The 56979-nt window shown below is 66.4% G+C and carries 52 protein-coding genes, 1 tRNA gene and 1 pseudogene (2 of these 54 cut by a window edge); 14 read left to right on the top strand and 40 right to left on the bottom strand.

Annotated elements, in window-relative coordinates:
- Positions 1-730, top strand: the 3' portion of a protein-coding gene (locus ACMX2H_RS01040; protein WP_414958546.1) for an AI-2E family transporter. It extends 575 nt beyond the left edge of the window; 730 of the gene's 1305 nt are visible here — the last part of the coding sequence; its start codon lies off the left edge, out of view; the stop codon is at positions 728-730.
- A gap of 7 nt (positions 731-737) precedes the next feature.
- Here the strand turns inward: ACMX2H_RS01040 and ACMX2H_RS01035 are convergent, their stop codons facing one another.
- The gene (locus ACMX2H_RS01035) at positions 738-1064 is read right to left on the bottom strand and encodes a hypothetical protein (RefSeq protein ID WP_414958545.1); all 327 of its coding nucleotides are present in this window, start codon (positions 1062-1064) and stop codon (positions 738-740) included.
- A 105-nt stretch (positions 1065-1169) separates the two neighbouring features.
- On the opposite strand from ACMX2H_RS01035, the gene nucS reads away from it, so the two are divergent.
- From nucS to ACMX2H_RS01020, 3 genes are all read left to right on the top strand, one after another.
- Positions 1170-1865 (top strand): endonuclease NucS, encoded by a 696-nt coding sequence (gene nucS, locus ACMX2H_RS01030; RefSeq protein WP_414958544.1) that lies wholly within the window; start codon positions 1170-1172, stop codon positions 1863-1865.
- A 52-nt stretch (positions 1866-1917) separates the two neighbouring features.
- Positions 1918-3147: an N-acetylglucosamine-6-phosphate deacetylase gene (locus ACMX2H_RS01025; protein WP_414958543.1), complete on the top strand. Its 1230-nt coding sequence runs from the start codon at positions 1918-1920 to the stop codon at positions 3145-3147.
- Positions 3148-3408: 261 nt separating this feature from the next.
- Positions 3409-3612 (top strand): cold-shock protein, encoded by a 204-nt coding sequence (locus ACMX2H_RS01020; RefSeq protein WP_136787594.1) that lies wholly within the window; start codon positions 3409-3411, stop codon positions 3610-3612.
- Between the two features lie 89 nt (positions 3613-3701).
- Here the strand turns inward: ACMX2H_RS01020 and murA are convergent, their stop codons facing one another.
- The 23 genes and pseudogenes from murA to argS all read right to left on the bottom strand — a co-directional run bounded on the left by murA (position 3702) and on the right by argS (position 28153).
- Positions 3702-4982, bottom strand: coding sequence for a UDP-N-acetylglucosamine 1-carboxyvinyltransferase (murA, locus tag ACMX2H_RS01015; protein WP_414958542.1), 1281 nt, complete (start codon positions 4980-4982; stop codon positions 3702-3704).
- Positions 4983-5070: 88 nt separating this feature from the next.
- Positions 5071-5502, bottom strand: coding sequence for a DUF2550 domain-containing protein (locus ACMX2H_RS01010; protein ID WP_136787592.1), 432 nt, complete (start codon positions 5500-5502; stop codon positions 5071-5073).
- Between the two features lie 6 nt (positions 5503-5508).
- Positions 5509-5802, bottom strand: coding sequence for a F0F1 ATP synthase subunit epsilon (locus ACMX2H_RS01005; protein ID WP_136787591.1), 294 nt, complete (start codon positions 5800-5802; stop codon positions 5509-5511).
- 5 nt (positions 5803-5807) lie between these two features.
- Positions 5808-7271 carry a F0F1 ATP synthase subunit beta gene (gene atpD, locus ACMX2H_RS01000; RefSeq protein ID WP_414958541.1) on the bottom strand — a complete coding sequence of 488 codons (1464 nt, stop codon included), beginning with the start codon at positions 7269-7271 and terminating at the stop codon, positions 5808-5810.
- Positions 7272-7330: 59 nt separating this feature from the next.
- Positions 7331-8224 carry a F0F1 ATP synthase subunit gamma gene (locus tag ACMX2H_RS00995; protein WP_136787589.1) on the bottom strand — a complete coding sequence of 298 codons (894 nt, stop codon included), beginning with the start codon at positions 8222-8224 and terminating at the stop codon, positions 7331-7333.
- 71 nt (positions 8225-8295) lie between these two features.
- Positions 8296-9933 carry a F0F1 ATP synthase subunit alpha gene (gene atpA / locus ACMX2H_RS00990; RefSeq protein ID WP_414958540.1) on the bottom strand — a complete coding sequence of 546 codons (1638 nt, stop codon included), beginning with the start codon at positions 9931-9933 and terminating at the stop codon, positions 8296-8298.
- Positions 9934-10037: 104 nt separating this feature from the next.
- The gene (locus ACMX2H_RS00985) at positions 10038-10853 is read right to left on the bottom strand and encodes a F0F1 ATP synthase subunit delta (protein WP_414958539.1); all 816 of its coding nucleotides are present in this window, start codon (positions 10851-10853) and stop codon (positions 10038-10040) included.
- Positions 10853-11401, bottom strand: a complete 549-nt coding sequence (locus ACMX2H_RS00980) for a F0F1 ATP synthase subunit B (protein ID WP_414958538.1) — start codon at positions 11399-11401, stop codon at positions 10853-10855. The genes ACMX2H_RS00985 and ACMX2H_RS00980 overlap by 1 nt, the downstream gene beginning before the upstream one ends.
- A 48-nt stretch (positions 11402-11449) precedes the next feature.
- A complete protein-coding gene (gene atpE, locus ACMX2H_RS00975; RefSeq protein ID WP_074701684.1) occupies positions 11450-11653 on the bottom strand; it encodes an ATP synthase F0 subunit C in 204 nt (67 codons plus the stop codon).
- Between the two features lie 70 nt (positions 11654-11723).
- Positions 11724-12530, bottom strand: coding sequence for a F0F1 ATP synthase subunit A (gene atpB, locus ACMX2H_RS00970; RefSeq protein WP_414958537.1), 807 nt, complete (start codon positions 12528-12530; stop codon positions 11724-11726).
- 86 nt (positions 12531-12616) lie between these two features.
- Complete coding sequence (locus ACMX2H_RS00965; protein ID WP_414958536.1) at positions 12617-12889, bottom strand: hypothetical protein; 273 nt, start codon at positions 12887-12889, stop codon at positions 12617-12619.
- Entirely contained in the window at positions 12879-13385 is a 507-nt protein-coding gene (locus ACMX2H_RS00960; RefSeq protein WP_414958535.1) for a hypothetical protein, read from the bottom strand. The genes ACMX2H_RS00965 and ACMX2H_RS00960 overlap by 11 nt, the downstream gene beginning before the upstream one ends.
- Before the next feature lie 95 nt (positions 13386-13480).
- Positions 13481-14494, bottom strand: coding sequence for an MraY family glycosyltransferase (locus tag ACMX2H_RS00955; RefSeq protein ID WP_414958534.1), 1014 nt, complete (start codon positions 14492-14494; stop codon positions 13481-13483).
- Positions 14491-16365, bottom strand: a complete 1875-nt coding sequence (locus tag ACMX2H_RS00950; protein WP_414958533.1) for a polysaccharide biosynthesis protein — start codon at positions 16363-16365, stop codon at positions 14491-14493. Before ACMX2H_RS00950 ends, ACMX2H_RS00955 begins: the two co-directional genes overlap by 4 nt.
- Before the next feature lie 11 nt (positions 16366-16376).
- Positions 16377-17036 (bottom strand): annotated as a pseudogene (locus ACMX2H_RS00945) (L-threonylcarbamoyladenylate synthase); the annotation flags it as partial.
- A gap of 18 nt (positions 17037-17054) precedes the next feature.
- Positions 17055-17900, bottom strand: coding sequence for a peptide chain release factor N(5)-glutamine methyltransferase (gene prmC / locus ACMX2H_RS00940; RefSeq protein ID WP_414958532.1), 846 nt, complete (start codon positions 17898-17900; stop codon positions 17055-17057).
- Between the two features lie 6 nt (positions 17901-17906).
- Complete coding sequence (prfA, locus tag ACMX2H_RS00935; RefSeq protein WP_136787578.1) at positions 17907-18986, bottom strand: peptide chain release factor 1; 1080 nt, start codon at positions 18984-18986, stop codon at positions 17907-17909.
- Between the two features lie 203 nt (positions 18987-19189).
- Positions 19190-21256, bottom strand: coding sequence for a transcription termination factor Rho (rho, locus tag ACMX2H_RS00930; protein ID WP_414958531.1), 2067 nt, complete (start codon positions 21254-21256; stop codon positions 19190-19192).
- A gap of 321 nt (positions 21257-21577) precedes the next feature.
- On the bottom strand, positions 21578-22564 hold the full coding sequence (gene thrB, locus ACMX2H_RS00925; protein WP_414958530.1) for a homoserine kinase: 987 nt from the start codon (positions 22562-22564) through the stop codon (positions 21578-21580).
- Positions 22557-23657, bottom strand: coding sequence for a threonine synthase (gene thrC, locus ACMX2H_RS00920; RefSeq protein WP_136787576.1), 1101 nt, complete (start codon positions 23655-23657; stop codon positions 22557-22559). Before thrC ends, thrB begins: the two co-directional genes overlap by 8 nt.
- Positions 23658-24983 carry a homoserine dehydrogenase gene (locus tag ACMX2H_RS00915; RefSeq protein ID WP_414958571.1) on the bottom strand — a complete coding sequence of 442 codons (1326 nt, stop codon included), beginning with the start codon at positions 24981-24983 and terminating at the stop codon, positions 23658-23660.
- Between the two features lie 57 nt (positions 24984-25040).
- Positions 25041-26510: a diaminopimelate decarboxylase gene (gene lysA / locus ACMX2H_RS00910; protein ID WP_414958529.1), complete on the bottom strand. Its 1470-nt coding sequence runs from the start codon at positions 26508-26510 to the stop codon at positions 25041-25043.
- Entirely contained in the window at positions 26510-28153 is a 1644-nt protein-coding gene (gene argS, locus ACMX2H_RS00905) for an arginine--tRNA ligase (RefSeq protein ID WP_414958528.1), read from the bottom strand. Before argS ends, lysA begins: the two co-directional genes overlap by 1 nt.
- A 203-nt stretch (positions 28154-28356) precedes the next feature.
- Between argS and ACMX2H_RS00900 the strand changes: the two genes are divergently transcribed.
- Positions 28357-28429: transfer RNA gene (locus ACMX2H_RS00900), tRNA-Arg, on the top strand.
- A gap of 60 nt (positions 28430-28489) precedes the next feature.
- Here ACMX2H_RS00900 and ACMX2H_RS00895 read toward each other — a convergent pair.
- Complete coding sequence (locus ACMX2H_RS00895) at positions 28490-29512, bottom strand: GlxA family transcriptional regulator (protein WP_414958527.1); 1023 nt, start codon at positions 29510-29512, stop codon at positions 28490-28492.
- 81 nt (positions 29513-29593) lie between these two features.
- Between ACMX2H_RS00895 and ACMX2H_RS00890 the strand changes: the two genes are divergently transcribed.
- Positions 29594-29761 (top strand): hypothetical protein, encoded by a 168-nt coding sequence (locus ACMX2H_RS00890; protein WP_414958526.1) that lies wholly within the window; start codon positions 29594-29596, stop codon positions 29759-29761.
- Positions 29762-29854: 93 nt separating this feature from the next.
- Here the strand turns inward: ACMX2H_RS00890 and ACMX2H_RS00885 are convergent, their stop codons facing one another.
- Positions 29855-30412 (bottom strand): DinB family protein, encoded by a 558-nt coding sequence (locus ACMX2H_RS00885; RefSeq protein WP_414958525.1) that lies wholly within the window; start codon positions 30410-30412, stop codon positions 29855-29857.
- A 230-nt stretch (positions 30413-30642) separates the two neighbouring features.
- Here ACMX2H_RS00885 and ACMX2H_RS00880 point away from each other — a divergent pair, with 230 nt between their 5' ends.
- Positions 30643-31620, top strand: coding sequence for a helix-turn-helix transcriptional regulator (locus ACMX2H_RS00880; RefSeq protein ID WP_414958524.1), 978 nt, complete (start codon positions 30643-30645; stop codon positions 31618-31620).
- Between the two features lie 56 nt (positions 31621-31676).
- Here ACMX2H_RS00880 and ACMX2H_RS00875 read toward each other — a convergent pair whose 3' ends face one another.
- The 3 genes from ACMX2H_RS00875 to ACMX2H_RS00865 all read right to left on the bottom strand — a co-directional run bounded on the left by ACMX2H_RS00875 (position 31677) and on the right by ACMX2H_RS00865 (position 34462).
- A complete protein-coding gene (locus ACMX2H_RS00875) occupies positions 31677-32465 on the bottom strand; it encodes an ABC transporter ATP-binding protein (RefSeq protein WP_136787569.1) in 789 nt (262 codons plus the stop codon).
- A gap of 1 nt (position 32466) precedes the next feature.
- On the bottom strand, positions 32467-33366 hold the full coding sequence (locus ACMX2H_RS00870; RefSeq protein ID WP_414958523.1) for an ABC transporter permease: 900 nt from the start codon (positions 33364-33366) through the stop codon (positions 32467-32469).
- 106 nt (positions 33367-33472) lie between these two features.
- Complete coding sequence (locus ACMX2H_RS00865; protein ID WP_414958570.1) at positions 33473-34462, bottom strand: ABC transporter substrate-binding protein; 990 nt, start codon at positions 34460-34462, stop codon at positions 33473-33475.
- A gap of 369 nt (positions 34463-34831) precedes the next feature.
- Here ACMX2H_RS00865 and hrpA point away from each other — a divergent pair, with 369 nt between their 5' ends.
- Entirely contained in the window at positions 34832-38872 is a 4041-nt protein-coding gene (hrpA, locus tag ACMX2H_RS00860) for an ATP-dependent RNA helicase HrpA (protein ID WP_414958522.1), read from the top strand.
- A gap of 13 nt (positions 38873-38885) precedes the next feature.
- Here hrpA and ACMX2H_RS00855 read toward each other — a convergent pair whose 3' ends face one another.
- The 4 genes from ACMX2H_RS00855 to ACMX2H_RS00840 all read right to left on the bottom strand — a co-directional run bounded on the left by ACMX2H_RS00855 (position 38886) and on the right by ACMX2H_RS00840 (position 42298).
- Entirely contained in the window at positions 38886-39314 is a 429-nt protein-coding gene (locus ACMX2H_RS00855) for an HIT family protein (protein ID WP_414958521.1), read from the bottom strand.
- Between the two features lie 101 nt (positions 39315-39415).
- Positions 39416-40471, bottom strand: a complete 1056-nt coding sequence (locus tag ACMX2H_RS00850; RefSeq protein WP_414958520.1) for an NAD(P)-dependent alcohol dehydrogenase — start codon at positions 40469-40471, stop codon at positions 39416-39418.
- A gap of 217 nt (positions 40472-40688) precedes the next feature.
- Positions 40689-41528 (bottom strand): sulfurtransferase, encoded by an 840-nt coding sequence (locus ACMX2H_RS00845; RefSeq protein ID WP_414958519.1) that lies wholly within the window; start codon positions 41526-41528, stop codon positions 40689-40691.
- 110 nt (positions 41529-41638) lie between these two features.
- On the bottom strand, positions 41639-42298 hold the full coding sequence (locus ACMX2H_RS00840) for an MBL fold metallo-hydrolase (RefSeq protein WP_414958518.1): 660 nt from the start codon (positions 42296-42298) through the stop codon (positions 41639-41641).
- 221 nt (positions 42299-42519) lie between these two features.
- Between ACMX2H_RS00840 and ACMX2H_RS00835 the strand changes: the two genes are divergently transcribed.
- Positions 42520-42954, top strand: coding sequence for a Fur family transcriptional regulator (locus tag ACMX2H_RS00835; protein WP_414958517.1), 435 nt, complete (start codon positions 42520-42522; stop codon positions 42952-42954).
- 7 nt (positions 42955-42961) lie between these two features.
- Here the strand turns inward: ACMX2H_RS00835 and ACMX2H_RS00830 are convergent, their stop codons facing one another.
- From ACMX2H_RS00830 to guaB1, 6 genes are all read right to left on the bottom strand, one after another.
- Positions 42962-43855, bottom strand: coding sequence for a metal ABC transporter permease (locus ACMX2H_RS00830; protein ID WP_414958516.1), 894 nt, complete (start codon positions 43853-43855; stop codon positions 42962-42964).
- 2 nt (positions 43856-43857) lie between these two features.
- Positions 43858-44664: a metal ABC transporter ATP-binding protein gene (locus ACMX2H_RS00825; RefSeq protein WP_414958515.1), complete on the bottom strand. Its 807-nt coding sequence runs from the start codon at positions 44662-44664 to the stop codon at positions 43858-43860.
- Positions 44661-45686: a metal ABC transporter solute-binding protein, Zn/Mn family gene (locus ACMX2H_RS00820; protein WP_414958514.1), complete on the bottom strand. Its 1026-nt coding sequence runs from the start codon at positions 45684-45686 to the stop codon at positions 44661-44663. Before ACMX2H_RS00820 ends, ACMX2H_RS00825 begins: the two co-directional genes overlap by 4 nt.
- A 135-nt stretch (positions 45687-45821) precedes the next feature.
- The gene (locus ACMX2H_RS00815) at positions 45822-46871 is read right to left on the bottom strand and encodes a hemolysin family protein (protein ID WP_240691661.1); all 1050 of its coding nucleotides are present in this window, start codon (positions 46869-46871) and stop codon (positions 45822-45824) included.
- Positions 46872-46879: 8 nt separating this feature from the next.
- Positions 46880-48220 carry a hemolysin family protein gene (locus ACMX2H_RS00810; protein ID WP_414958513.1) on the bottom strand — a complete coding sequence of 447 codons (1341 nt, stop codon included), beginning with the start codon at positions 48218-48220 and terminating at the stop codon, positions 46880-46882.
- A 280-nt stretch (positions 48221-48500) separates the two neighbouring features.
- Positions 48501-49955, bottom strand: a complete 1455-nt coding sequence (gene guaB1 / locus ACMX2H_RS00805; protein ID WP_414958512.1) for a GMP reductase — start codon at positions 49953-49955, stop codon at positions 48501-48503.
- Positions 49956-50308: 353 nt separating this feature from the next.
- On the opposite strand from guaB1, the gene ACMX2H_RS00800 reads away from it, so the two are divergent.
- The 5 genes from ACMX2H_RS00800 (at position 50309) to ACMX2H_RS00780 (ending at position 56626) form a co-directional block, all read left to right on the top strand.
- A complete protein-coding gene (locus tag ACMX2H_RS00800; protein ID WP_414958511.1) occupies positions 50309-54088 on the top strand; it encodes a multifunctional oxoglutarate decarboxylase/oxoglutarate dehydrogenase thiamine pyrophosphate-binding subunit/dihydrolipoyllysine-residue succinyltransferase subunit in 3780 nt (1259 codons plus the stop codon).
- Positions 54089-54186: 98 nt separating this feature from the next.
- A complete protein-coding gene (locus ACMX2H_RS00795) occupies positions 54187-54786 on the top strand; it encodes a GDSL-type esterase/lipase family protein (protein ID WP_414958510.1) in 600 nt (199 codons plus the stop codon).
- Positions 54787-55024: 238 nt separating this feature from the next.
- Positions 55025-55849, top strand: a complete 825-nt coding sequence (locus ACMX2H_RS00790; RefSeq protein WP_414958509.1) for a DUF4097 family beta strand repeat-containing protein — start codon at positions 55025-55027, stop codon at positions 55847-55849.
- Positions 55849-56445 carry a PadR family transcriptional regulator gene (locus ACMX2H_RS00785; protein WP_414958508.1) on the top strand — a complete coding sequence of 199 codons (597 nt, stop codon included), beginning with the start codon at positions 55849-55851 and terminating at the stop codon, positions 56443-56445. Before ACMX2H_RS00790 ends, ACMX2H_RS00785 begins: the two co-directional genes overlap by 1 nt.
- A gap of 106 nt (positions 56446-56551) precedes the next feature.
- On the top strand, positions 56552-56626 hold the full coding sequence (locus tag ACMX2H_RS00780) for a 50S ribosomal protein bL37 (protein WP_394940783.1): 75 nt from the start codon (positions 56552-56554) through the stop codon (positions 56624-56626).
- A gap of 128 nt (positions 56627-56754) precedes the next feature.
- On the opposite strand, the gene rsrA is transcribed toward ACMX2H_RS00780, so the two are convergent.
- Positions 56755-56979: the 3' portion of a mycothiol system anti-sigma-R factor gene (gene rsrA, locus ACMX2H_RS00775; RefSeq protein ID WP_136784606.1), read on the bottom strand. Its footprint extends 39 nt past the window's final position; 225 of the gene's 264 nt are visible here — the last part of the coding sequence; its start codon lies beyond the right edge, outside the window — the gene reads right to left on this strand; it ends in the stop codon at positions 56755-56757.

Genomic DNA, 56979 nt, shown 5'->3' with positions numbered 1-56979 from the left:
CGACTTCCTGAATTCGGCCTTCTTCCAGTCCGTGGACGAGCAGTTCCAGGTCCGGGAGCGCATTGACGTGGAACTGGAGAAGTTCTTTGCCAATTCGGAGAACGTCACCGGCATTTTCGGCGGTGTCCTTGGCGTCGGCGGGGCCGTGCTCCAAGGTGCGTTCGGGGCACTGATCGTGCTGGTGCTCACGTTGTACTTCCTGGCATCGCTTCCGGCGCTCAAGATCTGGGCCTACCGGCTGGCTCCGCGCTCCAAGCGCCGGCAGGTGCAGCGCCTGTCCGAAGAAATCAGCAGCAGCGTGGGCAGCTATGTGATCGGCCAGGCCTGCGTGGCGCTGATCAATGCGGCGGTCGCCTTCATCGCCATGACCATCGCCCAGGTGCCGTTCACCGCCTTGCTGACGTTCGTCGTCGCTTTGCTGGCCTTCATCCCGCTGATCGGTGCGGTGATTGCCGGTGCGCTCGTCTCGCTGGTGGCCCTGACCGTGAGCTGGCAGACGGCGGCGCTGTTCGCCGTCATCTACTTTGCCTACCTGCAGATCGAGGCCTATTTCGTGTCGCCGCGCGTGATGCAGCGGGCTGTTGCGGTGCCGGGGGCCGTGGCGGTGATCGCCGTGATTGCCGGCGGCTCGCTGCTGGGTGTGCTGGGCGCGCTGATGGCGATTCCGGTGGCGGCATCGGTGATGCTGCTGCTCAAGGACGTCTTCATCGTGCGGCAGGACCGCGCCTGACCGAAGCTCAGCGGTAACGGAAACTGCGGGTCTGCCAGCACCGCGGGTGCCAGTGCCGCCGCTCGGCCAGCGCCGTTTCGCCGCCGAACAGCGAGTCGGCGCGCCAGGCCACCAGGTGCTCGATTCCGGGGCCGATGGTGCGGTTGCAGCCCGGGCAGGTGTAGTCCTTGGCGGCGTTTGATCCGGTGATGCGCCGGACGTTCCATTCGCCGTCGGGCGCGTTCTGGCGTTCGGGGATGCCCGCGCGGGCGCGATCCAGGTTCAGGTCGCTTTCCCGCGTCCATTTGCTGCTGCCCGTCCCCGATCGGCGGCGCGGACGGTTGGATCGGGGCATGTCATCCATTCTGCCCCACCGCCGCGACCCCGGCCGAACCAGCCTGCCCGGCCGAACCAGCCGCCCGGCAGAACCGGCCGCCCGCGGAAGGTAAAGTGGCCTACTGTGCGTCTTGTCATTGCCCGTTGCTCCGTTGACTACATCGGCCGCCTCCGCGCCCACCTTCCGCTGGCCACCCGCCTGTTGATGGTGAAAGCGGACGGTTCCGTCCTGATCCATTCCGACGGCGGCTCGTACAAGCCGCTGAACTGGATGAGCCCGCCGGCCACGCTGCGCGTAGCCGACCCGGAGGCCGACGACGCCGAGTCCGGCGTCCAGGAGGTCTGGCACGTGCAGCACGCCAAGAGCGACGACCGCCTGGTGATCAGCATCCACGAGCACCTGCATGAATACAGCCACGACTTGGGCGTGGACCCGGGGCTGGTCAAAGACGGCGTGGAGGCCGATCTGCAGCGCCTGCTGGCTGAACAGATCCACCGCCTCGGGCCGGGCCACACGCTGGTACGGCGCGAATACATGACCGCTATCGGCCCAGTTGACATCCTTGCCCGCAACGCCGAGGGCGGCACCGTGGCCGTTGAGCTCAAGCGCCGCGGCGACATCGACGGCGTGGAGCAGCTGACCCGCTACCTGGAGCTGCTCAACCGTGATCCGCTGCTGGCCCCGGTCAAGGGGATTTTCGCGGCGCAGCAAATCAAGCCGCAGGCGCGGGTGCTCGCCACGGACCGCGGCATCGACTGCCTGACCCTGGACTACGACGAGATGCGCGGCGTGGACGACGCCGAATCCCGCCTGTTCTGAGCCAGCGGCCCCGCCACCGGCCGCCGGGCAGTACCCGGCCTAGAATCGGACCATGAGTTCCCCCGGGCAGGACGGTCCATCACGGCAGTACGTCCGCGGCAGGATCGTCTCATCAGGGACCACGCTCGACGACGGTGTCGTCGCTTGTGAGGGCGACCGCATCCACTATGCCGGCCCCGCCTCGCGCTTCGACCCGGCGGGCTGGCAGCACGTGGATGTCCCGGCGGACAGCCTGTTGCTGCCCGGACTGATCGACACCCACTGCCACGGCGCCTACGGCGGCGACTTCTCCTCCGCCGACGAGGCGGGCGCCCGGAGGGCCGCCGGGTACCTGCACCGCAGCGGGACCACCACCGTGGTGGCCAGCACCATGGCCGGGCCCCGGGAGAACATGCTGCAGTCCGTGCAACTGCTGGGCAAACTGACCGCGGAGGGATTGCTCGCCGGCGTCCACGCGGAGGGGCCTTTCCTCTCCCCGGCACGCTGCGGAGCGCAGAACACCGAATATCTGCTCGCACCGGACACCGGTCTCGCCGCCGGACTCGTCGAGGCGGCCGGCGGGCACCTGGTCTCGATGACCTACGCACCGGAGCTGGACGGTGCCGACGAGCTCGTTGACCTGCTGGCGGCGTCGGGCGTAACGCCGTCCCTCGGGCATACCGACGCCGATGCCGCGACCGCCGCAGCGTCGCTGGTCCGCGCGGCGGCTGGCTTGGCACACGCCGGCTCCGGCCGATACCGGCGGCGGCCGCTCGTCACGCACTTGTTCAACGCCATGCGGCCGCTCCACCACCGCGCCCCCGGTGCCGCGGCGGCCTGCCTGCGCGCTGCCGCGGCCGGACGCGCCGCCGTCGAACTCATTGCCGACGGAATCCACCTGGACCCGGAGACCGTGCTGACCGTGTACGAGCTGGTGGGCGGTGCCAACATCCTGTTGGTCTCCGACGGGATGGCGGCCACCGGACTGGGCGACGGCGGGTATGTGCTGGGCGCGAACGACGTGAGCGTCAGGGGCGGCGTGGCCAGGGTGGCGGCCAGCGGAGCCTTGGCGGGCGGCACGGCGACGCTCCTGGACGTGGTGCGTTCTGCGGCTGCCGCCGGGGTGCCGCTGGAGACCGCAGTGTACTCCGCCTCCACCGTTCCGGCCGCGGTGCTGGGGCTGGCGGAGGAAGCCGGCGCGCTGTCCCGCGGGTTTAGGGCCGACCTGCTGGTCACCACGGCAGGCTTGGCCTTGACCGCAGTGATGCGCGGGGGCCGCTGGCTCGACCCGCTGCCGCGCTAGCCGGACGGCGGCAAAGTCACGAATCGAACTCTTCCTTAATATTAGATTGAATCGCCCTTTGTACCGTTGACCGCCCATGTGGCTTATGTGATGCTTAACTCAGTCTTTGTGTAGGTGAGTTTTTCATGCTCGCAAGACATGTTGCGAGTGTGAAGCTCCTCAGCGACCGGCCGATGGCCCAGTTGTGCGGATCTTCCACGGAGTAACCGGGCTGGTATGAGGTGTACCGGCTTGATTCTGTTCCACGATGAGGAGATTTACATGGCACAGGGGACCGTCAAGTGGTTCAACGCGGAAAAGGGCTTCGGCTTCATCACTCCGGACGAGGCTGACGGAGATGTGTTCGTCCACTACTCCGAGATCCAGTCGGGCGGCTTCAAGACGCTCGATGAAAACCAGCGCGTGAGCTTCGAGATCGGCCAGGGCGCCAAGGGCCCGCAGGCCACCGGCGTCACTGTCATCTAGCTTCGGCTTCAGCACTGCGCGGCCCACGGCAGCGCACCGCCAGCAGAACCCCTCCGGACCTTTCCGGAGGGGTTCTGCTGTTTTCGCTGTCAGGCCGGCAGCTTCGGTGGCCCCAGCCGCACCGCATCCCCGCCTAGCGCCCTTAGCCGCTCGTCGAACCGCTCGTAGCCCCGGTCGATGTGCTCCACGCCGTGGACCTCGGTTGTCCCCTCCGCGACGAGCCCCGCAATCACCAGCGCTGCACCGGCACGAATGTCGTTGGCCTCGACCGGAGCGCCGGAGAGCTGCGAGACGCCCTTGATCAGTGCGTGGTGCCCGTCCAACCGGACCACCGCACCCAGCCGGGACAATTCGGCGGTGAATCCCCAGCGTGCTTCGAAGACGTTCTCCGTCACCATTCCGTGCCCGTTGGCTACGGCGTTCAAGGCAACTACGAACGGCTGCAGGTCCGTGGGAAAACCGGGATACGGCAGGGTGGACACGTTGATTGGCTCCGGACGCTGCGGCCCCTCCACAGTGAAGCCGTCGTCCCGGCGGGTTATCCGGCAGCCGGCCTGGGCCAGCTTGTCCAGCACCACGGTCAAATGGCCGGGATTGGACTTGGCTACATCCACGGTTCCGCCCGTGATCGCGGCGGCGAAGGCCCAGGTTCCGGCAACAATCCGGTCCGGTACGGTGCTGTGGCGCACCGGGTGCAGGCTTTCGACGCCGGTGACCACCAAGGTGGGCGAGCCGATCCCTTCGATCTGCGCGCCCATCGAGACCAGCAGGTCGGCGATGTCGGTGATCTCCGGTTCCCGCGCGGCGTTGTCGATCACCGTCACTCCCCTGGCCAGCGTTGCCGCCATCATCAGGTTTTCCGTGGCGCCGACCGACGGATAGGGCAGCCGGTGGTGGGCGCCGTGGAGTCCGTTCGGCGCCTTCGCCACCAGATAGCCGTGGTCGATGCTGATCTGCGCACCCATTTGCTCCAGCCCGGCCCGGTGCATGTCCAGTCCGCGGCTGCCGATGGCGTCTCCCCCGGGCAGCGCCACTTCGGCCTGGTGGCAACGGGCCACCAGCGGGCCGAGCACGGATATCGACGCCCGCATGGCGCGGACCAGATCATAGTCGGCCTGGTGCGCCGGTGCGGCCGGAACGTCGATATGGACGCTGGCAGCGTCCACGTCGTAGTCCACCACGCAGCCAAGGCGGCGCAGCAGTTCCGACATGATCCAGACATCCTGAATGTCCGGCACATTGGTGATCGTGGACCGGCCCTCCGCCAGCAGCACTGCCGCCATCAGCTTCAAGACACTGTTTTTGGCGCCCGAGACCTCTACCCGCCCGTTGAGCGTGCTGGGCCCGCGCACCACGATCACCTCATCCATGCAATCCATCCTACGGTTGTGGCACGACTGTGCTGGTTAAACGGCTGACGGCGCGGCTCCCGGGGGAACCGCGCCGTCATGACCAGATCTAGCGCCAGGTGCCGATGCCGATCACCGGTCCGGCTTCAAGCCAGGACGACAGACCTGCGTAGACGTCGAACGTCATCGCCATCGTCAGATCGTGCCTTTCATGCGTGAGCATCACGACGATCGCACCGGGCTGGATCTTTGCCCGTTCGGCTTCGGTCGGTTGCCGCCAGCCCTGCAGTTCCAGCGAGCTGCGCCGGAACTTGTAGCGCGGCTTGGGACTCAACGACAGCAGCCGCAACCATTCCAAATGGGTGTCCGTATAACGACAAACCCCCATCTGCCAGCTGCCGGGCAGCATGGCGATGGAGGCGTCGAAGGTGCCCAGAGTGCGCCGCAGTTGATAGCGGCGCACTCCGAAGGCAATCAGTGCCAACACCAACAGCAGGAAAACTGCGGCCAGAATGGCGAACGTGATGTCGAGACCGTTCACCGGCGGCTAGCGGGTCGCCGTGGCCTCGTCGCCAACCGTCGCATTGTCTGCAACGATGACAACACGGTTGCTGTCCACGGAGAAGAATCCGCCGTCGACATTCACGGTGATGCGGTCACCAGACACCGGCTGGATGGCCAGCTCGCCGGCTGCCAGGACTGCCAGAACCGGGGTATGGCCCGGCAGGATCCCGATTTCGCCGTCGCTGGTCCGCGCCTTGACCATTGTTGCCTGGCCGGACCACACGAAGTGGTCCGCGGCAACAATCTCAACTTCCAGTTCAGCAGAGTTATTAGCCACAGGCCTTACTTCCCGGTCTGTTCCTGGATCTTGGCCCACTGGCGCTCAACATCGTCCAGGCCGCCAACGTTGAAGAAGGCCTGCTCGGCGATGTGGTCGAGCTCGCCGTCGCAGATGGCCTTGAAGCCTTCCACGGTGTCCTTGATGGAAACCGTGGAACCCTCGACGCCGGTGAACTGCTTGGCGGTGTAGGTGTTCTGCGACAGGAACTGCTGGATGCGGCGGGCACGGGCGACGACGATCTTGTCTTCTTCGCCCAGTTCATCAATGCCGAGGATGGCGATGATGTCCTGCAGTTCCTTGTTCTTCTGCAGGATCTGCTTCACGCGGACAGCGGTGTTGTAGTGGTCGTGTCCGATGTACTGCGGATCCAGGATGCGCGACGTCGAGGTCAGCGGATCCACGGCCGGGTACAGGCCACGCGAAGCGATTTCACGGGAAAGTTCCGTGGTCGCATCCAGGTGGGCGAAGGTGGTCGCCGGAGCCGGGTCGGTGTAGTCGTCCGCGGGAACGTAGATCGCCTGCATCGAGGTGATCGAGTGGCCCTTGGTGGAGGTGATGCGCTCCTGCAGCACACCCATTTCGTCGGCCAGGTTCGGCTGGTAGCCCACAGCCGAGGGCATGCGGCCCAGCAGCGTGGAGACCTCGGAACCGGCCTGGGTGAAACGGAAGATGTTGTCAATGAACAGCAGCACGTCCTGCTTCTGCACATCGCGGAAGTACTCCGCCATGGTCAGGGCGGACAGGGCCACGCGCAGACGCGTTCCCGGCGGCTCATCCATCTGGCCGAACACCAAGGCGGTGTCCTTGAGAACGCCGGCTTCTTCCATTTCCACCCAGAGGTCGTTGCCCTCGCGGGTACGCTCGCCAACACCGGCGAACACGGAAGTACCGCCGAAGTTGCGGGCAACACGAGTGATCATTTCCTGGATCAGCACGGTCTTGCCCACGCCGGCGCCGCCGAACAGGCCGATCTTGCCGCCCTTGATGTACGGGGTCAGCAGGTCGATCACCTTGATGCCGGTCTCCAGCATCTCGGTGGAGCCTTCCAGCTCGGCGAAGTTCGGCGCCTTGCGGTGGATCGGCCAGCGCTCGGAGATCTCCAGCTGGGAGGCTTCAACGTCCAGCGGCTCGCCCAGCACGTTGAAGATGTGGCCCTTGACGCCGTCGCCCACGGGCACGGTGATCGGGGTGCCGGCGTCCTGCACCGTGGTGCCGCGGACCAGACCGTCGGTGGCCTGCAACGAGATGGCGCGGACCAGGTTGTCGCCCAGGTGCTGCGAGGTCTCGAAGGTGATGGTGCGGGTCTCGCCGTTGAGGGTGACCTCAGCGGTGAGAGCGTTGTACATTGCGGGGATTGCGTCCGCCGGGAATTCGACGTCGACAACCGGGCCGATGACACGGGCGATACGGCCGGTAGCGCCCGTGGCGACGGAACCGGTTCCGTGCTCGGTGGTTTGGGCAGTCATCTTTCTCACTTCTCAGTTTCGATGGCGTGGTTTATGTGTGCTGTTGCTGCAGGGACTGATCAGGACGCTGCCAGGGCGTCCGCGCCACCGACAATTTCGGTGAGTTCCTGCGTAATCTCTGCCTGACGCGCATTGTTGCGAAGACGCGTGTACTTCTCGATCAGGTCCGTGGCGTTGTCGCTTGCGGACTTCATCGCTCGCTGGCGGGCTGCCAGCTCGCTGGCAGCAGCCTGCAGCAACGCTGCGAAGATGCGCGATTCGATGTAACGCGGCAGCAGTGCGTTCAGAACCTGTTCGGGTTCCGGCTCGTACTCGTACAGCGGCAGCAGGTCGGTCTCCGCGGTGGCCTCTTCTTCCACAACCTCCAGCGGCAGCAGTCGGATGACCGCGGGCTCCTGGACAACCATGGACTTGAAGCGGGTGTAGACGATGTGAATCTCGTCCACGCCACCGTCCTCGAACGGCGTGTTGAAGTCGGAGAGCAGTTCTTCGCCGATCTCGCGGGCGGTGCTGAACTCCGGAGAGTCAGTGCCGCCCGTCCAGACCTGCTGGTACTGGATGTTCCGGAAGTCGAAGTAGGCCTGTGCCTTGCGGCCGACCAAGTAGTGACGGACTTCCTTGCCTTCTCCGTGAAGCAGCTCGGTCAGGGACTGGGCCTGCTTCAGCACGGACGCGGAGTACGACCCCGCCAGACCGCGGTCGGAGGTCAGCACGAGCACGGCGGCCCGGCGGATCTGCTCCGGCTCGGTGGTCAGCGGGTGGTCGATCTCGGACTGCGAAGCCACAGCAGAAACGGCACGGGTGATCGCATTGGCGTACGGCATCGAAGCCGCGACACGGCTGCGGGCCTTGCCAATGCGTGAGGCGGCGATCAGCTCCATCGCCTTGAAGATTTTCCGCAGCGACGAAGTCGATGCGATCTTCTGGCGGTAGACCCGAATCTGGGCTCCCATACTCTTCCTTTCCTCGTCCTCGGCGGCCGGGCGGGACCGCGGTGTGGTCCCGCCCGATCAACGAAGATGAATTAGCGCTTCTGCTTGACGATCTGTTCCTGGGCGACTTCGTCTTCGGCCAGGGCGTCGTACTCTTCGCGGCCGGCGCCAACCAGACGGCTGTCGCCCTCCCCGAAGAAGCCCTGCTTGAAGTCGGCGATCTGCGACTTCAACTCGTCCACCGTGGAATCCTCGAGCAGGTTCGTCTGCGCGATGGTCGTCAGCACCGAGCTGCGGTGCTTCAGGTGCGAGAGGAATTCGCCCTCGAAACGGGTGACGTCCTCAACCGGCACGTCGTCCAGGTAGCCGTTGGTGCCGGCCCAGATGGAGACAACCTGGTCCTCCACCGGGTACGGCGTGTACTGGCCCTGCTTGAGCAGTTCCATCAGACGTGCACCACGGGTCAGCTGCTGGCGCGATGCTGCGTCGAGGTCCGACGCGAACATGGCGAACGCCTGCATATCGCGGTACTGGGCCAGGTCCAGCTTCAGCGTGCCGGAGACCTTCTTCATGGCCTTGACCTGTGCTGCGCCACCCACGCGGGAGACGGACACACCAACGTCCACGGCCGGACGCTGGTTGGCGTTGAACAGGTCGGACTGCAGGAAGATCTGGCCGTCCGTGATGGAGATGACGTTGGTCGGAATGTAGGCCGACACGTCGTTTGCCTTGGTTTCGATGATCGGCAGGCCGGTCATCGAGCCTGCGCCCAGCTCGTCAGAAAGCTTGGCGCAACGCTCCAGCAGGCGGGAGTGCAGGTAGAACACGTCGCCCGGGTAGGCCTCGCGTCCCGGCGGGCGGCGCAGCAGCAGCGACACGGCGCGGTAGGCTTCAGCCTGCTTGGAGAGGTCATCAAAGATGATCAGGACGTGCTTGCCGCCGTACATCCAGTGCTGGCCGATGGCCGAACCGGCGTAGGGAGCCAGGTACTTGAAGCCTGCCGGGTCGGACGCGGGGGACGCCACGATGGTGGTGTATTCCAGCGCGCCCTTCTCTTCCAGGGTCTGGCGGACGGCGGCGATGGTCGATGCCTTCTGGCCGATCGCCACGTAGATGCAGCGGACCTGCTTGGTGACGTCGCCGGACTCCCAGTTGGCCTTCTGGTTCAGGATGGCGTCGACGGCGATGGCGGTCTTGCCGGTCTGGCGGTCACCAATGATCAGCTGGCGCTGGCCACGGCCGATCGGGATCATGGCGTCGATGGCCTTCATGCCGGTCTGCAGCGGCTCGTGCACGGACTTACGCTGGGTAACGCCCGGAGCCTGCAGCTCCAGTGCACGGCGTTCGGACGACTCGATCGGGCCCTTGTCGTCGATCGGCTGGCCCAGCGGGTCCACGACGCGGCCCAGGAAGGCGTCGCCTACCGGTACGGACAGGATCTCACCGGTGCGGTGAACTTCCATGCCTTCTTCGATGCCGGTGAAGTCACCAAGGATGACGACGCCGATTTCGCGGGTGTCGAGGTTCTGGGCCAGGCCCAGCACGCCGTTCTCGAAACGCAGCAGTTCGTTCGCCATGACCGAGGGCAGACCCTCGACACGGGCGATGCCATCGCTGGCAGTGGTCACGTGGCCGACTTCGACCCGCTCGGCGCTTCCGGGTTCATAGGACGCCGCGAACTCGTTCAGCGCATTGCGGACGTCGTCGGCGTTGATGGTCAATTCGGCCATCTGCAGTCCCTGCTCTCCTGTGTTTGTGATCATCGCGAGGTGTGCGACGACCGGTGTTTATTTCAGTCTGTGTGAGGCTTTCGGTCCCAGTTTCCGGGCGGAAACTACACCGTGAGACTCCTGCGGAGTTCAGCCAGGCGGGAGATCACGGATGCATCCACGACCTCGTCCCCGACCATGACCCGCACGCCGCCGACCAGTCTCGGATCGACGTTGACGTTCATCTTCAGTCCACGGCCGTACAGCCGGTCGAGACCGGCCTGCAGGCGGGTCGCCTGTTCGCTGGTCAGCGGACGGGTGACGCTGACCTCCGCGATCCAACGCTGTTGGCGCTTGGCCACCAGCTGGACGAACCGCTCTACCAGTGCCGTGGGCTTGATGCCGCGCGGTGCGGTCACTGCCTGCCGGATCAGCAGCTGGGCTGCCGGACCCGCGCTCGGCACCAGCTGCAGTGCCAGCGCCGTCTTGGCTTCGTCAGAAGCCTGGGGCTCAACCAAAGCGCGCTGCAGGTCGTGATCCGACCCGACAATGCGGTTGAACGCGAACAGGTCGCTCTCCAGACCTTCGAGTCCGTCAACACCCTGGCCCTTGTTCTCTGCAACAGCGACAGCAGTGGTGGCCGCCAGGGTCTCCAAAGCGTCCCCGATGTCGCGCGCAGAGGCCCAGCGCGAAGCAGCCAGCGAGGTGACGATGTCCCGGGCATCCGCCGAGACCTTCCCCTCGAGAAGACGGCCGAACAGTTCGGCCTTCTCTTTGCTGTCGCGCGCCGGGTCGGTCAGGGCACGGCGCAGTCCGGCATTGCTGTCCAACAGGCCCAGGACCCCAAAGAGTTCCTCAGCCAGGGACAGCGAAGCGGTGGGAAGCTTAGCCTCCAGCTCCTGCAGTGCCGCTTTCAGCGACTCGCTCGATACACCGGCCATTATTTAGCAGCACCTGCACTCTGGGACTCAAGGTCAGCAAGGAAGCGATCCACAACGCGGGCAGAACGCGCGTCGTCGTTCAGCGCTTCGCCGACGATCTTGCCAGCCAGTTCGGTCGCCAAGGATCCGACCTCGCTGCGAAGCGAGGTCACGGCAGCCTGACGCTCGGCGTCAATCTGGACCTGTGCCTGCTCGCTGATGCGTGCGGCTTCGGCCTGTGCCTTTTCCTTCAGCTCCGCCAGGATCTGGGCACCTTCGGCGCGTGCGTCCTCACGGATGCGGTTGGCTTCCGCGCGGGCGTCCGTCAGCTGCTGCTTGTATTCGTCCAGCGCAGCGCTGGCTTCAGCCTGGGCCGCCTCCGCCTTGGCGATCCCGCCCTCGATGGCTTCGGTCCGCTCTGCAAACGTCTTCTCAAACGCCGGAACGACGAACTTGGCGACGATGTACATGAGGATCGCGAAGCCGATCAGCGTGACGAGGATTTCCCAGACGTTAGGGATCAGAGGGTTAGCACCCTCCGCGGCGGCGAGGATCATTGCCTGATTCATATCTCACCCGTCCTATCTATTCGGTGTGGATGGTCCGCGTTGCCTTGATTAGAGGACGAACGCGAACACCAGACCGAGGATGGCCAAAGCTTCAGTCAGTGCCAGGCCCAGGAACGCGATCGGCTGAAGCACACGCTGTGCCTCAGGCTGGCGGGCAACGCCGTTGATGTAAGCAGCGAACACGAGGCCCACACCGATGGCACCGCCGATAGCGGAGAGACCGTAACCGACGAGGTTGATATTGCCTTCCATTTTTTTCCTTTCAAGATGCCCCCTTGGAGGGAGCAGGTTGTTGGTTCAGGTTCTTCCCCAGCGGGGAAACTTAGTGTTCCTCGGCCAGGGAGCCTTGGATGTAGATCGCGGTCAGCAGGACGAACACGTAGGCCTGCAGAACCTGGATCAGGATTTCGAAGAAGTACATGCCCACGCCGCCAGCGAGGGTGAGGATGCCCAGCGGCTTCAGCCAGAAGTCCGCGTCCACCAACAGGAACTGGGTTCCGGCAGCGGCCAGCATGATGATCAGGTGGCCGGCCAGCATGGTAGCGAAGAGTCGGAGACTGTGCGTGACCGGACGGACCAGGAAGGTAGAGATGATCTCAATGACGACCACCAGCGGCAGGATGGCCTTCGGCACACCGGAAGGCACCACGGCCAGCTTGAAGTAGCCGATGCCGTGCTTCTTGATGCCGAGCACAATCCAGGTGACGTAGACGATGCCGGCCAAGGCGTAGGCCGTTCCCACATGCGACGTGGTCGGCAGCTGGATCAACGGAATGGAGCCGAAGAGGTTGTTCACCAGGATGAAGAAGAACAGGGCGAACAGGAGCGGTACGAACGGCTTGAAGTCGCGCTCACCGATGATGTCCTTGCCCACCGAGTTGCGGACGAAGTTGTAGCTCATTTCGCCCAGGTACTGCAGCTTGCCGGGGACAAGCTGGCCGCGGCGGGAGGCCGCAACAAAGAACCAGGAAATCAGCACGACGGACAGCAGGACCAGCAGCATCTGCTTGCCGAAGCCCTCGCCGTAGGGGGCCATCCACGGAAGAATCTCCGGTAGATGCATGTCTTCGAGGGTCGGTGGGACGAAGCCACCTTCATTAGCGGCCGCCGGAAGCGCAAGCGCGATCAACGCGTTTCCTCTCTGCAGTGTCCATCTTTGGGCGTTTCAGGGTGGGTCGCCGTCAAGGCAGGCCACCATATGAAGTTGTCTGACATTTAGGTGTGGTCCCCCGGGCCGCCCTCATGGCGACGCCGAGCGCCGCGCGTGAGCTTGTGTTTGCGGGCCAAGTAATATCCGCCTCCAGCGCCTAGAACGGCACCGGCGAAAATCAGCCAGCGGGTATCCAGCAGATAGTCCAGTCCCCAGCCTATCAAACCCCAGGCGATGATCCCGCCAAGAATATAGGTCAGGACGGTGTTGCCGCCTTGGTAGGTGGAGTGGTCGCCGGAATCGTTGTTCGCCGGGCCCGGTGAGCCGTTAGCTGCCATCGCCGGATCCCCCGTTCCGCTGCTGACCGTCTTCCGGCTCGGGGTCGGCGTACAGCTGGTGCCGGGTGCGCGAAAACGCGAAGACCTCTGCGGCCTGCCACACGACGACGGCAGCTACCGCCGCGATGAAGAACCAGGTCCGTTCCAGCCAGTCCGGTGTGCCGATGAGAAACAGTGCGGCACCGAATCCCACCACTTTGATGATGTAGGTGGCGATGAAGGCGCCGATGGCGCCGGACGGATTCGTCCGTCCGACGAAATGGCCCACCAGCAGGCTGATGGCGAAGAACAACATCACCAGCACCGCGCCGAGCAGGGCGCTGACCGCGCCGGCTGGGCCGGCTAGGATGGCGGCCGCCACGATGATCAGCGCGGCTGCTGTGCCGCTTGCCGTCAAGGAAGCGCGAAGGATCTTCAGCCACGGGGACCGGGTCGGCCCGGACGCGCCGATGGCTCCGCCGGCGGCGGGGGTGCCGTCGTGGCGGGTGGCGCGCATGGGAGTCCGTTCGGTCGCAGTCGTCGTGAGCTGGCCGGAACCGGCCGGAATAATTCTACATGAGATAGAACTGGCCGACGAGTCACGACCCGCTGTTACGCTGCGGGTCCTGCAGCGTTAGATGACCGTCGGCTGAAGATCACCGGCGAACGCAGATAGAAAATAACGACGGCGGCGCCCGCGACGATCGCCGCTGCCTTGCCCATCAGGTCCGATTCGGCGGCGAGATAGCCGCAGAAACCGGCCAGCAACGAGCAGCCGGTGACCAGCAGAGCCGATTGCAGGTGGCTGAAGCCGACGTCGGTCAGCCGCTGGTAGGCGTGGGTGCGGTGCGGCGCGTACCACTGCTCCCCCGCGCTGATCCTGCGCAACAGCGTGGCGAGGGTGTCCGCCAGGTAGATGGCCACCGGGCCCAACAGGTACTCGGCGGCGACTCCGTCGAGGAAAGCGGTCAGGCCCAGCATGGCCAGGGAGGCACCCAACAGGTAGCTGCCGACGTCGCCCAGGAAGACGTTGCCCCGGCCGAGGTTCCAGGGCAGGAACGCCACGAATGCGGCCGCCACGACGGCCCCGCCAACCACCAACCAGCCATGCCCGGTGACTGCGCCGGCGGCGGCGAACATCAAGCCGACCGCGGTGCCGTGCAGGCCGGAGATGCCGTTCACGCCGTCCATGAAGTTTGCGATGTTAATGTAGGCGGCCAGGGCAAGGGCGCCCAGCGGCAGCCACCACCAGGTCTGGTCGGTGAGTACTATCGCCAGTGCGGTGCCGCCGGTGCCGATGCCCAGCTGCAGCGCAGCCCGGCCGCGGATGGACAGCCCGCGGAAGTCCTCCACCCAGCCCAACAGCGCTGCGGCGGCCGCCACTGAGGCAACCGCCAGCAGCAACTGGGAAGAGTCAGTGGCACCGCCGATGCCGCCGATCAACAGGCCCGCCACCAGCCCGACCGCCACAGTGATGCCGACACCGCGCACTACTGGCCGCGTATGCGAGGACCGTTCATTCGGCACATCAAGCACGCCAAGCCGTTTGAGCAGCGGGATCAGCGCGAACGGCAGCAGCAGGCTCAGCAGAAGGGCCGCCAACACGGCCACCACGGCTGTGGTCACGAGGCCCGCTCCCGCCCGTCGGGTTCAAGGTTGTCCTCCGGTGCAACCGCCACCGGGACAGTGTCCAGGGCACCCGTCGAGGCGGAGACCAGATGCTGCCGGCTCTTCCAATCGGCCAGGCTCATCCGGTCGGGATCGAGGCCGTCGATGCTCGCGTGCGAAATCTTGGGGTGCAGCGGCCGCGAATCGCTTTCGCCCTCCCCGATCAGGTCTTCGTGCAGCTTCTCCCCCGGGCGCAGGCCGGTGAAGACGATCTCGACGTCCCGTCCCGACATCGCGATCATCCGCTCGGCCACATCCAGGATCTTCACCGGTTCGCCCATGTCCAGAATCATCACTTCGCCGCCCGTACCGATGGCGCCGGCCTGGATCACCAGCTGGCAGGCTTCCGGGATCGTCATGAAGAACCGGGTGGCCTCGGCGTCGGTCACGGTGACGGGACCGCCCTTGCGGATCTGCTCGCTGAACAGCGGCAACACCGATCCGCGGCTGCCCAGCACGTTGCCGAACCGGACGGAGACATACTTCAATCCGGTTTGCTGCGCCACCCAGGCCGTCAGCTTCTCCGCCACCCGCTTGGAGTGCCCCAGCACGGTGGTGGGGTTGGCTGCCTTGTCGGTGGAAACGTTCACGAAGGTCTCGACCCTGGCGGCGCGGGCGGCCCGCAGCACGTTCAGCGAGCCAAGCACATTGGTCTTCCAGGCTTCTTCCGGGTACTGCTCCAGCAGCGAAACGTGCTTCAGCGCCGCAGCGTGGAACACCACTTCCGGCCTGCGGTCCAGGAAGATGGCTTCGAGTGCGGCGGCGTCGCGGATGTCGGCCAGCACGGTGTCCTTGCCGGTGAGCAGACCCTGGCCGGTGATTGAAATCTGGGTGCCCTGCAAGCCGGTCTCGTCGCGGTCCAGCATGATCAGTTCGGCCGGTTGGAAGGCGTGGATCTGCCGGCACAGCTCGGACCCGATGGACCCGCCGGCGCCGGTGACCAGGACCCGCCTGCCGGTCACATAATGGGCGATTTCCTCCACGTGGATGTCCACCGGCTGGCGCCCGATCAGGTCCTCGATCGCTACTTCGCGGAAGGAGAAGTCCTGCCGACCGGTGAGCATGTCCTTCAGCGGCGGCACCACCAGGACCCGCACGTTCAGGCCGGCGATGGTGTCGGAAATTTTGCGCATCTGCGCGGAGTCGATATCCGCGATCGCCACCAGCAGGACGGTTGCCTGGGTGCGGTGCACGATCTCGGGCAGGTCTTCCATCCTGCCCAAAACCGGAACGGATGCGATGCGCAGGTGCTTCTTGGACGGATCGTCGTCGATCAGGCCCACCGGCAGCCACGGCGAGGCAGGATCGTTGCTCATCCGGGTGACGATGTTGTTGCCCACAAAACCGGCGCCGTAGATCAGCGTCCGCTCGGCCTGTTCGCCGGGCTTGGCTTTGCTCTCCACATACATGCGCTTCAGGTAGCGCACCGCAGCCATGAACAAGCAGGCGAACGGGAACGCGATCAGGCCGGTGCCGCGCGCGATGCCCAGCGAGATGCCGAAGGTCAGCAGCCCGACGGTCAGGATCACGGAGACCGAGATGGTCACCATGACCAGCAGCTTGGCCTCGTGGAAGCTGCCGAAACTGTAGCGCCCCTTATAGAGCGCAAAGGCGGAGCCCACGGCAACCTGCGCGGCTATTGCCAGCGCGCACAGCAGGATGATGCCGGGGATCTTGGCAGGACTCAGCGCCATTTCGTAGCGCAGGAAAACTGCCAGCACAATCGCCACGACCCAGGCAAGGGAGTCCAGCAGGATCTGCGACCAGAGCCAGAGGGCGCGGTCGCTGCTGGCGGTCTTGCCGGGGGGAAGAGCGGAAACGCGGCTCATGCTTCTACCGTCTCCCCCAGGCCAAGGACATCCGGGACAACGGTGCGCAAGGTTTCCAGGCTGATGGTGCCTTCCCGCACCACCCGCAGCGGGCTGGAGGTGCAGTCCACGATGGTGGAGGGCACCGCCGTCGCGCCTTCGGCAGGACGGAAGCCGTCTTCCAGATAGACGTCCACCGACTCGGCCAGCTGCTCCATCGCCTGCGCGGCGGTCTGCGCCGAGGGTTGGCCGGTGCGGTTGGCGGAGGATACGGCCAGCGGTCCGGTGGCCGCCAGCAGCTCCAGCGCAAGCTCGTCGTCGGGCATCCGCAGGGCCACGGTGCCCTTCGTTTCGCCCAGGTCCCAGGTCAGCGACGGCTGGGCACGGAAAATCAGCGTCAGGCCGCCCGGCCAGAAGGCGTCGGCGAGGGCGCGGGCTTCGTCGCTCACGTCGGTGGCGAGCCCATCCATGGTCTGCGGCCGCGGCACCAGAACCGGCGGCGGCATTTTCCGGCCGCGGCCCTTGGCGGCCAGCAGGGTTGCCACCGCCTGGGGCGAGAACGCGTCGGCGGCGATCCCGTAGACCGTATCGGTGGGCATGACGACACACTGCCGGTCTGCGAGGGCGGCCTGTGCTGCCGCCAGGCCCTCGCTGCGGTCTGCGGCGTCGGTGCAGTTGTAAGTGGTGCTCACAGTTTCATTGTTCCATTCTCATAACCGACGAGCGGACGTGGCCCGCTCGCGCCCGGTTAGATCGTACTCGGTAGCCACTTGCTGCCAGCATCCGGCAGCCTGCAGGAGGGACAGCACCGCTGCGGCCTGCACCTCGGCATGTTCCATGATGAAGTAGCCGCCGGGCTTCAGCAGCCGCGCCGCGGTCGCGGCCGTGGCGGCCGGCAATTCCATGCCGTCCGCTCCCCCGCCGTAAAGCGCCATCTGCGGATCGTGATCGGCGACTTCGGGCTCGCGCGGCACCGCCTCGGCGGGAATGTAGGGCGGATTGGACACCACGACGTCGAACGTCCCGTCCTGCTCGGACAGTGCGGTGCGCAGGTCGTCCCTGAGCAAGGTGACCCCCAGCGGCGCCAGGTTCCGTTCGGCCCAGGCATGCGCCAGGTCGCTCAGCTCCACCGCATAGACGGTGGCCGTGGGCACTTCGCTGGCGACGGCCGCGGCGATGGCGCCGGATCCGGTGCCCAGGTCCACCACTTTGGCAGCCGGCAGGGCCAGCGCCTGGTCAATCGCATGCTGTGCGACGGTCTCGGTCTCCGGCCGTGGCACGAAGACGCCCGGCCCCACCTGCAGTTCCACGTGACGGAAGAAGGCCCGGCCGGTAATGTGCTGCAGCGGAACCCGGGTGGCGCGTTCAGCCACCAGATCCTCCAGGCCGTCCGGAGACTCAGCGTCCATCAGCGCCAGCGCACGGACCCGCCCCAGCGAAACGCCCAGCAAGTGGGCGGCAAGCAATTCGGCGTCCACGCGCGGCGAAGGGACGCCGGCCTCTGCCAGCCGCGCTGCCGCGGCGGCGAGGGCTTCGGCCAAATTCGTGCCGGGCACCGCTGGCTAGTTCTCCTCGCCCAACGCGGCCAGCCGGTGTTCTTCATCCATCTGGATGGCGGACTGCACCACCGGTTCCAGTTCACCGTTCATCACGGCATCCAGGTTGTAGGCCTTGTAGCCGGTGCGGTGGTCGGCGATCCGGTTTTCCGGGAAGTTGTACGTGCGGATGCGCTCCGAACGGTCCATGGTGCGGATCTGCGACTTGCGCGTCTCGGAGTTGGCCGCGTCGATCTGCTCCTGCTGGTGGGCCAGCAGGCGTGCCCGAAGCACGCGCATGGCGGCCTCGCGGTTCTGCAGCTGCGACTTTTCGTTTTGCATCGCCACCACGATCCCGGTGGGCAGGTGGGTGATGCGCACCGCCGAGTCGGTTGTGTTCACGGACTGGCCGCCCGGCCCGGAGGACCGGTACACGTCGATCTTCAGGTCGTTCTGGTGGATGTCCACTTCTTCCGGCTCGTCCACTTCGGGAAGCACCAGGACGCCGGCAGCGGAGGTGTGGATGCGGCCCTGCGATTCCGTCACCGGAACCCGCTGCACGCGGTGCACCCCGCCCTCGAACTTCAGCCTGGCCCAGACGCCTTCGGCCGGGTCGTTGGAATTGCCCTTAATGGCCATCTGCACGTCTTTGTAGCCGCCCAGGTCGGACTCCGTGGCGGAAATGATTTCGGTTTTCCAGCCGCGCGACTCCGCATAGCGCATGTACATCCGCAGCAGGTCGCCGGCGAACAGGGCCGCCTCGTCGCCGCCTTCGCCGCCCTTGACCTCAATGATCACATTGCGCGCGTCGTCGGGGTCGCGCGGGATCAGCAACCGGCGGAGCCGTTCCTGCGCCGTCTCGAGTTCGGCCTCCAGGCCCGGAACCTCGGCAGCCAGTTCCGGATCCTCCTCGGCCAGTTCACGTGCCGCTTCCAGATCATCCGACAGGTGCGACCAGCGCTTGTGCGCCTCCACGATGCCGTTCAGCTCCGCCGACCGCCGCCCCAGCTTCCGCGCCCGAGCCTGATCGGCATAAACAGCAGGGTCGCTCAATTCCTTCTGCAGCTGGGCATGCTCATCCAGCAGCCCCTGAACGGACTCAAACATCTTCAAACCTCTTTCGACTCACAACAAGTCTAAATAGCTACGACTACGACGGGCACGGAAAGGTGACTTAACAGCAACAGCCGCTCAAAATATGCCGGCCAGGGAGTGGCTTCGGGCCTATCGGAGCGCGGAGGACGCGGGCCGAAGGGCCGTGGCCTCCGCGCGTAGGGGCGGGGCCGGCATATTTTGAGCGGCTAAACCAGCTACTTGTCGTTCTCAGCCTTCGAGCCGAGCGTCGTCTTCTGCACCTGCATCAGGAACTCAACGTTGGACTGCGTCTCCCGGATCTTGCCGGTGAGCAGTTCCAGCGCCTGCTGGGTGTCCAGACCGGAGAGGACGCGGCGCAGGCGCCACATGATCTTGACCTCTTCGGGCGAGAGCAGGTTCTCCTCGCGGCGGGTACCGGAGGCGTTGACATCGACGGCCGGGAAGATGCGCTTGTCCGCCAGCGAGCGGGACAGGCGCAGTTCCATGTTGCCGGTGCCCTTGAACTCCTCGAAGATGACCTCGTCCATCTTGGATCCGGTCTCCACCAAGGCGGTGGCGAGGATGGTCAGCGAACCGCCGTTTTCGATGTTGCGGGCGGCGCCGAAGAAGCGCTTCGGCGGGTACAGTGCGGACGAGTCCACACCGCCGGAGAGGATGCGGCCGGACGCCGGAGCGGCCAGGTTGTAGGCACGTCCCAGGCGGGTCATCGAGTCCAGCAGGACCACCACGTCCATGCCCATTTCCACCAGGCGCTTGGCGCGCTCGATGGCCAGTTCGGCCACGGTGGTGTGGTCGTCGGCGGGACGGTCGAAGGTGGAGGCAATGACCTCGCCCTTGACCGTGCGCTGCATGTCGGTGACTTCTTCAGGCCGTTCGTCAACCAGCACCATCATGAGGTGGACCTCAGGGTTGTTGGTGGTGATCGCGTTGGCGATGGACTGCAGGATCAGGGTCTTGCCGGCCTTCGGCGGGGAGACGATCAGGCCGCGCTGGCCCTTGCCGATCGGGGCCACCAGGTCGATGACGCGGGGGCCGATCTTCTTCGGCTCGGTCTCCAGGCGCAGGCGCTCCGACGGGTAGAGCGGAACCAGCTTGGTGAAGTCCACGCGGTCCTTGTTGTCTTCCACCGGCTTGCCGTTGACGGAGGTGAGCTTGACCAACGCGTTGAACTTCTGCCGGCTGCTCTGGCCGCCCGAATCGCCGTCACGCGGGGCGCGGATGGCGCCGACGACGGCGTCGCCCTTGCGCAGGTTGTACTTCTTGACCTGGGCCAGCGAGACGTAAACGTCGTTCGGGCCCGGCAGGTAGCCGGAGGTGCGCACGAAGGCGTAGTTCTCCAGCACGTCCAGGATGCCGGCGACGGGCAGCAGCACGTCGTCTTCGGAGATCTCGGTGTCGTCTACGTCCGGACCGCGGTCGCGGCCGCGACGGCGCTCATTGCGGTCGCGGTAGCGGGTGTTGCTGTCGTTGTCGCGGCGGTTGCGGCGGTTGCGGTTGCGTCCGCGGCCGCCGTCCTCGCCGTCGTCCTGACGGTTGTCGCGGTTGTCCCGGCCGTCGCGGTCGCCTTCGTTGCGGTTGCGGTTCCGGTCGCGGTTGCGGCGCTCGGACTGGCCTTCGCCGCGGCCGGACTGCTGCTGCTGGCCGGCGCCGTCCTGGCCGTCCTTCTTCTCGTCCTGCTTGCCGGTTTCGGCGGTTTCCTGCTGGGTATCACCCTTGGTCTCGGCTGCGTCCTGCTGGCCGGAGTCGGAACGGCGGTTGCGTCCGCGTCCGCGGCGCTCCTGGCGGACTTCGCCGTCGCCCTGCACGGACTCCGCTGCGGGAGCCTGGGCAGGGGCTTCGGCCGGCGCCGCGGCGGCCTTAGCAGTATCGGCGGTTGCGGCCTCGCTGTCGGCAGATGCCACGGTGCCGTCGCTGCTGGCGCGGCGGTTGCGGTTGCGGGTGCGGCTAACCCGCTCGGCGGCCTTGTTGAGGTCACCGCCGGAGGTGCTGCCGGCGCCCTCGCCTGCGGGGCCGGTGGTCTCTTCCTTAGCCGGAGCCGGAGCTTCGGTGCGCGCCGGCTGGTCCACCTTCTTGGCGGCTCGGTCTGCCACCGAGGAGCCACGCTGGTGGTCGGAAATCGCGGCGACCAGGTCGCCCTTGCGCATCCGGGAACCGCCGGTGATGCCGAGTTGTCCGGCCAGCACCTGCAGTTGGGCCAGCTTCAGGCCGGCAAGGCCTGCACTCTTCGGTGCAGGAGAGTCTATTGTTTCCACACCTGCGGTCAGGTCAGTGGTTTCGGTCACGAAGGATCCTTCCCCCTCGTCGGGCGGTGTGCATATGAAGCGCACCGCGTTGTTTGCCACCCGACCGTTGCATGAGAAGCCCGGCCGGGGTCCGTCATTTGCCTGCGGCGTCGTGCCGAGGAAAGTCCGGGTGAACAGATATGAAGCCCTGAAACAAGCCGTCCGGCTGGAACGAGTGAAGTCCTGTCCGGCCGATGGCCGTCAGCAACGCCGTGGAGTGCCGCGGAAGGCTCCTGAAAGGCTGCACCTGGAACGGGGATCCTGCCTCAACGGCTACTCGGCTTGCGTAATCCGGAGCATCCGGACAGGGTTCCTCGCCGGTTAATCCCGGGGGTGCACTTCCACTTTAGCACCATCTGTGTCTACTGCCAGTTTCAGAACACGCCAGCCCTCCGGCATGTCGTGCTGGTCCAGGTGTGCAGCGATGGCACGTTGCACCTGCACTGCCTCGGCCTCGTCCGCTGCCAGTGTCATCACCGTGGGTCCGGCGCCGGAAACGACGGCCGCATGGCCCTGGCCGCGCAGCGACTCGATCAGCGCGGCACTGGGTTCCATCGCTGGAGCGCGGTGCCGTTGGTGCAGCCATTCTTCGGTGCCGGCCCGCAGCAGGGACGGGTCGCGGGTGAGTGCGTGGACCAGCAGTGCGGCGCGACCGGAGTTGGCCGCAGCCACGTGGTGCGGCACCGTTGCGGGCAGCAGATTTCGTGCCGTTTCGGTGGAGAGTTCGTAGGAGGGTATGGCCACCACCGGCACGATCCCTTGGCAGATCGGAACACGGGTGCTGTAGAACACTCCGGCTTCCTCCCAGGAGATGGCCAGCTGGCCGCTCAGGGCCGGCGCCACGTTGTCGGGATGGCCTTCGAGCGTGGAACAGATCTGCAGGATCTTCCCTGCATCAAGGCGGTCCTGCTCGGGAAGCAGGGCGTTGGCCAACAGTACTGCGGACACCACGGCGGCGGCGGAGGAGCCCATGCCCCGGCCATGCGGGATCAGGTTCTCGGCTTCCAGACGCAGCCCGCCGGCGTCGTACCCTGCTTGGCGCAGGGTGCTGCGCAGGGTGCGGATGATGAGGTGCGATTCGTCCGAGGGCAGGTTGGCCGCGCCTTCGCCGGCGACGGAAGCATGGAAGACGCCGTCGTCGGTCGACTCCACCGTGACGGTGTCGTAAAAGGCCAAGGCCAGGCCCAGGCTGTCGAAGCCCGGACCCAGGTTGGCGCTGGTTGCCGGCACCCGCACGGTGACGCGCTGGCCGGGCGCAATGCGGCCGGCCACCGCGGTGTCCTCCCCCGCCAAGGTGCTGCTACTCAAGACCCAGGGCGGAGGCCACGCTGACCACGTCGAAGTCCACCTTGATCGGCGATGCTTCGCTGCCGTCCTCGGTCCGCAGTGCCCACTGCGGGTCCTTCAGTCCGTGACCGGTGACCGTGATCACGATGGTCTTGCCCGACGGCACTTCGCCGGCGGCGTGCTTCTTGATCACGCCGGCCACGCCCGCCGCGGAGCCCGGCTCCACGAAGACGCCCTCCTTCGAGGACAGCCAGCGGTGCGCGGCCAGGATTTCGTCGTCGGTCACGGAATCGATCAGTCCGCCGGATTCATCGCGTGCGGCGATGGCGGTGTCCCAGGACGCCGGGTTGCCGATCCGGATCGCGGTGGCAATGGTCTCCGGCTCGGTGACCGGGTGGCCCAGCACCAGCGGCGCGGCACCGGCGGCCTGGAAGCCCCACAGCGTGGGGGTCTTGGTAGCGACGGGGCCCAGCATGCCGGCAGTCGCCGACTGGTACGGCGCGGCGTACTCTTGGTAGCCCTTCCAGTAGGCGGTGATGTTGCCCGCGTTGCCCACCGGCATCACATGGATATCCGGGGCGTCACCCAGATAATCAACGGTCTCGAAGGCGGCCGTCTTCTGGCCCTGGATGCGCGCCGGGTTGACCGAGTTCACCAGGAACACCGGGTAGGCCTCGGAGAGTTTGCGGGCCACTTCCAGGCAGTTGTCGAAGTTGCCATTGATCTGGATGATTTCGGCGCCGTGCGCGATGGCCTGGCTCATCTTGCCCATGGCAATCTTGCCGGCCGGCACCAACACGGCGCACTTCAGCCCGGCCTGGGTGGCGTAGGCGGCCGCGGACGCGGAGGTGTTGCCGGTGGATGCGCAGACCACCGCCTTGGCGCCGGCCTCCACCGCCGCCGTCATGGCCATGGTCATGCCGCGGTCCTTGAAGGAGCCGGTGGGGTTCATCCCCTCCACCTTGAGGTACACCTCGGAGCCGGTCAGCTCGGAGAGAGCCTTCGCCCGCACCAGCGGGGTGCCGCCTTCGCCGAGGGTGATGATCTCGGTCTGCTCCGTTACCGGCAGCCGGTCCGCGTATTCACGGATGACGCCGCGCCATTGGTGGGCCACTTAGATTCCTTCTACTCGCAGGACAGAGGTAACAGCGTTGACAATTTCAAGCCCGCGCACGGCTTCGACCGTCGCGGCCAGCGAAGCCTCGGACGCGCGGTGCGTGACAATGCGCAGCTCGGCGGACACCTGGCCGCCGTCGCGGGCAGTGTCCAAGGCGTCTTCGGCGTGGATGGTCTGGCGCATGGCCTCGATGGAGACGCCGTGTTCGGCAAAGATGCCGGCAATCTGGGAAAGCACGCCCGGCTGGTCGGCCACGTCCAGGCCGATGTAGTAGCTGGTCAGGACCGAATCCAGTCCAACGGCGGGCAGTGCCACGGTGGCGGTTTCAGTACGGCCCGGACCGCCGCCGACCATGCGGCGGGCGGCGCTGACCACATCTCCGACGACGGCGGAGGCGGTGGGAGCTCCGCCGGCACCCTGGCCGTAGAACATCATTTCGCCGGCGTTTTCGGCTTCCACGAAGACCGCGTTGAACGCTCCGTGTACGGCGGCCAGCGGGTGCTTGCGCGGCAGCAGGGTCGGGTGGACCCGCACGGCCACGCCTTCCCGGCCGTCGAGGCCGCGCAACCGCTCCGCGATGGACAGCAGCTTGATCACGTAGCCGCTGTCCTTGGCCGCGGCGATGTCATCCGCAGAGATGGAGCTGATGCCCTGGCACTGGACATCGGCCAGGTCGAACGCGGTGTGGAAGGCCAGTTCCGCGAGGATCGCGCCCTTCGCTGCGGCGTCATGGCCTTCGACGTCCGCGGTGGGGTCCGCTTCGGCGTAGCCGAGTTCCTGCGCGGCGGCCAGCGCATCGGCAAACTGCGCGCCGGTGGAATCCATCTGGTCCAGGATGTAGTTGGTGGTGCCGTTGACGATGCCCATCACCTTGGTGATGCGGTCCCCGGCCAGCGATTCTCGGATGGGCCGCAGCAGCGGAATGGCGCCGGCCACTGCTGCTTCGAAGGACAGCTCGACGCCGGCTTCGTCGGCGCGGGCGTACAAGTCCTGGCCGTCGGCCGCCAGCAGCGCCTTGTTGCCGGTGACGACGGCGGCCCCGTTGTCAATCGCGCTGCGGATCAGCGTACGGGCCGGTTCCAGTCCGCCCAGCAGCTCGATCACGATGTCGGCATCCTTGACCAGCGGCTCGGCCTCGGTGGTGAACAGCTCGGCGGGCAGCTCCACCGTCCGCTTGGCGGCGACGTCGCGCACCGCGATGCCGGTCAGTTGCAGCCGCGCGCCGGTACGCGCGGCGAGCACGTCGGCGTCGTCAATCAGGATCCGGGCTACCTGGGCTCCGACATTCCCGCATCCCAACAGTGCTACTTTCAGCGTTTTCATGCTGCCCAAACTCTCAGTCTTTGTGTCTCACTCGCCTTGCCTGCTGCCCGCCGGGGCTCAGCCCAGGTCGCGGGCCAGCAGGTCGTCTTCAGTTTCGCCGCGGATGATCAACCGCGCCTCGCCGCCGCGTACGGCAACCACAGGCGGCCGGGCAACATAGTTGTAGTTGCTGGAGAGCGCCCAGCAATAGGCCCCGGTCGCCGGCACTGCCAGCAGGTCCCCCGCCTCGATGTCCTCGGGCAGGTAAACGTTCCTGACTACAATGTCACCGCTCTCGCAGTGTTTACCAACCACGCGGGAAATAATCGGCGCCGCTTCCGTCACACGGGACGCCAAGACGGCGGAATAATCGGCGTCGTAGAGCACCGGCCGGGCGTTGTCGCTCATGCCGCCGTCCACGGACACATAGCGCCGCGGACTGCTGCCGCCACCGTCCAGGTCCACCTGCACGGTCTTCCGGGTCCCGGCCGAGTACAGCGTAAACGTGCTCGGTCCGGCAATTGCGCGGCCCGGCTCAATCGAGATCCGCGGCACCGGAATCCCCAGCCGGTCGGTCACGGAGCGAACGACGGCGGCCATCGCGTGGGCGAGTTCCGCCGGCGGGCGCGGCGTGTCTGCTTCGGTGTAGGCGATGCCGTAGCCGCCGCCCAGATCGAGTTCATGCAGGTCCACGCCATGCTCATCCCGGACCTGTGCCACGAACGTGAGCAACCGCTCTGCCGCCAGCGCGAACCCCTCGGGCTCGAAAATCTGCGAGCCGATATGGCAATGCAGGCCCAGCAGGTTGATTGACTCGTGCGCCAACGCCGCCGCCACGGCCTGCGCGGCAGGCGAGCCAGCGGACTGAGCCGGGGCACCGGCGTCGTGCTGGGGATCCGCGCCCGCCATCGAGAGGCCGAACTTCTGGTCTTCATGCGCCGTGGCAATGAACTCGTGTGTGTGCGCGTGCACTCCGGGGGTCAGCCGCAGCATGACGTTGGCCATCTCGCCGCGGGCGGCAGCGATGGCGCCGACCCGCGCCAGTTCGTCCAGGCTGTCCACCACAATGCGGCCCAGCCCCATGTCCAGCGCACGGTGGATCTCGGCGTCCGACTTGTTGTTGCCGTGCAGGCCCAGGTTCTCCCCCGGGATGCCGGCGCGGGCGGCAACGGCAAGCTCCCCGCCGCTGCAGGTGTCCAGCCGCAGCCCTTCCTGTGCCACCCAGCGGGCGATTTCCACGCTCAGGAACGCCTTGCCGGCGTAATAGACGTCCACGCCGCCGCAGAGCGAGCTGAAGGCATCGTCGAATGCCTGTTTGAAGGCGCGGGCCCGGGCGCGGAAGTCGTCCTCGGAGACCACAAACAGCGGCGTGCCGAACTGCTCCTTGAGCTCGGTGACGCCGATGCCGGAGATTTCCAGTTCGCCGGCTGCGCCGCGGGCTACGTCCTGGGCCCACAGTTTGGCATCCAGCATGTTGGCATCCTGCGGGAAGTTCAGCCAGTCCGGGGCAAGCTCGGACGCGGCGACGGATTCATGTGCAGCGGGCATTACATCCTCTCCGGGGCGCTGACGCCCAGCAGGTCCAGGCCGTTGGCCAGCACTTGGGTCACGGCGGTGTTCAGCCACAGCCGGGTGCGGTGCGTGTCGGTCACTTCGCCGTCGCCAATCGGAGTGACGCGGCAGGCGTCGTACCAGCGGTGGTAGGCGCCGGCGATGACTTCCAGGTGGCGGGCCACGCGGTGTGGTTCGCGGAACTTTGCCGCCATGGCGACCACCGAAGGGTAGGCACCCAGCACGGCCAGGAGTTCGTTCTCGGTGGCGTGGTCCAGCAGCGATGCGTCGAACGCGCTGCGGTCCACTCCGGAGGCGGCAGCGTTGCGGGCGACGGCGCAGGTCCGGGCGTGCGCGTACTGCACGTAATAGACCGGGTTGTCGTTGCTGTGCTTGACCAGCAGGTCCAAGTCAATGTCGATGTTGGAATCCGCGTGCGAGCGGGTCAGGGCGTACCGGGCCGCGTCCACGCCCACGGCGTCGACAAGGTCCTCCATGGTCACCACGGTGCCGGCTCGCTTGGACATCCGCACCGGCTTGCCGTCCTTGACCAGGTTGACCATCTGCCCGATCAGCACTTCCACCCGGTCGGCGCTGTCGCCCATCGCCGCCGCGGCGGCCTTCAGCCGGGCGACGTAGCCGTGGTGGTCGGCGCCGAGCATGTAGATGCACAGGTCGAATCCGCGGTCCCGTTTGTTCTTGAAGTAGGCGATGTCGCCGGCGATGTAGGCGGCGTTGCCGTCGGACTTGATGACCACGCGGTCCTTGTCGTCGCCGAAGTCGGTGGACTTCAGCCACCATGCGCCGTCGCTGTAGTAGAGGCTGCCGGAGCCTTTCAGTTCTTCCAGCAACGTCTCGACGGCACCGTCCTCGAACAGCGAATTCTCGTGGAAGTACACGTCAAAGTCGACGCCGAATTCATGCAGCGACTTCTTGATCGCGGCGAACATCAGCTCCACACCGCGGCTGCGGAACTCTTCCTGCGGGTCCGCGGCGGAGAGCGCATCGGGGTTCTGTTCCAGCACGGCGTTGGCAATGTCGGCGATGTAGTCTCCGCCGTAGCCGTCCTCGGGTGCCGCCTCGCCCTTGGCCTTCGCCAGGAGGGAACGGGCAAAGCGGTCGATCTGCGATCCGTGGTCGTTGAAGTAATACTCGCGGGCCACGTCCGCGCCTTGCGCCACCAGGATGCGTGCCAGCGAATCGCCGAGCGCGGCCCAGCGGGTGCCGCCCAGATGAATGGGGCCGGTGGGGTTGGCGGAGACGAACTCCAGGTTGATGCGCTGCCCGGCCAACTCCTCGCTGGTGCCGTAGCCGGTGCCCGCTTCGACGATGCTCTTGGCCAACACGCCGGCTGCGGCGGCATCCACGGTGATGTTGAGGAAGCCGGGGCCGGCAATCTCAACCCGGGCAACGCCGTCGATCTTCTCCAGACGGGCGCTCAGGATCTCCGCGAACTGGCGCGGATTCATGCCGGCCTTTTTACCCAGCTGCATGGCAATGTTGGTGGCCCAGTCCCCATGCTCCCGGTTCTTGGGTCGCTCCACCCGGACCTCGTCCGGCATTTCGACGGCGAAATCGCCGGCGTCGACGGCGGCCTGCAGGCAGGCGGCAATGGCAGCGGAAAGTTCTTCAGGAGTCACCCAACAAGCATAGGGCAATCGCTTGTACCACCCGGCTTTCCGCGGTCCTGCTGTGACGGGGCTCGCACCGGCCGTTCTGGCGGGTCTGTCGCTCCCCTGCACCGGCCCCGTCCGGCGCGCGGCGGTGCGCATTTTTTCTGTCGGCTCGGATACTGATAAGCTCAGTAGGTCCCGCAGGGCATTAGGTGAACAGCCGGTGCCACGCCCTCGTAGCTCAGGGGATAGAGCGTCTGCCTCCGGAGCAGAAGGCCGTAGGTTCGAATCCTATCGAGGGCACTGATACTGCAGGACTTGGGGAATCCCCGGCCACGGCCGGGGATTCCTTCGTTAACCGGCTTAACGGGCCGCGCTGGCTGCCGGTTGGCGCTCCTTGGCCGTTGCGCCACTGCCGACGCCGCTACCGACCCCGCTGCCCCGGAAGGTGCGGCGGTAGGCTGCCGGACTCACACCCACGGCCTTGGCGAAATGGTGGCGCAGCAGCACCGCCTGCCCGAATCCCGTGATCCGCGCTATTTCGTCGATATTCAGGTCCGATTCCTCCAGCAACTCCTGGGCGCGGAGCACCCGCTGCGCGTTGATCCAGGCTGCCGGAGTGGCACCCGTTTCGGCCCGGAACCGGCGCGCGAAGGTGCGCTCCGACATGTGCACCCTGGCCGCCAGCTGGGCAACCGTCACGTCCTGGGCCAGGTTTTCGTCCAGCCACACCAGCAGGTCTTTGAGCGTGTGGCAGCCGGCCAGCGACATTGGGCGGTCGATGTACTGTGCCTGTCCTCCGGCCCGGTGCGGCGGCACCACCATGTCCCGGGCGATCGCCGTTGCCACCGAAGCTCCGAGTTCGGTGCGGACCAAGTGCAGGCAGGCGTCGATCCCCGCTGCCGTCCCGGCACTGGTGATAATGCGGTCGTCCTCGACATACAGCACGTTTTCGTCGACGTCGATCTGCGGGTAGCTGGCCGCCAGCTGGTGGGAGTACTGCCAGTGCGTTGTGGCACGGCGTCCGTCCAGCAGCCCGGCTTCGGCCAGCACGAACGCCGCCGAGCACACGGACAGCACCCAGGCGCCGCGGGCATGCGCGGCATGCAGGGCTTCCTTCAGTTCGTCCGGGACTTGATCCATCTGCTGGTAGGGGGCAACCACCACCAGGTCTGCGTCGGCGGCCGTTTCCAAGCCCAGCGGGACGTTGAGGGAGAATCCCAGCTTGCTGCTGACCTCCCCGGGCACGGTCGTGCAGATGCGGAAGTCGAACGCCGGAACCCCCGTGCCCCGGTCGGACCGGTCTATGCCGAAGACTTCGCAGACCACGCCAAACTCGAACGGTGCGGCCCCTGGCAGCACCACCACAGCCACTGTTTTCAACATGAAACCAGTATGGCAGTTTTTTATGCTTTATGGTCGTTTCTGCCACTCTTTTTTCTGCTTCATCAGGATCACTATTGAGGCATGGAACTCCTTCTGATCACCGCATTGGCACTCTTCGTCATCGTCGCCACCGTCCGATCGGTCATCCGGGACGGGCGCGGCGAAACCCCGCCGGAACGCTCACACGCCGACTGGACCGCGGGCTCCGTCCCGAGCCGCCCCTATTCCGAGGTGACCCGACTGGCCTAGCGCGCCACCGGTGCAACACCGTCGCTATCTCACACCGCCGCCCTCCAACACCGCCACAGCAAAGCCCGGCCGATCCGGCCGGGCTTTGGCTTGCTACCGGCGGTGGGCAAACAAGTCGCGTAAGAGCGCAATCTCGGCCAAATGATGAATCAGCTCCCGATTGATGTGCAGCACCAGCGCACCCATGGACCGGTCGGCAAAATGCCCCTCCGCGGGCCCGCACGGCCGGCCAAGCCCATCCTCACCGAGCGCGCGGACACCTTTGAGCCAGCGCGCGTAGTACTCATCCAACAGGGCCAGCGCCCCGGCGGCGGTCCCCGGATACTCGAAGGACTCGTAGCCTACTGGCGGACCGCCAAAGTGTGCAGCGTTTCGGCTCCCAAGCACCCCCACCAGAATGTGGTTCAGGCGCCAGGCCACCGTTGTTACCGGCGGCGGCTTGGGTTCCGGGACCGCGAACTCGATGACGAAATCCCCGGCGCCCACCGCCAGCTGTGCGCTGCTGGTGCCGCGATGGCGGACGTTCCAGCAGCCCTCGGCGGGCTCCCAGAAATACTCCTCGTCCGTGAGCCCGTGCAACCGGGGCCGCGCCTGGGCGTCCCAGTGCCAGGACAGTTGCTCCACTACTTCCACTGCCGCATTGAAGGACATTCCTGCTCCCGTCAGACCCCAAACGCCGCCACACTGAGCCTCGAGTCCATCTTGGCGGGCCCGGCCGCCCCTTGCCCAGTGCCGGGCGGCTGAATTCCGGCCTTCCACCGTGGATCACGGACAGCTCTCGTCCTCAATCACGGGTAGATTGAGCGCTAGGTCCGGAAATACCGGCTCCGATCCGCAGCGGAGAGCATCCGCGGGACCGGCGGCTTCAGACATAGGTGCCCATGCTTGAAACGTCCGCACGGCTGCTCCAATTGCTTTCCCTGCTCCAGATGCGCCGGGAGTGGACCGGTTCCGCCCTGGCCGAGCGGATGAGCGTCACCGAGCGCACGGTCCGCCGGGACATCGGCAAATTGCGCAGCCTGGGTTATCCCATCAATGCCTCCCCCGGCGTGGCCGGCGGCTACCAGTTGGGCGCGGGGGCCCAACTGCCGCCGCTGCTGCTGGACGACGACGAGGCCCTGGCCGTGGCGCTGGGCCTGAGCGCAGTGACGGCCAGTCCGGTGGCCGGCGTCGGTGAAGCTTCGCTGCGAGCCCTGACCAAGCTGGAGCAGGTGCTGCCCTCGCGGCTGCGACCGAAATTCTCCACCCTGAAGAACGCCGTGGTCACCCTGGCCGGCCCCACTGCGGCGGTGGATCCCGAGGTGCTGACCGGCATTTCCAGCGCAGTTGCCGAGCGGCGCGTGATCGGTTTCCGTTACGCCAAGGCCGACGGTGAATCCTCCCGCCGGCTGGCCGAACCCTACCGTCTGGTGGACACCGGCCGCCGCTGGTATTTGGTGGCCTTCGATACCGGCCGGCAGGACTGGCGTACCTTCCGGGTGGACCGGTTCGAATCCGTACCGACGCCGCGGGAACGCTTTACCCCGCGGCAGCTGCCGCAGCCGGACCTCGCGGCCTACGTCCAACAGTCGATCACCCGGTCCCCCTACCAGTTCGACGTCGTGGTCCGTATCGACGCTCCGCTGCAGGCCGTCGCCGAGCGCATCCCGCCGAACATCGCTTCCCTGTCCGACGACGGCGAAGCCACCGTGCTGCGCGCCGGCTACGATTCGCTCGACTATCCCCTGGTGCAGCTGGCCGCCGTCGGCTTCGCCTTTGAGATTCTGGAACCGGCGGAATTCCGGCAACGAGCGGCGGAGCTTGCCGGCCGGTTGTCCGCGGCTGCGGGAACGGAAACGGCGGCCGCCCCACCCGCCTAGGTGGGACAGCCGCCGTCGTGCGCTGCCATGGGCCGCTGCCCCGGGAGCCGCGGTTGCTACTGGAGCATGGTGCGGTCGTCCACCACGCCCTTGATCTTTTCGAACTCGTGCAGCAGGTCCGGCACGGTGGCCTTCAGCTTCTGCTCTTGGTCCAGATCCAGGATGATCCGGCCCTCATGCATCATGATCAAGCGGGTGCCCAGCCGCAGTGCCTGCTCCATGTTGTGCGTGACCATCAGCGTGGTCAGCTGGTGCCGGTCCACCACTTCGGCCGTCAGCCGGCTGACCAGGTCCGCACGCTGCGGATCCAGTGCGGCGGTGTGCTCGTCCAGCAGCAGGATTTTGGGGCTGCTGAAAGTGGCCATCAACAGCGACAGCGCCTGCCGCTGGCCGCCCGAGAGCAGCCCCACCTTGGCCTTGAGCCGGTTTTCCAGGCCCAGTTCCAGGGAGCGCAGCTCCTCCTTGAAGAACTCGCGCTTCTTGCGCGTCACACCGGGCCGGAGTCCCCGCCGCTTGCCGCGCTCGTAGGCAATGGCCAGGTTCTCTTCAATGGTCATTTCCGGCGAGGTGCCGGCCATCGGGTCCTGGAAAACGCGCCCGATGTAGCGGGCACGCTGGTGGTCGACCAGCCTGGTGACGTCCTTGCCGTCGATGCTGACCGTGCCGGTGTCCGGGCGGAGCTTTCCGGAAGTGATGTTCAGGATGGTCGACTTACCGGCGCCGTTGCTGCCGATGACCGTGACGAACTCGCCGGCAGTCAAGGACAGGTTGATCTCTTGCAGGGCCACCCGCTCGTTGACGGTGCCTGCGAAGAAGGTCTTGTGAACGTTCTTGATATCCAGCATGTCAGCCCTTCGCTCCCATCAGCGACTTCTTCATCTTCCCCAGCCCGCCGACCCGGGCGAAGACCTTCCACTGCGGAAGGACCAGCGCGATGACTACCAGCACGGCGGAGACCAGTTTCATATCGTTGGGCTCCAGCCCGGCTTGCAGGGCCAACTGGATGACTACGCGGTACAGCACCGAGCCCAGCACCACGGCCAGCGTGGCGATCCAGATCAGGCGGGTTCCGAAGATCGCCTGGCCGATGATCACCGAGGCCAGGCCGGCCAGGATCAGGCCGATGCCCATGCCGATGTCGGCGAAGCCCTGGTACTGGGCAATGAAGGCGCCGCAGAGTGCTACCAGTCCATTGGACAGCGACAGGCCAAGAATCTTCTGGTTGTCGGTGCTGACGCCGAAGCTGCGGATCATCTGTTCGTTGTCGCCGGTGGCCTGCATGGCCAATCCGATGTCGGTATGCAGGAACCAGTCCATGATCACCTTCACCGCGAGCGCGACCAGCAGGAAGATGGCGATGGCGCCGATGCCACCGAGCATGCCCGCTTCGCGCAGCGGGGTGATCAGGGTTTCTTCACGCAACAGTGGCAGATTGGACTTGCCCATGATGCGCAGGTTGATGGAATAGAGGGCGATCATGGTCAGGATGCCGGCCAGCAGGCCGTTGATCTTGCCCTTGGTATGCAGCAGACCGGTGACCGCGCCGGCGGCCATGCCGGCGATGAACGCCAGGACGGTGGCCATGACCGGCGGCATGCCGTTGATGATGCTGATGGCGGCAACGCCGGCACCGGTGGTGAAGCTGCCGTCGACTGTCAGGTCGGGGAAATTGAGGATGCGGAAGGTCAGATAGACCCCCAGGGCCATGATCGCGTAGATCAGCCCAAGCTCAACCGCGGTAATCATAGGTAAAGGACCTTGGTTCTCTCGTGGGGGTCCGTCCGGCGGCCGTGGTGACGGCCACCGGACGGACTGCGGAACTTCTTCAGCTCAAGCTGGAAGTGCCATCGTTTTACTCGAAGACGTGGTCAGCCTTGTCTGCGTAACCGTCGGGCAGCGTGACGCCCATGCGCTTGGCAGCGGCCGTGTTAACGTACAGCTCCAGCTCGGACTGGGTCTCCACCGGCATCGATGCCGGATCGGCCTCGCCCTTGAGGATCTTCACTGCCATTTCGCCGGTCTGGTAGCCCAGCTTTTCGTAGTTGATGCCGTAGGTGGCCACCGTGCCGCGTTCCACCGAATCGCCTTCAGCGGCGATGGTGAGGATCTTCTTCGATTCGGCCACCTGGATCAGCGATTCCAGTGCGGACACCACGTTGTTGTCGGTCGGCACGTAGAACGCGTCGACGTCCATGGACTCGGCGGCCTGCTGGACCTCACCCGACGTGGAGATGGCCTTTTCCTTGATTTCCAGGCCCAGTTTCTTACCGGCTTCCTTGGCCCATTCGACCTGGACGCCGGAGTTGACCTCACCGGAGGAGTAGACGATGCCGACGGACTTCGCGTCAGGGTTCAGTTCCTTTACCAGGGCCAGCTGTTCTTCCACCGGGTTGCGGTCGGAGGTGCCGGTGACGTTGGAGCCCGGTGCGTCCATGCTTTCCACCAGGTCAGCCGACTCCGGGTCGGTGACAGCGGTGAACAAGATCGGGGCATCCACGATGGCCTGGACTGCCGCCTGTGCAGTCGGCGTGGCAATGGCCAGGACGAGGTCCTTCTTGTCGCTGGCGAACTTGCCGGCGATGGAGGTAGCGGTAGCCTGGTCACCCTGCGCGTTCTGCTCGTCATAGGTCACGGTGTCGCCGTCGACGTAGCCGTTGTCGGCCAGTGCCTTCTTGAAGCCTTCGCGGGCCGCGTCCAGGGACGGATGCGAGACGATCTGGCTGATGCCGATTTCTACGGATTCGGGAGCCCCTTCGGCGGCGTTGCCTTCGGACGATGCCGAGCTGCCGCACGCGGAAACCAGCAGGGTGGTGGCCAGCAGGCCTGCACCCAGGCCAAACATGGTCGAACGTTTCTTCACGGTGTTCCTTTCGAATGTCCATCACGTACCGGTCCTCCGGCACATTCCCGCCTCACTGCCCCTCCCCGGCGCAGCTGTTGCGGTCCGCCACACACGGCATCGTCCTCGGCGCCGGAGATATGGCAGGCGATCCCTGCGGAAAGCGTCCTGAAGATCTTACCTGTGAACCGAGTCACATTGTCTAATCAGGACCGCGGGGTCAGGACAACCATATGAGATACGTCTCTCCTACCGGACAAATTGCAATCCTTTGTCGCCGGATAGTTATTTTCGTCTACCAGACGCCTTGTGCTCTGGACCCCCGTCCGACGGGCAGGAGCCGCCGGTCCAGCCGCTAGACTGTGATCAATCATGGCTGTGAATATCACGTATCCCTCTGCCCTGCCGGTTTCGGAGCGGCGCGAGGACATCATGGCGGCCATTGCCGCGAACCAAGTGACCGTCATCGCCGGCGAAACCGGTTCCGGCAAAACCACCCAGATCCCGAAAATGTGCCTGGAGCTCGGTCTGGGCGAGAAGGGCCTGATCGGCCACACCCAGCCCCGGCGGCTGGCGGCCAGGACCGTGGCCGAGCGGATCGCCGAAGAGCTGGACGTCAAGATCGGCCAGGAAGTGGGCTTCCAGGTCCGTTTCACGGGTGAAGTTGGACGCGATACCCGGATCAAGCTGATGACCGACGGCATCCTGCTGGCCGAGATCCAGCACGACAAGCTGCTGAAGAAATACAGCACCATCATCATCGACGAGGCGCATGAACGCAGCCTCAACATCGACTTCATCCTCGGGTACCTCAAACGCATCCTGCCAAAGCGCCCGGACCTGAAGGTGATCATCACCTCGGCCACCATCGATCCGGAGCGGTTCGCGCGCCACTTCGGCAGCGACGACGAACCAGCCCCCGTCATCGAGGTCTCCGGCCGGACCTACCCGGTGGAGATCCGCTACCGCCCGCTCAACCAGCCGGCAGGTTCCGCCGCCGAGGATCCGGACGCGGATGAACTGGAGGAAGACCGGGACCCGCTGGACGCCGTCTGCGACGCCGTGGACGAACTGTCCCTGGAAGCGCCCGGGGACATTTTGGTCTTCTTCTCCGGCGAGCGCGAAATCCGCGATGCCGCCGATGCCCTGGCGGCCAGGACGAAAACCAACCGCCGGCTGGCGGGCACCCAGATCCTGCCGCTGTACGCCCGGCTCTCACTGGCAGAGCAGCACCGTGTCTTCTCCCCCGGCGGCCAGCGCCGGATTGTGCTGGCCACCAACGTGGCCGAGACCTCGCTGACGGTCCCGGGGATCAAGTACGTGATCGACACCGGCACGGCGCGCATCTCCCGCTACTCGCACCGCACCAAGGTACAGCGGCTGCCGATCGAACGGATCTCGCAGGCCTCGGCCAACCAGCGCTCGGGCCGCTGCGGCCGCGTCAGCGACGGCATTGCCATCCGGCTCTATTCCGAAGAGGACTACGACTCCCGGCCCGAATTCACCGACCCGGAGATCCTGCGCACCAACCTGGCCGCCGTCATCCTGCAGATGACCGCCATGGGCGTGGCACGGGACTCCAAGGACATCGAGGCGTTCCCGTTCGTGGAACCGCCCGAGACCCGCGCCATCAACGACGGCGTCACGCTCCTGCGTGAACTTGGCGCCCTGCCCGAACCCGGCACTTCGGTGGTCGGATCTCCACGCGCTGCGCTTGGTCGATCACCGGGCGCGCCGGCGCCGCGTGGAGACCGGGCGAAACCCGGGCTCACCGCCGTCGGACGTAAGCTGGCGCTGTTGCCGGTGGACCCGCGGTTGGGCCGGATGATTGTCGAGGCCGGCCAGCGCGGATGCGTGCGCGAGGTGATGGTGCTGGCAGCGGCGCTGACCATCCAGGACCCGAGGGAACGCCCTACCGATCAGCAGCAGCAGGCCACCGAGAAGCACAAGCGCTTCGTGGACGAGAAGTCCGACTTCACCGGCGTGCTGAACCTGTGGCGCTATCTGCAGGAGAAGCAGCAGGAGCTCTCCTCCACCCAGTTCCGCAAACTCTGCCGTACTGAGTTCATCAACTACCTGCGGGTCCGGGAGTGGCAGGACCTGTTTGCGCAGCTGCGGCAGCTGGCCAAGCCGCTGGGCATCACGCTGGGGTCCGGGCGGGACGTGGACCCGGTGGGCAAGCACGATGACATCCACAAGTCCCTGCTGGCCGGTTTGCTCAGCCACATCGGCGTGTACGAGGAACGCAAACGCGAATACGCCGGCGCCCGCGGGACCCGGTTCGCCATCTTCCCTGGCTCCGCGCTGTTCAAGAAGTCCCCGGACTGGGTGATGGCGGCCGAACTGGTGGAAACGTCGCGGCTCTGGGCCCGGGTGGCGGCGACCTTCGACCCCGGCTGGGCCGAAGAGATTGCGCCGCAGCTGTGCAAGCGAACGTATTCGGAACCGCACTGGTCCAAGAAGACGGGCTCGGTGATGGCCTACGAGAAGGTCACGCTGTACGGCGTGCCGATCGTGCCGCAGCGGCGGATCCAGTACGGCCGGATCGACCGGGAACTCAGCCGCGAGCTGTTCATCCGCCATGCCCTGGTGGAGGGCGACTGGCGCACGCACCACAAGTTCTTCCACCGCAACCGCAGGCTGCTGGCCGAGGTGGAGGAACTGGAGACCCGGATGCGCCGCCGCGACCTGCGCGTGGACGACGAAACGCTGTTCGAGTTCTACAACGAGCGGATCGGCCCCGACGTGGTCTCGGAACGGCACTTCGACAAGTGGTGGAAGGACGCGCGTGCGAACGATCCGACGCTGCTCGATTTCGATCCCGACGCCGTGCTGGCCGCCGATGCCGAGGAACTGGATGCCTCGGCGTTCCCGAAGGTCTGGCAGCAGGGATCCTTCGAGCTGCCGCTGAGCTACGAATTCTCACCGGTGGCACCCGGCGCCGCCCCGAATCCGTCCGACGGCGTGACCGTGCACGTGCCGGTCCTGTTCCTGAACCAGCTCGATGATGCCCCCTTCCGCTGGCAGATCCCGGGGCTGCGGGTGGAATTGCTGACCGCGCTGATCAAGTCGCTGCCGAAGCAGATCCGTAAGAACTTTGTCCCGGCTCCCGACGTCGCCCGGAGCGCGGCGGCAGCCCTGGCGGCGGACTTCAATCCGGCCGAGGACGCGCTGGAGCCCTCGCTGGAACTGGTGCTGCGCCGGCTGAAGGGTCACATCATCCCGCCCGGTTCCTGGAACTGGGACACCGTGCCGCCGCACCTGAGGGTGACCTTCCAGGTGCAGGACGGCAAGGGCAAAGTGCTGGACGAGTCCAAGGACCTGGCGGCGCTGCAGCAGGACTTGGCGCCGGCCAACCGGCGAGCGATCGCCGAGTCGCTGGGCGCGACACCGGGTCTCCACGCGGCCGCGAGCGGCCTTGGTCGACCACCGGGCCGCGGCGCCGCCGGCAAGAAACATGGCAAGCAGGCAGGCAGGCAGGCAGCTGCGGCTGTAGCCGCCCCCGGTGCAGGCGCACCGTCGTCGGACTCCCCCACGCAGGCCGGTGTGCAGGAACGCAGCGGGCTGACCGTCTGGCCGGACGGCGACCTTCCCCGGGAGGTAAAGCGCGACGTGGCCGGCCACACCGTGACCGGATATCCGGCGCTGGTGGACGAGGGCGCCACCGCGGGCGTGCGGGTCTTCCAGACCCCGTCCAGCCAGCAGGCCGCCATGCGCGCAGGTCTCATCCGGTTGCTGGTGCTGCGCGTTCCCTCGCCGCAGCGGTACGTGCTGGACCACCTGAACAACACGGAGAAACTGACGTTCACGCAGAACCCGCACGGTTCGGTGGCGTCGTTGATCGACGACTGCACGCAGGCAGCGGTGGACAAGCTGGTGCCCGCCGAGCTGCCGTTCACCAAGGCAGGGTTTGATGCGCTGTACGAGCAGGTCCGCGCCGAACTGATCGACACCGTGTTCACCGTGACCGCGATCGTGGAGAAGATCCTCTCCAGTGCACGGCGGATCCAGAAGGAACTGAAATCCAACGCCAGCCTGGCCCTGATCAGCCCGCTCTCCGACATCAAGAGCCAACTGGAGCAGCTGGTCTACCCCGGGTTTGTGGCAGCCACCGGCTACGCCCAGCTGAGCCAGCTACCGCGCTACCTGGCCGGAATTGAACGCAGGCTGCAGAAACTGCCCACGGCCGTCGGCCGGGACGCGCAGCACATGGCCGTGGTGCAACGCCTCGAAGACGAGTATGACGACGCCCGGGCCGCGCTGAAGCCCGGCAACCTGGACGGTTCCGGCCTGGACAAGGTGCGCTGGATGCTCGAGGAACTGCGGATCAGCTTCTTCGCGCAGGAACTCGGCACCGCCTTCTCGGTGTCCGAGAAGCGCGTCCGGCAGGCCCTGCACGAGGCGCTCGCGTAGGGCCTGCCGCCAGTTAGTCTGCCGGGACGAAGTCCCCGTGGCCGGCGTCGCGAAGCGCCGCCCGGAGTCGCTTGGCGGATTCCTCCATCACGTCCGGATCGGGATTCTGCTGGGCCCGTTTGAAGTCGAACTCTTCCTGGGAATTCGACGGCCAGACATGCAGGTGCAGGTGGTCCACCTCGAAGCCAGCAATGATCAAGCCGGCACGCTCGGCGCCGAAGGCCTCCACCTGGGCCTTGCCGATGGTCTGCGCGACCGAGGTGAGCTTCTGCAGCAGGTCGGCCGGGGCATCGGTCCAGCGGTCCACTTCCTGCCGCGGCACCACCAGCGCATGCCCGTCCGCGAGCGGGCCGATACTCAGGAAAGCCACCACGTCGTCGTCCTTCCAGACGAAGCGGCCGGGGATCTCGCCGTCGATAATCTTGGTGAAGAGTGTGCTCATGTACGCCATCCTTGTCAGTGAGTCAGTCAGTCAGGGAGTCAGTCAGTCAGTTAGCCAGGAAGTTGGGCAGCCGCCCGCGGACCAGCGACCGCTGGGGGTGTTCAGTCGTTGAGCGAGGCGATGTCCAGCACAAACCGGTAGGCGACGTCGCCGGCCACCATCCGGTCGTAGGCCAGGTTGAGGTCCGGCGCGCGTACCAGTTCCACGTCGGCGGTGATGCCGTGCTCGGCGCAGAAATCGAGCATCTCCTGGGTCTCGGCGATGCCGCCGATGTTGGACGCGCCGTAGGCAATCCGGTGCCGCATCAGCAGGTTGACCGGCACCGGCGGCATCGGCTCGGGCGGCACACCCAGCTGGATCAGCGCGCCGTCGCGCCGGATGGTCCGCAATAACGGCGCCAGGTCGTGGGCCGCGGACACCGTATCGATGACCAGGTCCACACTGCGCCGGGCGGCGGCGAGCGCTTCGTCGTCGCTGGTCACCACCACATGGTCGGCGCCAAGCGCGCGGGCGGAATCGACTTTGTCCGCCGAACTGGTGAAGACGGTTACGGACGCACCCATGGCTTTGGCCAGCTTGACGGCCATGTGGCCCAGCCCGCCAAGTCCCACCACGCCCACAGAATCGCCGGCTTCCACGCCGAAGTAACGCATCGGCGAGTACGTGGTGATGCCCGCGCACAACAGCGGTGCCGCCGCGGCCGGGTCCAGCTCCGGCGGCATCCGCAGCACAAAGTTTTCATCGACGACGACGGAGCTTGCGTATCCGCCCTGTGTCACCTCGCCGCCGTGGCGCCGGTCGCGGGCGCCGTAAGTGCCCACCGCGCCTTTCTCGCAGTACTGTTCGAGCCCCTCGTCGCAAGAGGCGCAGTCGCGGCAGGAGTCGATCATGCAGCCCACGCCCACCAGGTCGCCGATGGCATGGAGCGTCACGTCCTGACCGATGGCGGTGACCCGGCCGACGATCTCGTGGCCGGGCACCAGCGGGTAGTCGATCTCGCGCCACTCCCCGCGGACGGTGTGCACATCGGAATGGCAGAGTCCGCAGAACGCGATGGCGATCTCCACGTCGTGCGCATCCGGTTCCCGGCGTTCCACCTGCAGCGGCACCAGACCGGAACCGGGGGCCTCCACGCCATAGGCCAAGGCCGTGTTCATACTGCTCCTCGGTGTCTGGCGGACCGCGGCCGCGTGGGCCATCTGTTCCTGCTGAAGAGAAAGCGGTTTTCCCAGCGGCGGTGGTGCCGGACGGCCAAGTGTCATGAGCTTGACGCTACCGTTTGCCGGTCCGCCATGCCACCGGGACGCACCCTGCGTGACGCTCTGGGTCTCGCGGTGCACGACACCGCGGTGCACCACGCCGGCCTGCCGCCGGTCACGGCTGGTCGCCCGTTGCTATCGGCAGCTCGGGGTGGCCGCACCACTGGGACCACGAGCCGGGGTACAACGCCGCCTCGATGCCGGCCTCCGCCAAGGCCGCGATTTGGTGCGCAGCGTTGATACCCGAGCCGCAGTAGACCGCGACATCCCGGTCACCGGCGCCCAGGTCCTTGAACCGCACGGCGAGTTCCGTTGCTGGCAGGAAATGTCCGGTGGCGGCAAGATTCCCTGTGGTCGGTGCGCTCACTGCGCCGGGAATGTGGCCCGCGCGCGGGTCCACCGGCTCCAGTTCACCGCGGTAGCGCTCGGCGGCGCGGGCATCAAGCAGCAGCGAGGTCCTGGCGAAGTGCAGCACGTTGTCCAGTTCCAACCGGGGCATGTGGCCGCTGCCCAGTTCAACGTTGCCCAGTGACGCCAGCTCGTCGCCGCTGTCCACTTCGAAGCCTTCGGCGCGCCACGCGGCCAGTCCGCCGTCCAGCAGATACACGGTGTCTAATCCGCCGTCGCGCAACAGCCACCACACCCGGGCTGCGGACAAGCCGCCGCTGTCGTCATAGGCCACCACCACGTCCCCGTTATTGATGCCCCAGTCCCGTGCGGCCTCGCGGAGGACCTCCGGCTCCGGCAGCGGGTGGCGTCCAGCGGCCATGGTCGGTGCGGACGCCAGTTGGGACGGCAGGTCCACATAGACTGCGCCGGGAATATGGGCCTGGCGGTAGCGGCGTTGGCCGTCGCCGTCTCCGTCGCCGAGTTTCCAGCGGACATCCAGCAGTACGGTGCGCTGTCCGGAGGTCATCCGTTCCCGCAGCGTCTGCACGTCCATCAGAGTCCTCATGAGATCTCCTCTTGACTGCCGGCGGGCCTCGTTGTCCGCCGTGTCCGGCCAGTCCATCACAGCAGCAGGCACCGGGCCAAGCTGTCGACGGACGCCGTCCGCCTTGCGCGTCAGGCCAGCTCCACGCTCTCCCCCGGCGACAGGTGCTGGTAGCTGGTGCCGTAGTGGCCGCCAAAGAGGGTCACGTGCTTTTCCACCAGCGGCAGGCCGCGGTCGCTGAGCCCGGCGTCGTGGATCGGGTAAGCGTGCTCCGCGCGCATGGCGGTGACGAAGTCGATCACCTCGGCGGTCTTCGACCACGGCGCGTGGATGGGCACCAGCACGTTCTTCACCATCAGCCCGTGCGGCACGATGAACGAATCCCCCGGGTGGTAGAGGTTGTCGTTGATGACGTAGCCGATGTTGGCCACCACCGGGATGTGTGGATGGATCAACGCATGCTGGCCGCCGAAGGTACGGACGCGGAACCCCGGCACCTCGAACTCCGTCTCCGGCTCGGCGGCGTGGATCCGCGCCGCAGCCTCGGGAGCGAGAGCCCGGAGTTCGGCCGCCACTGAGGCCGGAGCATACAGATTCATTCCATCCGTCCCCGCGAGCGGGCCCAGCACCCGGTCCCGGTCCAGGTGGTCCGCGTGCTCGTGGGTCACCAGGACGGTGGAGGCGCCGTCGAGAGCCTGCTCCACCTCGGAAAAATTGCCGGGGTCGATCACCAGGACGTGTCCGTTCTCTTCGAGCCGGACGCAGGAGTGGGTGAATTTTGTCAGCTGCATGGCACCAACCCTAACTGCGCCGCCCGATCGGCGGTATGGCAGCCTCTCCGGCCCGGGCACGGCAGCCTCTCCGGCCCGGGTATGGCAGCCTCCCCGGCCCGGGCATGGCAGCCTCTCGGGCACAGGCATGGCAGCCTCTTTGGCCCGGCAAATCGGGCCTGCTGGTAGGCTGGAGAGAGCCCACGGGCGTCCAGAACCAGCAGCAAGGAGCCGAAGCGGACATGTCCGTCCCGTCAGCCAAACCGCAGGCGCAGCGCCGCGGTTCGGAGCAGCGAGTGACCCGCCAGCGCGTAGCGGTGGCCACCGCTTTGGACAGCCTGGAGGACTTCGTCAGCACCCAGGAACTGCACCGGCTGCTGCAGGCGCGCGGCGAGCCCGTCTCGCTGGCCACCACCTACCGGGTCCTGCAGTCCATGGCCGACGACGGTCAACTGGACGTGATGCGCAACGGAGAGGGCGAAGCGGTCTACCGCCGCTGCGCCGTCGAGCACCACCACCATCACCTGCTCTGCCGGAACTGCGGCAAGACCGTGGAGATCGAGGCCCCGGCGGTGGAACAATGGGCGCAGCGGATGGCAAGGGAGCACGGCTTCACGCAGGTGGCGCACACCGTGGAAATGTACGGGCTGTGCCCGGACTGCAGCGCGGCGCAGTAACTCTGCGCTAGCCTACGTTCACCTTGACCGCGGCCACCGTGCGCCGCCCCACCCGGCCGCGGCGCTGCCGCCGGGCTCCGGTCAACCGGCACACCACGTAGATCAGGAACGAAATCGTGGTCACGTAGGGGCTGATCGGCAGGCTGCCGCCCAGCGCCAGCAGGATCCCGCCCAAGGTCGCGGTCACCGCGAACAGCACGCTGAGCAGCACCACCACCCGGGGCGAACTGCTCACCCGGAGCGCGGCTGCCGCCGGGGTGATCACCAGGGACAGCACCAACAGCGCCCCGACCACCTGGATGGACAGCGCCACGGCCAGCCCCAGCAGGAACATGAACACGATGGCCAGCGCTCCGACCGGTACGCCGCGTGCCTCGGCCAGGTCCGGATCGGCGCTGGCAAAGGTTAGCGGACGCCAAATGGCCAGCAGTCCCAGCACCACCACAGCCGACCCCGCGGCCAGCAGGTTCAGCTGCACGGTGTCCACGGAGACGATCTGCCCGGTCAGCAGGCCGAACTTGTTCGCCGAGCGGCCCTCGTAGAGCGAAAGGAACAGGATGCCCAGGCCCAGGCCGAAGGACATGATCACGCCGGTGATCGAATTCCGGTCCCTGGCGCGCATGCCCAGCACGCCCAGCACAACGGCCGCGATCACCGAGCCCACCAGCGACCCGAACACCACGTTGGCCCCGATGAGCAGCGCGAACGCGGCCCCGGCGAAGGACAGCTCGGCGATGCCATGCACGGCAAAGGCCAGGTCCCGCATCATCACGAACACGCCGATCAGGCCGCCGACCAAGCCCAGCACGGCGCCGGCGATCAACGAGTTGCGCACCAGCGGAAGCAAGTCACCATAGTCGCTGAAATTGAAGACCGAGTTCAGCAGTTCCGAGAGGTCCATCCCTACGCCCCCTCTCCGTGGTGGTGGGTGGTGGCGTCCGGCAGGCCGACCACGATGATGCGTCCCTGGTTGTGGATGACTTCCACGTGGCTGTTGTACATCCGCGACAGCACCTCCGTCGTCATCACCTCTTCCGGCGTCCCCACGCGGAACTGCCCGCCGGCCAGGTACAACACCCGGTCCACGTAATCGATGATCGGGTTGATCTCATGCGTCACAAAGACCACGGCACTGTTCTTCTCGTGGCATTGCCGGTTGATCATGGCGCTGACGGCCTGCTGGTGGTGCAGGTCCAGTGAAAGCAGCGGCTCGTCGCAGAGCAGAACCCTGGGGTCAGACGCCAGCGCCTGGGCCGCCCGGAGCCGCTGTTGCTCGCCGCCGGACAGCTGCCCCACCGGGGCCTCCGCGTACTCTGAGGCGCCCACCATGTCCAGCAGCTCATCCACCCGCCGGCGATGCTTGCGGGTGTTCAGCCGGATGCCCCAGCGGTGGCCATCCAGGCCCAAACCCACCAGGTCGCGGGCCCGCAGCGGCGTCTCGGGGGCGAAGGTCTTCTGCTGCGGAATGTAGCCAATCTCCCGGCTGCCACGTTCCAGCGGCCGCCCATTGATCTCGGCCGAGCCGTGGCTCAACGGCTGCAGGCCCAGCAGCACGCGCAGGAAGCTGGTCTTGCCCGAGCCGTTCGGGCCCAGCACGGCGAAGAACTCCCCCGGCCTGATGGTCAAATCCAGGTCATGCCACAGCACGCGCTGGCCGAAGGACAGCGAAGCACCCTGCAGGCGGACGGCGGCGGTCGCAGCCGCGCTCATCCGCGCAGTGCCTTTTCCACAGCGTGGAGGTTGCCGCTCATCCAGCCCAGGTAGTCCTGGCCTTCCGGCAGGGTCTCAGTGAAATTGACGACGGCGATGCCCGCCTTCTCCGCCAGCAAGCGGAGGCGCTGCGTTTGCGGGCCCTCGGTCTGTTCGTTGTAGGCGACAAACCGGACCGACCCGCCGGTGACCAGGTCTTCGGCTTCTTTGAGGGCCTGCGGGGCGGCGTCGTTGCCTTCCTCGGCAGCCTCCATGAAGTCCTCGGGCGTCTTGTTTTCCAGCCCCAGGGCATCGAACAGGTGCAACGGCACCGGGTCCGTGGCCGCTACGGCCACCCCGTCGGCAGAGCCGGCCACTTCGTCCGCTTCGGCACTCAGCTTGTCCAGCCCGGCATGGAACTGCTCGGCGTTGGCTTTGTAGGTATCGGCCTGATCCGGGTCCAGCGCGGACAACTTTCCGGCGACGGCATCGGCCACCTTGGCCATGGTGGCGAGGTCGTACCAGACGTGTTCGTTGAAGCCGCCGTGGTCGTGGCCGGCGTGGTCCTCCTCCCCGTGGCTGTGGTCGCCCTGGCCGGCACCGGCGTCGCCGTCGTCGGTGCCGGTGGAGGCAGGAGTGTGTGCCGCCTCTTGTGCACCGGGCAGCGGCGACAGGTCCACCGCAGTGATGATGTTGTTGTGGTCGACGCCGGTATCGTCGGCGAGGGTGTGCATGAACGTGTCATAGCCGCCGCCGTTTTCCAGTACGACGTCAGCCTTGGAAACCGCCAGCTTGTCGCGGGCCGATGCTTCATAGGAGTGCGGGTCCTGGGCCATCCGGTCAATGATCGACGTGACCTCAACCCGGTCGCCGCCGATGCTGCGCGCCACGTCTCCGTAGACATTCGTGGAAGCCACCACACTCAACGTTCCCTGCGCTGTGTCCTCACCTGCGGCCCCGCCTCCGGCAGCCGCGCAACCGGACAACAGCAGTGCTGTGGCGGCCAGACCGGCCAGGACGGGGGTGGTGCGGGAGTGCCTCACGGGCGACCTCGGTTCTACTCACAGATGAGAATCAGTAACAATAAGGGTTTCCAGAATAGCGCATTGCGAACCGTTCGCATTACCGCACGCCGAGGGCGCGGAACCGCCTAGCAGTTCCGCGCCCTCTTCAGTGGGTTATTCGCCGGTCCGGCGGAGGCCCTGGGCCTGCGTCTCGTCGCGGATCTCGCCCACCAGCACTTCGATCACATCCTCGAGGAACAGCACGCCGTGGGTGCTGCCGTCGGTGCCCAGCACACGGGCCAGGTGCGAGCCCGTGCGCTGCATGACCCCCAGCGCGTCCTCGATTTCCTCATCGAGCGCCAGATTGGCCAAGGTGCGGACCTTGGTGACCGGGATCGTCTTGTTGAACCGGTCCTCCGGGATGGTCATGACGTCCTTCAGGTGCAGGTATCCGGTCAGGTTGTCCTCCGCATCGGCCACCGCGAACCGGGAGAACCCGGTCCGGCCCACCACCCGCTCGAACTGCTCCGGGGTGGTATCGACGCCGATGGTCACCAGCTGGTCAAGGGGCACCATCACGGTGGCCGCGGTGACGGCCGAGAACTCCAGCGAGCTGGAGATCAGTCCGGCGTCGTCGTCCACCAGCCCGTGCTTCGTGGACTCCTGCACGATCGACTGGACTTCCTCCAGCGTGAAGGTGGAGGACACCTCGTCCTTCGGTTCGATCCGCATGGCCCGGAGAATGTGGTTCGCCGACCAGTTCAGCGTGGCGATGACTGGCCGCACCACCTTGGACACGGCCACCAACGGCGGGGCGAGCAGCAACGCAGCTTTGTCCGCCACGGAAACGGAGATGTTCTTCGGCACCATTTCGCCAAAGGTCACGTGCAGGAAGGTCACCAGCAGCAGCGCCACGGCAAAGGAGATCCCGTAGGAAACCTCATGCGGAATGCCCAGCCAGCCCTCCAGCGGCAGCAGCAGCAGTTCCTTGATCGCCGGTTCAGCCACGTTCAGGATCAGCAGCGAACACACGGTGATGCCCAGCTGGGCGCACGCCAGCATCAGGGAGACGTGTTCCATGGCCCACAAGGTGGTCTTGGCACGCTTGGATCCGCCCTCTGCCAAGGGCTCGATCTGGCTTCGGCGGGCGGACATGACGGCGAACTCGGCGCCGACGAAGAAGGCGTTGCCCAGCAGCAGCACCACCAGCCAGAAAATACCCATGGCCGCCATCAGAGCTCACCCGCCTTGCCGGCGTCGGGCAGCCCGGCCTCGGCTGCCGGGTCGGGGATAAAGCGCACGCGGTCCACCCGCCGTCCGTCCAGCCGCTCGACCTCCAGCGTGCCGCCCTCCACCGCGACGGTATCGCCAACAACGGCAATCCGGCCCAGCTCGGCCATGATGAAGCCGCCCACCGTTTCATAGCTGGCCTCGTCGGGCACGGTCAGCTGCGGAATCTGCTCGGTGACCTCGTCCGGACGCATCAAACCGGGGAAATACCAGTTCCCGGCGGCGCTCTGCAGCACTCCCGGCTTGACCCGGTCGTGTTCGTCTGCGACCTCGCCGACGATTTCCTCCACCAGATCCTCCAGCGTGACAACGCCTGCGGTTCCGCCGTATTCGTCCAGGACGACGGCGAACTGCAGGTTCGCGGCACGCAGTTCGGAGAGCAGCGAGTCCAGGTGCACCGTCTCCGGCACGCGCAGCACATCGGTCATGATGGTGGCCGCTGGCAGGGCCCCACGCTTCTGGCGCGGGACGCCGATGGCCTTCTTGATGTGCGCGACGCCGCGGACGTCGTCGGGCGAATCGCCGAGAACCGGGAACCGGGAGTAGCCGGTCCGGCGGGCAGCGGCAATCAGATCGGCCACGGTCTGGTCGGCATCGATGAACTCCACACGGATCCGCGGGGTCATGACATCTGCAGCGGTCCGGCCGGAGAAGGACAGCGTCTTGGCCAGGAAGTTCGCGGTCCCGGCGTCCAGCGTGCCCATCTCGGCGGAGCGGCGCACCAGCGACGCGAGCTCGGAGGGAGTCCGCGCGCCGGAAAGCTCTTCCTTGGCCTCCAGCCCGAACAGGTGGAGCACCTTGTTGGCAAAGCCGTTGAGCATCAGCACGAAGGGCTTGAAGACCGCGGTGAAGATCAGCTGGGGCCGCGCCACCAGCTTGCCGACTGCCATCGGCAGCGCGATGGAAGCGTTCTTCGGGACCAGTTCGCCCAGCAGCATGGAGAGCAGGGTGGCGATCACCATGGCGACCACAGCCCCGATCGGCTGAATTACCGCCTCGGCCAGGCCGAGCGCCGCCAACGGCGGACGCAGCAGGCTGCTGATCGCCGGTTCCATCAAGAAACCGGTCAGCAGCGTGGTCAACGTGATGCCGAGCTGGCAGCTGGACAGCTGCGTGGAGAGGGACTTCAGGCATTTCATCAGCGGCACTGCGCCACGGTCGCCTTTGTCGACGGCGCGCTGCACAGTGGGCTGGTCGAGGGCCACCAGGGCGAATTCAACGGCAACGAAGAAGCCGGTGCCGAGGATTAAGAGCATGCCGGCGGCGATTTGGATCCATTCCATCAGCGCGCCGCCGTCCTGCAGATCAGGCGGTCAGATGGAGGGTGGTCGTCCGAGCCCGGACTAGAGGGCTCCTGACCGGCCGCATTGGCGGCAAGTGTGTGATGGGCACGTGCACGGGATTTGCCGGTGCTGGGTGACGCCTCGCAATTGACCACCGCTTGGGCGGCCCCCGCAGTGCGGCATGCACTTGCGGGGCGCGTCACGGACCGGCTCCTAGAATAGCTGTCCATTATGCGCACTAGCGTAGCAGCCAGACCCCGCCGCGGGCCCCCCTGCTCCGCTACCAGCTCTGCGGTACCGGGCGCCCCTCCTCATAGCCAGCGGCCGACTGCACACCAACGATGGCCTGCTCGCGGAACTGCACCAAATTCTGCGCGCCGGCATAGGTCAGCGAGCTGCGCAAACCGGCGGTGATCTCGTCCAGCAGGTCCTCTACACCGGGACGCAGCGGGTCAAGGTACATCTTCGAGGACGAAATGCCTTCCTCGAAAAGTGCCTTGCGCGCCCGCTCGAAGGCGTCGTCGCGGCGGGTCCGGTTCTGCACGGCACGGGCCGAGGCCATGCCGAAACTCTCCTTGTATTTGCGACCGCTGCTGTCCGTGAGCAGGTCCCCCGGACTTTCGTGCGTGCCGGCGAACCAGGAGCCGATCATCACCTGGCTGGCCCCGGCCGCCAGCGCCAGCGCCACGTCGCGCGGATAGCGGACCCCGCCGTCGGCCCAGACATGCGCGCCAAGCTCGCGTGCAGCCTCCGCGCATTCCTGGACGGCTGAGAACTGCGGACGGCCCACCGCAGTCATCATCCGCGTGGTGCACATGGCGCCCGGCCCCACGCCGACCTTGACGATGTCAGCGCCGGCTTCCACTAGGTCGCGGACCCCTTCGGCGCTGACCACGTTGCCGGCCACCACGGGAACCTGCGGATCCAGACTGCGTACGGCGTCAAGGGCGTCGAACATCTTGCGCTGGTGCCCGTGCGCGGTATCCACCACCAGCACGTCCACTCCCGCCTCCAGCAGCGCCTCGGTCTTGCCCTTAACATCGCCATTGATTCCGACGGCGGCCGCCACCCGCAGTCTGCCCTGCGGGTCCAGCGTGGGGGTGTAGATGGTGGACCGGAGCGCGCCCGAACGGGTAAGCGCGCCCAGCAGCATGCCGTCGTCGTCCACCACCGGGGCGAAGTGCGCCGACGCCGAGTCGAACAAATCGAAGGCCTGGCGCAACGAGGCCTCCATCCCGGCGTCGAACATGGACGCCTCCAGCAGCAGCGGGTGGGCCGCCATCACCGACTCCAGCGCGGCATAGCGGTCTACGCCCTCGCAGTCCTCGGCGCGCACCACGCCCACGCACTTGCCGGCGTCGTCCACTACCGCGACGGCGCCGTGCGACCGCTTGTCCATCAAGTGCAGGGCGTCAATGACGGTGTTCCCCGCGGTCAGTTTCAACGGGGTTTCGAAGACGGTGTGGCGGTCTTTGACCCAGCCGGTGACCTCCGCAAGCACCTCCAGCGGCACGTCCTGCGGCAGCACGGCAAGCCCGCCCCGGCGCGCCATCGTCTCCGCCATCCGGCGCCCGCTCACGGCGGTCATGTTCGCCACCACCAGCGGAATGGTGCTGCCCGTGCCGTCGCCGGCGGACAAGTCCACGTCCAGCCTGGAGGTGACGTCGGAGCGCGAAGGCACCAGGAAGACGTCTGAATAGGTCAGGTCGGTCATCGGCTGGTTGATCAGGCGCATGGCTGCTCACTTTCCTCGTCGCCGTGCAGGCCGGCGGAACGGCCGGTGCAGGTGGTTCGGGAACCGTACGGTACCCCGGGAGCCTGCGGCAGCGCACCGCAGTGGACCGGCCAGGCTCCCCCGGAAAGTCTAGAGGCAGCGGCGCCGGGAACGAATCGCAGAGATGTTCGGCGGCGCGGGCGGTAAAGATTAGCCTGCGTTGCGAAAGTGTCATTAGACTGGCTACTGGTCCAGATCTAGTGCGCGCCAGACGCGCGCTCGCAATTCCGCTGCTGACGGCAGGTCCGGAAGGCAGCCAGGGAAGCGTGTGATCTGCAGGGCAAGCGGCAACTCACGGAAGAGGCGTATTACAAGTGCCAGAGCATCCCAACCTTCGTCTACCCGAGGAATTTGGCGGTAACGAATGGCTCGTTGACGAAATCTACGAGCAGTACCTCCAAGACAAGAATTCCGTGGACAAGAAATGGTGGAGCATCTTCGAAGCGGCCAATGGCGCCGGCAGTTCGAACGACACTGCTGCTTCCGCGCAGTCCCCGTCCCGCCCCGCTCCGGTGAAGGACACCCCGAAGGCCTCGGGTGAGAGCACTGCCACCGATCGGGCCGGAACCAAGCCCATTCCCGCCGACACCCGGCCGGCACCCAACACCTCCACCGATAAGGCCGCTGCCCCGGCCAAGCCCGCCGCGAAGGCGGAGCCGAAGCCGGCACCGATCCCGGCCCAGCTGCCCAAGTCCGCGCCCAGCGCCGTCGCCGAAGAGGACACCGTCTCCGTGCTCCGCGGACCGGCCAAGGCCATCGCCACCAACATGGACGCCAGCCTCAGCGTGCCCACCGCAACGACGGTGCGCGCAGTTCCGGCCAAGCTGCTGATCGACAACCGCGTGGTGATCAACTCAAACCTGGCGCGCGCCCGTGGTGGCAAGGTCTCCTTCACCCACCTGATCGGCTACGCCGTGGTCAAGGCGCTGGGCCAGTTCCCCAGCCAGAACGTCCACTACGACGAGATCGACGGCAAGCCCGCGGCGGTCCAGCCGGCCCACGTGAACTTCGGCATTGCCATTGACATGCCCAAGCCGGACGGCACCCGCCTGCTGGTGGTGCCGAACATCAAGCGCGCCGAGACGATGAACTTCTCCGAGTTCTGGCATACCTACGAGGACCTGATCAAGCGGGCCCGCGCCGGCAAGCTGACCGCGGACGACTACGCCGGCACCACAGTCTCGCTGACGAACCCGGGCGGCATCGGGACCGTCCACTCCGTGCCCAGGCTGTCCAAGGGCCAGGCCACCATCGTGGGCGTCGGCGCCCTCGAGTACCCGGCCGAATTCCGCGGCGCCAGCGAGAAGACCATTGCCGCCCAAGGCGTCGGCAAGATCATCACGCTGACCTCCACCTATGACCACCGTGTGATCCAGGGCGCGGGCTCCGGCGAGTTCCTGCGCCTGGTCGAATCGCTGCTGCTGGGCGAGCAGGGCTTCTACGACGAAATCTTCGAAGCGCTGCGTATCCCCTACGAGCCGGTCCGCTGGCGCGCGGACAACCAGGTGGACGTCGAGCTGCAGGTCAACAAGATTGCCCGCATCCAGCAGCTGGTCCACGCCTACCGCGTCCGCGGCCACCTGATGGCGGACACCAACCCGCTGGAATACGTCCAGCGCAAGCACCCGGACCTGGACATCAATACCTACGGGCTGACCCTGTGGGACCTGGACCGCGAGTGGGTCACCGGCGGATTCGGCGGCGCCGACCGCCTGAAGCTGCGCGACATCCTCGGTGTGCTCCGCGACGCCTACTGCCGCACCACCGGCATCGAGTACATGCACATCCAGGATCCGGCCGAGCGCGAGTGGTTCCAGAACGAGCTGGAGCGCCCCTACGCGAAGCCCAGCCGGGAAGAGCAGCTGCGCGTCCTGGGCAAGCTGAACGCCGCCGAAGCGTTCGAGACCTTCCTGCAGACCAAGTTCGTGGGCCAGAAGCGCTTCTCCCTGGAGGGCGGCGAATCCCTGATTCCGCTGCTGGATGCAGTCATTTCCGACGCCGCCGACGACGGCCTGGACGAAGTGGCCATCGGCATGGCCCACCGCGGCCGGCTGAACGTGCTGACGAACATTGCCGGCAAGACCTACGCACAGGTCTTCCGCGAGTTCGAGGGCACCCAGGACCCGCGCAGCGTCCAGGGCTCCGGTGACGTGAAGTACCACCTGGGCACCGAAGGGAAATTCACCTCCGACAACGGCAACGAGACCAAGGTCTACCTGGCCGCCAACCCCTCCCACTTGGAGGCCGTTGACCCGGTGCTGGAGGGCATCGTCCGTGCCAAGCAGGACCGCCTGGACCGCGGCGACGAGTTCCCGGTGCTGCCGATCATGATCCACGGCGACGCGGCCTTCGCCGGCCAGGGCGTGGTGGCGGAAACCCTGAACCTCTCCCAGCTGCGCGGCTACCGCACCGGCGGCACCGTGCACATTGTGGTCAACAACCAGGTCGGTTTCACCACCTCGCCGCACTCCTCGCGGTCGTCGGTGTACTCGACCGACGTGGCGAAGATGATCCAGGCTCCGGTCTTCCACGTGAACGGCGATGATCCGGAAGCCGTGGTCCGCGTGGGCCAGATGGCCTACGAGTACCGCCAGCGCTTCCACAAGGATGTCGTCATCGACATGGTCTGCTACCGCCGCCGCGGGCACAACGAGGGCGACGATCCCTCGATGACGCAGCCGATGATGTACAACCTGATCGAGGCCAAGCGATCCACCCGCAAGCTGTACACCGAGGCCCTGGTGGGTCGCGGCGACATCACGCAGGACGAGGCGGACCAGGCACTGCGCGACTACCAGGAACGGCTGGAGCGCGTCTTCGCCGAAACCCACGCCGCGCAGACCTCGCCGATCCCGATCATCACCAAGGACTCGGCAGCCGTCTCCGATCTGGAGCGCCCGCTGTCGCAGCAGGCCGAGGATAAGGACAATGTGCCCTCCGGCACCGCCATCTCCGCGGAGACGCTGGCGAAGATCGGCCAGGCGCATCTGGCCATCCCGGAAAGCTTCACCGTCCACCCGAAGCTGAAGGCCCTGCTGGAGCGCCGCGAGCAGATGTCCCGCGAAGGCAACATCGACTGGGGCTTCGGCGAACTGGCCGCCTTCGGCTCGCTGCTGATGGAAGGCGTCCCGGTGCGCCTGGCCGGCCAGGACTCCCGACGCGGCACCTTCGTGCAGCGCCACGCCGTCTTCCACGACCGCGTGAGCGGCGAAGAGTGGGCACCGCTGAGCCATCTGTCCGATGACCAAGCGAAGCTGTGGATCTACGACTCGCTGCTGTCCGAGTACGCGGCCATGGGCTTCGAATACGGCTATTCGGTGGAGCGGCCGGATGCGCTGGTGCTCTGGGAGGCGCAGTTCGGCGACTTCGTCAACGGCGCCCAGACCGTGATCGACGAGTTCCTCTCCTCCGCCGAGCAGAAGTGGGGCCAGCGTTCCTCGCTGGTGCTGATGCTGCCGCACGGCTACGAAGGCCAGGGCCCGGACCACTCGTCCGCCCGGATCGAGCGCTTCCTGCAGATGTGCGCCGAGGACAACATGATCGTGGCCAACCCGACCACCCCGGCCTCGCACTTCCACCTGCTGCGCCGCCAGGCCTACAACCGGCCCCGCAAGCCGCTGATCATCTTCACGCCGAAGCAGCTGCTGCGGTTGAAGGCCGCCGCCGCCAAGGTCGAGGACTTCACCACCGGCACGTTCCAGCCGGTCATCGGGGATGTCCAGGACCTCAACGGCCAGGACGTGGACCGCGTGGTGCTGGTCTCCGGCCGGCTCTACTACGATCTGCTGGCCGCTCGCCAGAAGAACTCGGACACCAAGACCGCACTCATCCGGGTGGAGCAGCTGTACCCGCTGCCGGTTGAGGAGATCCAGGCGGAACTGGCGAAGTACCCGAACGCCGAGGTGGTCTGGGCTCAGGACGAGCCCGCCAACCAGGGCCCGTGGCCGTTCATGGGCCTGTACCTGCCGGAGGCTTTGGACCGGAAGCTGCGCCTGGTGTCCCGCCCGGCGTCCGCTGCGACCTCCACCGGCTCGGCCAAGCGTCACGCCGTGGAGCAGGACGTTCTGGTCAAGAAGGCCTTTGAGCGCCGGTAAGTAGGATAGTGGGCGGGGGGCCGCAGGGCGCCCCGCCCACTTTCTTTTAAGCCCCGTTCCAAGCACTGTCTCCAGCCCGTCGAACCAGAAAGCTACTTGTGGAGCAACGCAGAATCAGGATCGCCGCCGTAGGTGAACAACTGCTGGCCGGCGTGGGAGACCCGCGCGCCCTCGGATGGTTGGGCCGCACCCTGGCCCGGACCAACCCTGAACCAGCCACCCTGGAGTCCTTCGTCCTGGCATCGCCGAACGAAGGGACGGAGGAACTGGCCGGCCGCTGGCTCCAGGAAGCCGGCCGGCGTTTCGATGACGGCTTCGAAAACCGGCTGATCATCGGCCTGTCCGGCCGCGACCTCGACCTCGGCTTGTCCACGGCCCGCAGCAGGCTCAACCTGGCGAACATTCTCGACGGCGCGGCGCAGCTCAGCGTCAAGGTCTTCGTGGTCGGTCCGCCGCCCGGGCTGGACGCCGCGCGCAATTCCCAGCTCGCCGAACTGTCGACCGCTTTCGGCGACGTCACCACGCGCCGCAAACACGTCTTCGTGGACACCTTCACGCCCCTGCTCAACCACGAGCAGTGGCGCACCGACCTGGCCGGCAACGGCGGAACCCCGGGCCAGGCGGGCTATGGCCTGCTGGCATGGCTGGTCCTGCACCGGGGCTGGTATCCGTGGCTGGACCTGCCCGAACCCTTCTAGCGACCACACCCCGAAGAACCTCGGGGCAACTCCTTTCAGTTCCCAGACGGCGGGACCGGCCCTGCTCCGGTTCCGCCGTTCTGTGTCTGCTCCTGTTGCTGAACCTGTTGCTCTTCTTGCCGAACCTGCTGCTCCGCACGGCACACCCCTTGCCCTCGGCCATATCGCGATATATCGTGTCTCCCATAACGAGATATATCGCGTTGGGAGCGGTGTGTCGCTACAGGCAGGACAAGTCATGAACGATACGTGGAGCATCGGCGGTCCACAGACCATCGAGGTTGACGAGGTTCGCGCACTCAAAGCCTCCATCGTCAAGGGGCGGCTGGACATCATCGTGCACGATGAGCCGGCCGTCAGGGTGGAGGTCTCCGAGGTCATCGGCGCACCACTGGAAATGACCCTGCGCGGCGGCGTGCTGGAGATCAGCCACCACAAGGGCGGCGAGGGCGCTTGGGGTTTTTTGGCGCGGCAGGTCAATCTGGCGGTCTCCGGCTACCGGGAGGAAGCCGTGATCAGCATCGCGCTGCCCCGGGACGTTGCGGTCAAGGCGTCCACCGTCAGCGGGGACGGCCTGGTCAGTGGCACCGCTGCCAACGTGGATTTGAATACGGTGTCCGGCTCCATGATGGCTGACCAGACCACCGGCGTGCTCACGGTCAACACCGTCAGCGGCGAAATCATCGTGCGACACCACAGCGGCACGTTGGCGGTGAAGAGTGTCTCCGGCGAGGTCACGGCGTCGGGCGATTTGGGTCATATCCGGGCCAGCACGGTCAGCGGCGACCTGAGCTTTGACCTGCAGGGCGCCCCCCAGGATCTGGCCGTCAATTCCGTATCCGGCAACGTCACCGTTCGGGTGCCCGAGCACTACGGCGTGGACGTGGCGGCTTCCTCGGCCACAGGCAGCATCACCGTCAACGACCAAAAGTTCTTCGGCTTCTCGGAGAAAGTGAAGACCCGGATAGGTCCCGAAGGCCGCGGGCTCACCGTCCGGTCCAGTACCGTCTCGGGCACCTTGGCGGTTTTCCACCGGGACACGGCCGGAAGCCAGGTGAACTGATGCCTCCGGTATTCGCCCACGGTGCCCTGCGGCTCTACCTGCTCGCCCTGGTGGCAGAGGGAGACAAGCACGGTTATGACATCATCCGTGCCCTCAGCGACCGGTTTGGCGGCACCTACTCCCCCAGCGCGGGCACCGTCTATCCCCGGCTGGCGAAACTTGAGGAAGAAGGACTGGTTGCCACGGTCTCGGACGGACGGCGCACGGTCTACAGCATCACCGATGCCGGACGGCGGGAACTGGCCGCCCGACAGGGCGAGCTGGCCGACGTCGAAGCTGACATCTCGGCCTCGGTGCGGCGGCTGGCCGACGGGCTGCGGGACGAACTGCGCAGCTCCATGAAAGGGCTGCGCGCCGATCTTGCGGCCTCGGCCGAGGCCGCCCGCAGCACGGCCAGGAATTCTCCGCGGGCGGCTGATGCTGCCGGGGCCCGTACGGTGAAGGAGCTGGAACACCTGCTCAATGACTTCCGCGACGACGTCCGGGTGCGCCTGCGCCGGCGCAGCGCCACCGGATCCGTCGACGAAGTTGCCGTGCAGACCATACGGACGGTGCTGGATCAGGCCAAAGCGTCCATCACCGCAGCCTTGCGCTGACTTCCAGGCGCAGCCCGCTCTGCGCAGAGCTCCGTCAGTTAGGAGCAGGCGCGGGCATGTGAAAGACTGGTGCGCAGTTCTTTTTCATCCAGCAAAGGAGGCAGCTATGAGCAAGCGTGCACGCAAGCGCCGTGACCGTAAGCGCGGCGGCGCAAACCACAGCAAGCGCCCCAACACCTAAGCGGTTGGGCACCAGCCCGCGCGGCTGATGCTGCTGACGAAAGAACCCCCGTGCCCATCTGGGCGGCGGGGGTTCTTCCGTTGTTGCTGCGGGCCGGCAGCCCCTGGGAGTCCGGCCGGCCGATCAAGCTAAACGGTGTCGGATTCCCTGATGTGGCCGATCTTGTCCAAGATGCGCTCCTTAAGGGTCTGCGGTGCGGCTTCCTGGCAGGAGCGCTTCACCACCGAGCGGATCAGGCATTCCAGATTGTGTTCTTCGGCGCACTCTTGGCAACTGTCGAGATGCGCCTTGATCTCCGCGAGGTCGTCGCGGGAGAGTGCGCCGTCAACGTACTCGTAAATCCGTTGCATCCG

The organism is Arthrobacter sulfonylureivorans (assembly GCF_047607445.1).
Classification (GTDB): Bacteria; Actinomycetota; Actinomycetes; order Actinomycetales; family Micrococcaceae; genus Crystallibacter; species Crystallibacter sulfonylureivorans_A.
The sequence above is the reverse complement of the archived record's forward strand: the minus strand, read 5'-3'. Positions and strand labels throughout refer to the sequence as shown.

What these genes read in the sequence shown, in the direction of transcription:
- ACMX2H_RS00960 (WP_414958535.1), bottom strand. Translation starts at nt 13,385, where the DNA reads ATGCGCGCCACCCGCCACGACGGCACCCCCGCCGCCGGCGGAGCCATC.
- guaB1 (WP_414958512.1), bottom strand. Translation starts at nt 49,955, where the DNA reads ATGCGCCTGATCAACCAGCCGATGACCGACCTGACCTATTCAGACGTC.
- ACMX2H_RS00845 (WP_414958519.1), bottom strand. Translation starts at nt 41,528, where the DNA reads ATGAGGACTCTGATGGACGTGCAGACGCTGCGGGAACGGATGACCTCC.
- ACMX2H_RS00850 (WP_414958520.1), bottom strand. Translation starts at nt 40,471, where the DNA reads ATGAACACGGCCTTGGCCTATGGCGTGGAGGCCCCCGGTTCCGGTCTG.
- ACMX2H_RS00895 (WP_414958527.1), bottom strand. Translation starts at nt 29,512, where the DNA reads ATGTTGAAAACAGTGGCTGTGGTGGTGCTGCCAGGGGCCGCACCGTTC.
- prfA (WP_136787578.1), bottom strand. Translation starts at nt 18,986, where the DNA reads ATGTTTGAGTCCGTTCAGGGGCTGCTGGATGAGCATGCCCAGCTGCAG.
- ACMX2H_RS00950 (WP_414958533.1), bottom strand. Translation starts at nt 16,365, where the DNA reads ATGAGCCGCGTTTCCGCTCTTCCCCCCGGCAAGACCGCCAGCAGCGAC.
- ACMX2H_RS00825 (WP_414958515.1), bottom strand. Translation starts at nt 44,664, where the DNA reads ATGAGCGCGGCTGCGACCGCCGCCGTCCGCCTGCAGGGTGCTTCGCTG.
- ACMX2H_RS00915 (WP_414958571.1), bottom strand. Translation starts at nt 24,983, where the DNA reads ATGAAAACGCTGAAAGTAGCACTGTTGGGATGCGGGAATGTCGGAGCC.
- murA (WP_414958542.1), bottom strand. Translation starts at nt 4,982, where the DNA reads ATGGATGAGGTGATCGTGGTGCGCGGGCCCAGCACGCTCAACGGGCGG.
- ACMX2H_RS00865 (WP_414958570.1), bottom strand. Translation starts at nt 34,462, where the DNA reads ATGTTTGGCCTGGGTGCAGGCCTGCTGGCCACCACCCTGCTGGTTTCC.
- ACMX2H_RS00855 (WP_414958521.1), bottom strand. Translation starts at nt 39,314, where the DNA reads ATGAGCACACTCTTCACCAAGATTATCGACGGCGAGATCCCCGGCCGC.
- ACMX2H_RS00790 (WP_414958509.1), top strand. Translation starts at nt 55,025, where the DNA reads ATGAACGATACGTGGAGCATCGGCGGTCCACAGACCATCGAGGTTGAC.
- ACMX2H_RS01035 (WP_414958545.1), bottom strand. Translation starts at nt 1,064, where the DNA reads ATGCCCCGATCCAACCGTCCGCGCCGCCGATCGGGGACGGGCAGCAGC.
- ACMX2H_RS01020 (WP_136787594.1), top strand. Translation starts at nt 3,409, where the DNA reads ATGGCACAGGGGACCGTCAAGTGGTTCAACGCGGAAAAGGGCTTCGGC.
- lysA (WP_414958529.1), bottom strand. Translation starts at nt 26,510, where the DNA reads ATGCCCGCTGCACATGAATCCGTCGCCGCGTCCGAGCTTGCCCCGGAC.
- ACMX2H_RS00830 (WP_414958516.1), bottom strand. Translation starts at nt 43,855, where the DNA reads ATGGACCTCTCGGAACTGCTGAACTCGGTCTTCAATTTCAGCGACTAT.
- atpE (WP_074701684.1), bottom strand. Translation starts at nt 11,653, where the DNA reads ATGGAAGGCAATATCAACCTCGTCGGTTACGGTCTCTCCGCTATCGGC.
- ACMX2H_RS00810 (WP_414958513.1), bottom strand. Translation starts at nt 48,220, where the DNA reads ATGGAATGGATCCAAATCGCCGCCGGCATGCTCTTAATCCTCGGCACC.
- atpA (WP_414958540.1), bottom strand. Translation starts at nt 9,933, where the DNA reads ATGGCCGAATTGACCATCAACGCCGACGACGTCCGCAATGCGCTGAAC.
- ACMX2H_RS00875 (WP_136787569.1), bottom strand. Translation starts at nt 32,465, where the DNA reads ATGCTGGATATCAAGAACGTTCACAAGACCTTCTTCGCAGGCACCGTC.
- atpD (WP_414958541.1), bottom strand. Translation starts at nt 7,271, where the DNA reads ATGACTGCCCAAACCACCGAGCACGGAACCGGTTCCGTCGCCACGGGC.
- ACMX2H_RS00835 (WP_414958517.1), top strand. Translation starts at nt 42,520, where the DNA reads ATGTCCGTCCCGTCAGCCAAACCGCAGGCGCAGCGCCGCGGTTCGGAG.
- ACMX2H_RS00840 (WP_414958518.1), bottom strand. Translation starts at nt 42,298, where the DNA reads ATGCAGCTGACAAAATTCACCCACTCCTGCGTCCGGCTCGAAGAGAAC.
- ACMX2H_RS00870 (WP_414958523.1), bottom strand. Translation starts at nt 33,366, where the DNA reads ATGATTACCGCGGTTGAGCTTGGGCTGATCTACGCGATCATGGCCCTG.
- ACMX2H_RS00885 (WP_414958525.1), bottom strand. Translation starts at nt 30,412, where the DNA reads ATGTCCTTCAATGCGGCAGTGGAAGTAGTGGAGCAACTGTCCTGGCAC.
- ACMX2H_RS00815 (WP_240691661.1), bottom strand. Translation starts at nt 46,871, where the DNA reads ATGGGTATTTTCTGGCTGGTGGTGCTGCTGCTGGGCAACGCCTTCTTC.
- ACMX2H_RS00985 (WP_414958539.1), bottom strand. Translation starts at nt 10,853, where the DNA reads ATGGCCGGTGTATCGAGCGAGTCGCTGAAAGCGGCACTGCAGGAGCTG.
- ACMX2H_RS00965 (WP_414958536.1), bottom strand. Translation starts at nt 12,889, where the DNA reads ATGGCAGCTAACGGCTCACCGGGCCCGGCGAACAACGATTCCGGCGAC.
- hrpA (WP_414958522.1), top strand. Translation starts at nt 34,832, where the DNA reads ATGGCTGTGAATATCACGTATCCCTCTGCCCTGCCGGTTTCGGAGCGG.
- ACMX2H_RS00995 (WP_136787589.1), bottom strand. Translation starts at nt 8,224, where the DNA reads ATGGGAGCCCAGATTCGGGTCTACCGCCAGAAGATCGCATCGACTTCG.
- ACMX2H_RS00785 (WP_414958508.1), top strand. Translation starts at nt 55,849, where the DNA reads ATGCCTCCGGTATTCGCCCACGGTGCCCTGCGGCTCTACCTGCTCGCC.
- ACMX2H_RS00880 (WP_414958524.1), top strand. Translation starts at nt 30,643, where the DNA reads ATGCTTGAAACGTCCGCACGGCTGCTCCAATTGCTTTCCCTGCTCCAG.
- ACMX2H_RS00980 (WP_414958538.1), bottom strand. Translation starts at nt 11,401, where the DNA reads ATGAATCAGGCAATGATCCTCGCCGCCGCGGAGGGTGCTAACCCTCTG.
- ACMX2H_RS01025 (WP_414958543.1), top strand. Translation starts at nt 1,918, where the DNA reads ATGAGTTCCCCCGGGCAGGACGGTCCATCACGGCAGTACGTCCGCGGC.
- ACMX2H_RS00890 (WP_414958526.1), top strand. Translation starts at nt 29,594, where the DNA reads ATGGAACTCCTTCTGATCACCGCATTGGCACTCTTCGTCATCGTCGCC.